This is a genomic window from Micromonospora sp. CPCC 206171, from assembly GCF_036906755.1.
GTDB classification, from domain to species: domain Bacteria; phylum Actinomycetota; class Actinomycetes; order Mycobacteriales; family Micromonosporaceae; genus Micromonospora; species Micromonospora purpureochromogenes.
This window is the reverse complement of record NZ_JBAKHT010000006.1, coordinates 111,378-167,484: the sequence shown is the minus strand read 5'-3', so window position 1 is coordinate 167,484 and position 56,107 is coordinate 111,378. Positions and strand designations below refer to the sequence as shown.

Here is a 56,107-nt window from a genome sequence, read left to right as displayed (position 1 = left end):
ACTCGGCGACCGGCCGGTCCGGCCGCAGCCCCGCCATGGCCTGCGCGGCGTACGCCAACTCCCAGCGCCGGGTGCCGGGGCCGGCGCCGTCCCAGTCGATCAGCACCCAGCCGCGGTCGGCGCGGACCAGGTTCCAGGGCGCGGCGTCGTGGTGGCAGACGAGGTCGACGCCGTCCGGGGCGATGGCCACCCGCCAGCCGGCCGACTCCGGGGGCACGAACCCCGCCACCGCGTCGTGCAGGTCGGCCAGCAGGCGGCCGATCGAGGCCAGCTCCGCCGGCGGGTACGTCCCGGCCTCCGGCCCGCACTCCCCCGGCACGTACTCCAGCACCTGGCGGCCCCGCGCGTCGCGGCCCAGCGGCCGGGGCGCGCCGGTGAAGCCCACCGCGTGCAGGTGCGCCAGCAGCGCGTCGACGCTGTCGGTCCACGGGCCGACCGGCCGGCGCACCGTGTCGCCGACCCGGACCACGCCGCTGGTGACGTTGCCGGGCAGGGGCTGTTCGGTCATCGGCATCCGGCCATCCTGCCCGGCGGGGACGCGTCCCCGCGCCCCGGTTTCCCGGAGCGCGGGGACCCCCCGTCCCCGGCTACTGCAGGAACGCCCCCAGCGGCGAGAGCAGCAGCCGGCCGAGCGCCGCGGCGTTGTCGTCCAGCCGCGTGCGCTCGCAGTCGCGGGCGTGCGGGTCGTGCCGGCACCGCCAGATCTTCTGGGCGTTGCGCCAGGCCACGTCCCGGGTGTATTCCACCAGTTCGCCCTGGTACCAGTCGTCGACGTCCCCGTTGAGCATGTCGATCAGCAGCTGCCACCGCTCCAGGTAGCCGCGCCGCAGCGAGGGGATCTTGTCGGCGAAGATGTCGTTGATCTTGAGATAGTCGCGGTGCTGCTCACTGCCGTCGACCGGCTCGGACTCCAGGTGGTCGAAGGTCGTCACCAGCGCGAACGGCAGGTCGAAGTTGATGTGCGCGTTCACCCCCGCCGCCGCCGACGGCAGCGGCCGGGCGTCCGGGCCGCGCATCCGCTTGAACAGGCACGACCAGGCCTTCGGGGTGGTCGGGCTGGACTCCGTCCACAGTCGCAGCGCGTCGAAGTAGCGGGTGGCGAACTCCACGTCGAGCCGGGACAGGAAGACCGGGTCGGCGAAAAAGTCGTCGTACAGCCCCTCCAGCACCCTGGTGGTGATGGTCAGGTACAGCTCGTTGAAGTCGGCCAGCGGGCAACTGCGCTCCAACGGCGGCAGCCGCACCAGCAGGTCCTGGAGCTTGGTGAGGTGGTCCACCACCGCCGGCACGTCGCCCGGGTGGTCCGCCAGCAGCCCGACGATGTCGGCGTGGACCGGGCCCCAGACCGGTTCCGTCATGTCTCCTCCACAGTGGTCGGGGCACCCCCGTGCCGTCGGCGTCGCTGGACAGCCTTCCAGCGACACCGACGTACGGGATCAGTAGAACGACGTATTCGTCGCGACCCGGTGTGTGCTCAGTCAGCGCCGTTGCGCAGGTGGATCGCGCTGGCCTGGACCCGGGTACGCACCTGGAGCTTGTCGAAGATGTGCGAGACGTGCACGCCGATGGTCCGCTCGCTGATGAACAACCGCTGGCCGATCTCCTTGTTGGTCAACCCCTCGGCCACCGCGGCCAGCACCTCACGCTCCCGGGCGGTCAGCACCGCCAGTTCGTCGCTGACCGGCTCACTGCGGGCCGCCCCCGGGCCGCCGGCCGGCTGGGCGCGCTCCTCCAGCTCCACCCGGGCCCGCCCGGCGAGGGTCTTGATCTCGCTGGTCAGCGGCACGGCGCCCAGCCCCTGCGCCATCTCGTACGCCCGGCGCAGCAGCTTGGCCGCGGTCGCGCTGCGGCTGCGTCGGGCGAGCAGCGCCTCGGCCTGCCGCAGCCGCGAGTACGCCGCCGGGTACGGGTGATTGCGCCGGTCCCACTCGGCGGCCGACCGGGCCCACAGGTCGGGGTCGCCCCGCCCGTCGAGCCGGCTCAGCTCGGCCGTGCACAGCACCAGGAAGCCCTCCGCGCCCAGGCGTACCGGCCGGGCGGCGTGGGCGCTCTTGCGGGCCACCCGGTCGACCACCTCGCGCAGCCGCCGGACCACGGTCTCGTCGACCGGCACCGTCCGGCTGGCGTGCGCCTCCGCCTCGGCGCGCAGGCCGTGCCAGGCCAGGGTGGCCAGCAGCACCACGTCGTCCGAGCGGCTCTCGGTGAGGCCGCGCTGCACGGCCTGCCGGGCCACGTCGTGCCGGCCCTGCCACATCGCCAGCCCGGCCCGCAGGATCAGCATCGGCAGCACGTGCCGCGCCCCGCCACCGGCCAGCACCGTGGCCACCGCCTCCAGGTCGCGGTCGGAGGCCGCCACGTCGCCGTAGCCGACGGAGAGGCGGCACCGGGCCAGCAGCAGCTCGACGGCGTCCGCGCCCGACGGGCGGTGCCGCAGCGCCGCCGCGACGACCTTCTCCGCCTCGGCCCACTGCCCCACCCGGAACAGCCCGTTGGTGGCGATGGCCAGCAGCCGGGTCTCGTAGGTGCGTCCCAGCCCCAGCTCGGCGACCCGCTCGGCGCCCCGGCGGGCCACCACCACCCCCTCCTCGAGGATGTTCAGCGGCCCGGTCAGCAGCTCCGCCAGGTGCAGGTACGCGCACGCCACGTCCTCGGGCCGGCCGGCCCGCTCGGCGATCTCCAGCGCCCGCCGCACCACGGCCAGGCCGGCGTCCGGGTCCTCCAGGAACGCCTCGCTGAAGCCGAGCGCCGAGCTGGCCAGCACCACCTCGGTGGTGCTTCCGTCGACCTCGGCCGCCAGCGCCAGCGCCTCCCGGGCCCGGGCGCCGGCGTCGGCGTACCGGCCCAGGTGCAGCAGCAGCTCGGCGAGGTGGGCGGCGGCGGTGGCCCGTTCCCGGGAGGTGCAGTCGGCGTCCTCCAGCACGCGCTGGTACTCGGCCTCGGCGGGGGCGGAGCGCCCGGCGGCGGCCAGGTAGCGGGCCCGCCGGATGCGCAGCGCGCAGGACGCCTCGGCGTCGTCGCCGCCGGCCAGCTCGGCCAGCAGGGAGAGCGCCCGGGCGTGCTCGCCGCACTGGTGGGCGGTCTCGGCCGCGTGCTCCAGCAGCGCCGCCCGGTCGACCTCCACCGGCGCCGCCTCCGTCGGCCCGGCGGGCGGGGTGTCGGCCAGCTGCAACGCCACCGACCAGTGCCGGTGCGCCTCGGCGAAACCGTGCAGCCGCTCGGCCTCGCGGGCCGCGGCCATCGCCGCCGGCAACGCCCGGCCGGGCTCGCCGGCCAACCGCCAGTGGTGCGCCAGCCGGGCCTGGTGCAGCTCCGCCGGCGCCCGGGTGAGCGCCTCGGCGTAGCGCCGGTGCAGGGCGGAGCGCTCGGCGGGCAGCAGCTCGTGGGCGAGCACCTCGGCGACCAGGCGGTGCCGGAGCCGGTAGCCGTCGTCCGCGCCGACCAGCAGCCGGTGCGCCACCGCGGCGCGGACCGCCTCGATCAGCTCCTGTTCGGGCAGGCCCAGCACCTCGGCCAGCAGCCAGTGCTCGACCGGCTCCACCCCGGCGGCCACGGCGTGCACCACCGCGTGCGCGTGCTGGGGCAGCGCGTCGACCCGGGACAGGAAGATCTCGCGCAGGGTGTCGGAGAGCCCGTCGCGGCCGTCGCGCAGGTCGCGCGCGAGTTCCTCGACGACGAAGGGGTTGCCGCCGCTGCGCTGCCAGACCTGCTCGGCGGCCTCCGGGGCCGGCGGTGTGCCGACGATCGCGGCGACCAGCCGGTCGGTGTCCGCCCGGTCCAGCGGGGCCAGGTCGACCACCCGGACCGAACGCAGCCGCCGCAGCTCGGTGAGCACCCGGCGCAGCGGGTGGGCACCCTGCAACGACTCGGCCCGCACCGCGGCGAGCACGGAGAGCTGGAGGTCGCCCAGGCCGGCGAGGAGGTAGAGCAGTAGCTGCCGGGTGCTCCGGTCGACCCACTGCAGGTCGTCGAGGACCAGCACCAGCGGACGGCCCTCGGCGATCAGGGCCAACCCGCGGGACACCCGCTCCAGCAGCGCGCCGCCGTCGGCCGTGGCCGTCTCCTCGGCGAACGCCCGCAGCAGGCCGCGTACGGCCGACGAGGTCCGCGCCTGGGTGGCGGTCAGCTCGGCGTCGAAGCGGCGCAGCGCCTGGATCACCGGGTGCAGCGGCGAGGCGTCGCCGATGTCCAGGCAGGTGCCGGTCAGTACGACGGCTCCCGCGTCACGCAGCCGTGCCCCGACCTCGTGCAGCAGCCGGGTCTTGCCCACCCCGCTCTCACCGCTGACGAAGACCGCCGCGGTCTGCCCGGGCCCGAGCTCGTCGAGCAGCGCGGAACGCAGCGCCGTCAGCTGATCGGCACGGCCGACGAGCGGCGCATTGTCCACATCGCTGGCCATGTCCGCAGCCTAGTCACAGGTCCCCGCACCGTTCTACGGGCTTGATCCCGCTGTGGTACTCCTCGCGTCGACATTGCGACTAAAGGTTGCGACCGGCCGACATACGTCGTTCTGCAGATCCCCCGACGGCCCGGTGGTGACAGTGTCCGGATGTCGTAAGGCACCGCTGCTGGGGGGAAAGGTGGGTGCGATGCCACTGTCCACGGTCGCCACCGGTCGGGAGGACGTCACGTCGCCCTGGCCGGTCCGGGAGGAACGGCGCGTGGTCAGCGTGCTGTTCGCCGACATCGTCGGTTCGACGGCGCTGACCGAACGGCTCGACCCGGAGGACGTCCGCGCGCTGCAACGCGCGTACTTCGACACCGTCGCCGGGGTGCTGCGGCACTGGGACGGCGTGGTCGAGAAGTACGTCGGTGACGCGGTGATGGCGCTGTTCGGCGCGCGCCGCTCCGACGGGCTCGACGCGTACCGGGCGGTCCGGGCCGCGCTGGAGATCCAGCGTGCCCTGGACCGGCGGCCCATGCCGGGGGGCGTGCGGCTGCGGGTCCGGGTCGGGGTGGCCACCGGCGAGGCGGTGGTCGACCTGGCCGCCGCCCACGACGGCGGGCACGGCGCGGCCAGCGGCGCGGTCACCACGACCGCGGCCCGGTTGCAGGAGTACGCCCCGGCCGGCGGAGTGGTGGTCTGCGCCGCCACCCACCGGGCCACCGCCGACCTGGTCGACCAGCGCGCCCTCGCCCCGGTGGCGCTGGCCGGCAAGGCGCTGCCGGTCGACGTCTGGCGGGTCACCGCGCCGGCCCGGCCGCGCCGGCCCCGGCACGAGGGTCCGCTGGTGGGCCGGCGCCGGGAGCTGGCCACCGCCCAGGACCAGCTCGTCCGCGCCGCCCGCGAGCACCGGCCACGATGGGTGTCGCTGGTCGGACCGGACGGCATCGGCCGCAGCCGGCTGCTGCACGAGCTGCGCCACGCGCTGCGGGAGGTCGACGGGGTGGCGGTCCGCTGGTGCGTGACGCGCTGCCCGCCGTACCCGCAGGGGTCGCTCGGGCCGGTCGCCGAGCTGGTGCGCGACCTGGCCGGGGTGCGCGACAGCGACCCGCCGGCGGTGGTCCACCGGCGGCTGGCCGCCCTGGTCGACGGGCTGGTCGCGCCGGCCCGGGCCACCGCGACGGTCACCGCGCTGGCGGCGCTGCTCGCCGCGCCGGAGGGAACGGCCCCGGCGACCGGCGCCCCGGCGGCCTGCCGCCAGGTGCTGCTGGCCCTCGCCGCCCGGCAGCCGGTGGTGGTCGCGGTCGACGACCTGGACCGGGCCGGGCCGGAGCTGGACCGCTTCCTGCGGGCCCTCTTCGCGGCGGCCACCCTGCGCGGGCTGCCGCTGGCCGTGGTCGCCACCCACCGACCGCAGCTGGCCGACCCACAGCCCGTGCCCGACGACCGCCTTTGCCGGGTGGCGCTGGCACCGCTGGGCGCGGTCGACACCGGGCGGCTGCTGCGCCGGCTGCTCGGCCGCGCCGGACGGCCGGCCGCGCTCGCCGGCCGCCTGCTGCCGCTGGTCGGCGGCATGCCCGGGTACGCCGGCGCGTACGTCGCAGCGAGCGGCGACGGGGAGCCCGGACTGCCGGAGGCGGTCCGCCGGATGGCCTCCGCCCGGCTGGACCTGCTCGACGACGCGCGGCGGGCGGTGCTGACGGCGGGCGCGGCGCTGGGCGTCGACTTCACCGCGCCGGCCGTCGACCGGCTGCTCGGCTGGGCGCCCGGGCGGGCGGCGGCGCTGCTGCGCCGGCTCGCCACCGCCGACACCCTGCTCCGGTGCGACCGGCACGGCCGGTACGAGATCGTGGACCCGGCCCTGCGCCGGACCGCGTACGACCGGCTGCCCCGGGCGGTCCGCGCCGAGTTCGGCCGGCGGGCCGAGCAGTGGCGCGCGACGGCATCCGGACGGGTGGCGCCCACCCGCTCGAGTACGGCCGCTCCCCGCCTCGCCACGCCCCGCCCGGCCCACGCCGAGCCGGCTCCCGCCCTCGCTGCCGAGCAGGTAGCCGTCCTCGCCCCGGCGGCAGCCCTCGACGGCGGGCAGGGCCACCACGCCGCCCGAACGCGCCCCGACGTGATCGCGTCCGGCCCTCGGTCCACCGTGGACGGCGCGGGGCGGTGGTCGATGCCACCGGCGCCGTCAACCCGAAACCGGATCCGGGACGAGGGCACCCGGATAGCCGACGGCCTCCGCCGTGACCTGGGGTGGGGTCCGCGCTCCGGCGGCGGCCACGAGGACCCTGTCGTGCCGATCCTCCCCCGGCTCGCCGCCGGGCCGCGCCGGCACGGGCGAGCCTCCGACACCGGCGCGGGCCACGACCGACCCCTGGCCAACGCGCCGGACGGGCGCGCGCACCGGCCGTCGTCGCCTCCCGCTCCCACCGGCCGGGGCAGTGCCGCCGTCGTGCTGGCACTGCGTCACGCGGCAGCGGAGCGCGCCGGCCAGACGCCGCCGCGGGGCGGCCCGCCGCTCAGACGAGTGGCCTGAACCGATCCCCGGCACGCGAGGCGGCCGGCGAAACGGCGGACCGCGCGGACTGGAGACCACGGCGGCCACGGTCACGGGCTTCGGGGCGACGGGCCCGCCGCTCAGGCCGGTGGCCTCAACCGCTCGCCGGCGCACCGGCGAACCGGCACGCGGAGGGCGTGGTGGGCAGCCCGGGTCAGCCGGCCGACGGGCCGGGCAGCCCGGCGAGGAAGGTCAGCGCCCGCTCCCAGGTCTGCTCGGCGGCCCGCGGATCGTGGTCCGGCACGTCCGGGTCGGTGAAGAGGTGCCCGGCCCCCGGGTAGCGGAACACCTCCAGCCGCGCCCCCGCCCCGGTCATCGCCCGCTGCCACTCGGCGACCTCCTCCGGCGTCTCGTACTCGTCGGGGTCGGCGAGGTGCAGCTGCACCGGCAGGCCCGGGCGGACCGCGGCCGGCTCGGCGCCGGTGCCGTGCAGGAGCAGCAGCGCGGCGGCGTCGGGCCGCTCGGCCAGCAGCGCCCCGGCCACCCCCGCGCCCATCGACCAGCCGGCCAGCACCGTCTCCGGCGGCAACGGGGCCAGCGCGGCCCGGCCCCGCCGCAGCACCTCGTCGCGGCCGATCTTGTCGAGCAGCGCGAAACCCGCCTCCACGGTGTCGGTGGGCGGCTCACCGTAGAGGTCGGGAGTGACGACCCGGTGCCCGGCCGCGCGCAACCGGTCGGCCTGGGCCAGCACGGCCGGCCGGAGCCCGTACACGGAATGGAAGGGCACGATGTGTGTCATCCGGTCATCGTGCCGGAAACCCCCGACAGCGGCGGTGCGCCGCGCGGTCAGCCCTCGGCGCCGCGGGCCAGCGTCCGGCTGCGGCCCCGGAACTCGGCGACCACCTCGGCGCCGCGGGAGACGGTGACGTCGTAGATGCCGCTGCGGCCGTAGCGGGTCCGTTCGGTGGCCCGGGCGGTCAGCAGGTCGCCCTCGCGGACCGGGCGCAGGAAGCTGATCTCGCCGCCGGCGGCGACCGTGGCCGGGCCGTGGCTGTTGCAGGCGAGCGCGAAGGCCGTGTCGGCGAGCAGGAAGACGAAGCCGCCGTGGCCGATGGCGTGCCCGTTGAGCATGGTCGCGGTCACCCGCATCCGGGCCACCGCGGCGCCGTCGCCGGCGGAGACCAGCTCGATGCCCAGGGCGCGGGAGGCCACGTCCGCGTCGAACATGTCGTGCGCGGCGGTACGCCCCGCCGCGGGCCGGCCGTTCTCCGCCATCTCAGCCCACCCGCCGCTGGTCGACGATCCGCCGCATCTTGCCCATCGAGCGCTCCACCCCGTCCGGCGCGATCACCTCCACCGCCACGCTGACCCCGATGGTGTTCTTCACCTGCTCGACCAGGGACCGGCCGGCGTGGGCGGCCTCCTCGACGCCGACTCCGGCGCGGCGCTCCACCTTGACCGTCAGGGTGTCGAGCCGCCCCTCCCGGGCCAGCACGCACTGGAAGTGCGGCGACAGCGCGGGGGTACGCAGGATCAGCTCCTCGATCTGGGTCGGGAAGACGTTCACCCCGCGCACGATCATCATGTCGTCGGTCCGACCGGTGATCTTCTCGATCCGGCGCATCGGCCGGGCGGTGCCGGGCAGCAGGCGGGTGAGGTCGCGGGTGCGGTAGCGGACCACCGGCATCGCCTCCCGGGTCAGCGAGGTGAGCACCAGCTCGCCCTGCTCGCCGTCGGGCAGCACCGCGCCGGTGACCGGATCGATGATCTCGGGGTAGAAGTGGTCCTCCCAGAGGTGCAGCCCGTCCTTGGTCTCCACGCACTCGGTGGCCACCCCCGGGCCCATCACCTCGGACAGGCCGTAGATGTCCACCGCGTGCATGTCGAGGCGCTGCTCCATCTCCCGGCGCATGTCCTCGGTCCACGGCTCGGCGCCGAAGATGCCGACCCGCAGCGAGGTGGCGCGCGGGTCGACGCCCTGGCGCTCCATCTCGTCCACGATGGCCAGCATGTAGCTGGGGGTGACCATGATGACCTCGGGCTGGAAGTCGCGGATCAGCAGCACCTGCCGTTCGGTCATCCCGCCGGAGACCGGGATGACCGTGCAGCCCAGCTCCTCGGCCCCGTAGTGCGCGCCCAGGCCGCCGGTGAACAGGCCGTAGCCGTACGCCACGTGCACCCGGTCGCCGGGCCGCCCGCCTGAGGCGCGGATCGAGCGGGCCATCAGCCGCGCCCAGGTCCGCAGGTCCTCGCGGGTGTAGCCGACCACGGTGGGCCGGCCGGTGGTGCCGGAGGACGCGTGCAGCCGCGCCACCCGCTCGCGGGGCACCGCGAACATGCCGAAGGGGTAGTTCTCCCGCAGCTCCGCCTTGCCGGTGAACGGGAACCGGGCGAGGTCGGCCAGCTCCCGGCAGTCGTCGGGGTGCACGCCGGCCGCCTCGAACGCCCGCCGGTAGTGCGGCACGTTGTCGTACGCGTGCCGCAGCGACCAGCGCAGCCGGTCGAGTTGCAACGCACGCAGCTCGTCGACCCCGACCCGTTCGACGGGTTCCAGTTCCTCCGGCGAGGGGGTGCGGTCCTGCACGGTGCCTCCTGGGCGCGCGGGTCCGGCGCGGGTCCGCGCCGAGGCGACGTTGCGTACCGTACGCCCCGCCCCGGACGGCCGACCACCGCGGCGACGGTCGATGCGCCTGCCGCCCGATCACGCAGCGAAGCGGCACAATGGCGCACGGTGGCACACGACGTGGGAGGGTGGCGACGATGACGCGTACCGACACGGCACCGGCGGGCATCGGCGGGCGGGCGGCCAGCCGGCCGGGGGTGGCCCCGGCGAGCCGGTGGGAGGATCTGGTCGCCGTCCTGCTCGGCGCGTGCCTGGTGGGCGGGGCGCTGGCCGACGGGTGGGCGCACACCAGCCTGCTCGACACCATCGAGGGCTTCTTCACGCCGTGGCACGGCCTGCTGTACGCCGGCTTCGCCGGCAGCGCGGGGTGGATCTGCTGGCTGGCGTACCGGCGTCGGGACCGCGCGCCGCGGTGGTGGCGCGACGGCTGGCCGCGGGGGTACCGGGTGGGCGCGATCGGCGTCGCGGTCTTCGCCGCCGGCGGATTGGCCGACCTGGTGTGGCACGAGACGCTCGGGGTGGAGGTCGGGCTGGACGCCGAGTTCAGCCCCAGTCACCTGCTCCTCGACGGCGGGGCGGTGCTGCTGCTGACCAGCCCGCTGCGCTCCTGGTGGGCCAGCCGGGAGGGCGGGGCGCGGGCGGCGACCGGGGTCGCCTCGTTGGCGCTCGGCACGATGGCCACCACCATCCTGCTCGGCCACTCCTCGGCGTTCCTCAGCGCCGCCGCCACCCGGGAGACGGGGGCCTCCGGTGCTCAGCAGGCGGCCGTCCTCGGCGTGGACGCGTACCTGGTCACCACGGTGGTCATCGGCGTGCCGGTCCTGCTGTCGCACCGCCGCCGGGCGACGCCCGGGGCGGCCAGCGCCGTGGTCGCCGGGGTGGCGCTGTTCGCCCTGGTGATGTTCGAGTTCCCGGTGCCGCAGGCCTCGGGCGCGGTCGGCGCGGTGGCCGGCGCCGCCCTCGCCGACCTGGTGCTGTGCCGGTCGGACGCGGTACGCGGCCCGGACGCGGCGCTGCGGCTGCCGGTCGCCGGCGCGGCGCTGGCCGCGCTGGTCTGGGGTGGACACCTGGCGGGGCTGGGGCTGGCGGACGGGATCGGCTGGACGCCGGAGGTGGCCAGCGGGATGGTGACGCTGACCGCGGTCGAGGGCGCACTGCTCGGCGGGCTGGCCGCCCGCCCGCTGCCCGACGCGAACTGATCCCCCGACGGGCCGGGCCCGGGCGGATGGTCCGGCCGGGCCCGCCGCGGCTCGTCCCCTGTCAGGGGTTCTGCGGGTCCAGGTTCCGGTCCCGGAGCAGGGCGTCGAGCTTGGCCTCGATGCGCTCGTCGGACTCGCGGGACTGCGACGACCCCCAGTGGTAGAAGAGCGCCAGCCCGGCGGCCTGCCAGATCAGCTGGAGGAACTCCGACTGCCAGTTCTCCAGCGTCGAGGCGAAGAACTGCGGCAGGAACTCGCTCCAGGCGAAGGACTGCCCGTGCTGGCTGGCCTCGTTGCTCTCCACGACCAGCTGGAAGATGAACTGACCGGCCCAGGAGAGGAGGAAGAACGCGCCGGTGACCAGGGCGAACGAGTACGCCTTCGGCCACCTGGGCTTGCGGAACGGCGGGCCGTCCGGCCGCCGCCGACCATCCCGGGACCCCTTCTTCTCCCCGCCCTCCTCCGCGCGGGTCCCGGCGGTTGTGCTGCTCCCGGCCATCACGAACCCCCTCTCGACGATCGTTGTCGCGGGGGTTGTGCCCCGACGCCGGCCAGCCGAAACCGACGCAGCGCGGCGCCGGCGTGCTCCAGGCCGAATCGACGCAACCACCGACGACCGTAAGGTGGACCCGACCGGGCAGGTACTGGTAGGAGGACAGGTGTCCGCATCCCGGCGCATCGACCCCGACGTCGACCTGCGCGTATCCGCCGACCGGCGCGAGCTGGGCGCACACCCGGCCGCCGTGCTCGGCGCCGTCGCCGCCGGCGGGGTGCTCGGCGCGCTGGCCCGGGCGGGCGTCCAGGCGGCGCTGCCGCACCCGCCCACCGGCTTTCCGTGGTCGACCTTCTGGGTCAACGTGACCGGGTGCCTGCTGATCGGGGCGCTGATGGCGGTGCTCGGCCGGCGCGACACCGCCCCGCTGGTCCGCCCGTTCCTCGGCGTCGGCGTGCTCGGCGGGTTCACCACCTTCTCCGCGTACGTGGTGGACGCCCAGCGGGCGGTCGTCGCCGGGGCCGTGCCGATCGCGCTGGCGTACCTGGCGGCGACGCTGGTCGCCGGCCTGCTGGCGGTCTGGGTGGGGGACGCGCTGGCCGGCCGGCTGCTGGATCGGGGCGCCGACCGGTGACCGTCCTGCTCATCGCCGTCGGCGCGGCGCTCGGCGCGCCACTGCGCTACCTGACCGACCGGGCCGTGCAGGCCCGGCTCGACTCGCTGCTGCCCTGGGGGACCCTCACCGTCAACGTGGCCGGTTCGCTGCTGCTCGGCGTGCTGCTGGCCGTCCCCGCCGGGCCGGCCGTCACCGCCCTGGTCGGCACCGGCTTCTGCGGCGCGCTGACCACCTGGTCCACCTTCGGCTACGAGACCCTGCGGCTGGCCCGCACCGGCGCCCGGCGGCACGCGCTGGCCAACGTGCTGCTCAGCGTGGCCGCCGGGCTGGCCGCCGCGACCCTCGGCTACGCGCTGGGCCGGGCACTGGCGGGCTGACGTCGACCGGGGCCCGGCCGGGTGGCGAGCGCCTCGCCGACCGGTCGGGCGCGGGTGCGCCCACCTCGACGTGGGCCCACGGCGACGCCGCCCACCCGTCCGCCGGCGGCCGGTCGCAGGTTACGGAACCGGGTCGGCCGGGCGGGCGGGCCCGGGCAGCCCGACCACCGGCCCCACCACGAAGACCGCCGGCGGCCGGACGTCCTCCCGGGCCGCCAGCTCGCCCACCTCGTCCAGCCGGGACGACAGCGACCGCTGACCCGGCTGGCCCGCGTCCTGCACCATCAGGACCGGGGTGTCGGCCGCCCGGCCGTGCTCGATGAGCACCGCCGCGATCTTCTGCACCGTGTCGACCGCCATCAGCAGCACCAGGGTGCCCCGGGCCCGGCCCAGCGCCGCCCAGTCCACCAGGGAGTCCGGGTGCCCGGGCGGCAGGTGGCCGGAGACGACGGTGAACTCGTGCGCGACGCCCCGGTGGGTGACCGGCACCCCGGCCAGTGCCGGCGCGGCGACCGCGCTGCTCACCCCAGGCACCAGCACCGTCTGCACCCCGGCCGCCGCGCAGGCCTGGACCTCCTCGTGACCCCGGCCGAAGACGTACGGGTCGCCGCCCTTGAGCCGGACCACCCGCTTGCCGGCGCGGGCGTGCGCGATCAGGGTGTCGTTGATGGTGTCCTGCCCCATCGACGGCCCGCGCGGCACCTTCGCCGCGTCGACCACCAGCACCCCGGGGCGCAGCCCGGCGAGCAGGCCCTGCGGGGCCAGCCGGTCGGCCACCACCACGTCCGCGGCGTCCAGCAGCGCCCGCCCCCGTACCGTGATCAGGTCGTCCGGGCCGGGGCCGCCGCCCACCACGGCGACCTGCCCCGGGCGCAGGCCGGGCTCCTGGCCGTGCTGGTGGTGCCCGTGGTGCCGGTGCCCGTCGTGGTGGTGGTGCTGATGGCCGCCCACCGGGTCGTCGGGGTGATCGTGCGGGGTCTGCGGCCGGCCGACCTTGTCGGCGAAGCCCGGCATCAGCACCCGGTACGCGCAGGTGTCGCAGTTCATCCGGATGTCCCCGCGCAGCGCCTCGGCGTGCCGTTCCAGCACCAGGTCGGCCAGCGCGTCGCAGTCGCCGATCAGGTCGGCCACCCGCACGTCCAGGTCGGGGTGGGCGGCGGCGAACTCGGTCGACCGGGCGACGATCCGGTCCGGCAGCACCCCGGCGAAGAGGAAGTACGGGGCGACCACGATCCGTCGGGCGCCGAGCCGGCGCAGCCGCTCCAGCACCGCCGGCACGGACGGCTCGGCCAGGGAGACGAAGCCCGGTTCGACCCCGGCGTAGCCGCGCCCCTCCCAGAGCAGCCGGGCCACCTTCGCCACCTCGGCGTTGGCGTCCGGGTCGGTGGAGCCGCGGCCGATCAGCGCCACCCAGGTGCCGGCCCGGTCGGCCCCGGCCAGGGCGGCGTCGATCCGCTCCGCCAGGGCGGTGAGCAGCAGCGGGTGCGGCCCGAGCGGCCGCCCGTAGCGGTAGGTCAGGCCGGGGTGGCGGTCCTGCTCGCGGGCCAGCGCGGCGGGGATGTCGCCCTTGCCGTGCCCGGCGGCGGTGAGCACCAGCGGCAGCGCCACCAGCGACCGGTGGCCCCGGCCGGCCAGCGCGCCGACCGCGTCGGTCAGCGGCGGGCGGGACAGCTCGATGAAGCCGCCCTCGACGTCGCCGACGCTGCCGGCGGCGCGCCGCCGGACCCGGTCGACGAGCGCGGTGAACTGGTCGACCCCGGCCGCGCTGCGCGTGCCGTGCCCGACGATGACCAGCGCGGTCATTGCGTCTCCTCCTGGTACAGCAGGGCGTTGAGGGCGGCGGCGGCGACCGCCGAGCCGCCCTTCTCACCGACGTTGGACACGGCGGGAAGGTCGCTGGCCCGCAGCGCCGCCTTGCTCTCGGCGGCGCCGACGAAGCCGACCGGCAGCCCGACCACCAGGGCGGGCGCCGCGTCAAGGGTGATCAGTTCGGCCAGCGCGGTCGGTGCGCAGCCGACCACCCAGACGGCGCCCGGGCCGACCCGGTCCAGGGCGATGCGCACCGCCGCCGCGGAGCGGGTCAGGCCGGTGTCGCGGGCCAGCGCGGCGGCGGCCGGCTCGGCCACCGGGCAGACGATGTCCCGACCGGCCCCGGTGATCCCGGCGGCGACCATCCAGACGTCGGCCACGATCGGCGCGCCGGCGCGCAGCGCGGCCAGCCCGCCCGCCAGCGCCGCCTCGTCGCAGACCAGCTCGGTGACGTAGTCGAGGTCGGCGCTGGCGTGCACCACCCGCTCGGTGACCGCCCGGCTCAGCGGGGGCAGGTGACTCAGGTCGACCCGGTCCCGCAGGATGCGGTACGACTCCTGCTCGATGGCGTGCACGACCCGGGTCACGGCCGCTCCTCGGCCGCGCCGCCGTAGCGCCGGTCGTGGCCGCGCAGCTTCCACAGCACCACCGCGCCGACCCAGGCCAGCACGAAGAGCAGCACCACCGCGTAGCCGAGCTGTTCGAAGTGGTCGCCCAGCGCGGCGTACCCGGACAGCGCGGTCAACCCGAGCTGGTCGACCAGCAGGCTGGCCCCGTAGACGCTGGCGACCAGCGCGCCGACCAGCACGGTCATCCCGGTGGTGGCCAGGTTGTACCAGAGCCGCCGGGCCGGGTGCCGGTACGCCCACGAGTAGGCGCGGGCCATCAGCAGGCTGTCGGCGGTGTCCATGGCCGACATCCCGGCGGCGAAGAGCAGCGGCAGGGTGAGCAGGGCCAGCACCGGCAGGCCGCCGCCGGCGGCGGTGCTCGCCGACAGCGACAGCAGGGTCACCTCGCTGGCGGTCTCCAGGCCCAGCCCGAAGAGGAAGCCGACCGGGGCCATGTGCCAGGAGGAGCGGACCAGCGACCGCGCCCGGGAGCCGAGGATCCGGTGCATCAGGCCGCGGTTGAGCAGCAGCAGGTCCAGTTCGGACTCGTCCAGCGCGCCGGCGCGCAGCCGCCGCCACAGCTTCGCCATCCCGGCCAGCACCGCCGCGTTGAGCCCGGCCACCAGCAGCAGGAACGCGGTGGCGGCGGCCGCCGCGACCACCGCGCCGACCTCGCGGATCCCGGCCAGGCCGCCGTCGGTCATGGTGGCCGAGGCCAGCCCGATCACCAGGGCGAGCAGGAGCACCACCGCGCTGTGTCCGAGGGCGAAGAAGAAGCCGACGCCGACCGCCCGGCGGCCACGCAGCAGCATCAGCCGGGTGGTGTCGTCGATCGCGGCGATGTGGTCGGCGTCGAAGGCGTGCCGCACCCCGAGCAGGTACGCCAGGGCGCCGGCCCCGGCCAGCCCGCCGGCCGCCGCCGGCTGGTCGTTCCAGTACAGGTAGAGGCTCCATCCGGCGACGTGCAGGGCGGCGACGGCGGCCACCACGCCGCCGAGGCGTACCCGCTCGGCGCGGCTCCACCGCCCGATGGGCGGGGCGGCGTCCGGGGTCGAAGTCATCGGTCTCCTCGTGGTTCGGCGGTGGCGCGGATGGCGTCCACCGGGCAGATCTCCAGGCACTCCAGGCAGCCGGTGCAGCGGTCCTCGCGGACGGTGAGGCCGCCGGGTACCGGCCGGATGGCGTGCGTCGGGCAGGTGAGCAGGCAGGCGCCGCAGCCCTGGCAGGCGCCGATGCTCACCGCCGCCACCGGTACCCCCGGGGCGTGACCATCCGGCCGGCGACCAGCCGGGTCTGGGTGCTGCCGACGACCACCACGCCGTACATGTCGACCAGGGCCGGGTCGAAGGTGGCCAGGGTCGCCAGGTGGACCCGTTCGCCGGCGCGGCTGGCGTTGCGCACCACGCCGACCGGGGTGTCCGGCGGGCGGTGCGCGGCGAACACCTCCAGCGCCGCGCCGAGCTGCCAGTCCCGGGCTCGGCTGCGCGGGTTGTAGAGCAGCGCCACCAGGTCGGCCTCGGCAGCGGCGGTGATCCGCCGGACGATGACCTCCCACGGGGTGTGCAGGTCGGACAGGCTCAGGTAGACGTGGTCGTGCCCGAGCGGCGCGCCGAGCAGCGCCGCGGCGGCCAGCCCGGCGGTCACCCCGGGCACGCCGACCACGTCGACGCGGGCGTCGGCGTACTCCAGGGCGGGGCTGGCCATCGCGTACACCCCGGCGTCGCCGGAGCCGATCAGCGCGACCGCGTGACCGGCGGTGGCCTCGGCGACGGCGGCGCGGGCCCGCTCCTCCTCCGCGCCGAGCCCGCTGGCGAGCACCCGGGTGCCCGGCCGCAGCAGGTCGCGGACCTGCGCGACGTACTGGTCGAGGCCGACGACCACGGCGGCCCGGCGCAGCTCGGCCACCGCGCGCGGGGTGCGCAGGTCGGGCGCGCCGGGGCCGAGTCCGACGATCGCCAGCCGCCCGCGCGGGGCGTGCCGGGCGACGGCGACCGTCGCCATCGCCGAGGCGGTCTTCGGCACCAGCAGGGTGGCGTCGCCGCCGCGCAGCGCCGCGGCCTCCGCGACGCTGGGGGTGCCGACGGCGGCGCGGACCACCTCGCTGGGGTGCGGCACGTCGACGGCGGCCAGCTCTGCCGCCGGCCAGGTCATCAGGGGTACGCCGAGCGCGCGGGCGGTGTCCACGATGCCCGCCTCGTCGGCCTTCAGGTCGACGCTGGCCAGGCAGCGCAGGCTGGCCTCGGCCAGCCCGGCTCCGGCGAGCGCCCGGCGCAGCAGCCCGGCCACCTCGGCGGCGGCCACGCCCCGGCTGGAGCCGGTCCCGGCGACCAGGGACGGCGGGCGCAGCACGGCGGTCCGCCCGTCCAGCGGCACGACCCGGTCGGTGACCAGCAGCCGGTACCCGCCGTCCGGCGCGTCGGCGCGCACGTTGTCGGGCAGTGGCGGCAGCGGCCAGGTGGCGTCGGCGTCGAGGCGGACCGGCTCGCCGTCCAGGATCGCCCGGGAGACGGCGGCCACCGCGCCCTCGACCGGCCAGCCGAGGGTGTCCAGGCCGGGCAGGCCGACCGCGTCGGTGGCGGTGGTGACCACCGGGCGGGCGTCGAGCAGCGCGGCCACCTCGGCGGCGAGGGCGTTGGCGCCGCCGGCGTGCCCGCCGAGCAGGGCGACGGCGTGCCGGGCGGCCTCGTCGACGACCACCACGGCCGGGTCGCTGCGCTTGTCGCCGAGCAGCGGCGCGAGGATCCGGACCACCGCCCCGGTGGCCAGGAACGCCACCACCGCGTCGCACCGCGCCCAGGCGCTCCGCAGCGCGTCGGCGACCGTCTCTCCCGGGATCAGGCGGGCGTGCGGCCAGGCGTCGGCGAGGGTCCGGGCGTGCCGCCGCCCGGCGGCGGTGGCGGCGACGAGCCCGACGGTGCCGGGGCCGGTCGTCGCACTCGTGTTGGCCGCAACGGTCGTGGCCCCGCCCCGGCCGGGCACGGTGGCAGCCGGGCCGGGCGCGGTGGCGGCTCCGGTCGGGGGGTCGGGTGGTGCGGTCTGGTGCACGTGTGCTCCCCGGGAGGGTCCGGTGTGGTGGGTGGATGGACTGGTCACCGGCGCTCCCCGGTCAGCACGACCACCGGGTTGGTGGCGGCCAGGCGCAGTGAGCCGCCGGGCAGGTCGGCGAGGCGGGCGGCGGCGAGCTGGCTGCCCTCGACCGCGTAGCCGGCGGCGCGCAGCAGGTGCACGGCGGGGGCGACCCGGTCCAGCGCGGCGAGGGTGACCACCATCCGGTCCGGCCGGCGCTCGGCCACCGCGGCGAGCACGTCGGTGCCGCCGCCGCCGACGAAGACGGCGTCCGGGTCGGGCAGCCCGCGCAGCGCCTCGGGGGCGTGACCGGTCACCAACCGGAGGTCGACGCCGTGCCGGGCGGCGTTGGCCCGCACCGGTGCTCGCGGGTCGCGTTCCACCGCGATCACGGCCGCGCCGAGCAGGGCGCACTCGATGCCCACCGAGCCGCTGCCGGCGCCGACGTCCCAGACCAGTCGGCCGAGGCGGGGGCGCAGCCGGGCCACCGCGAGGGCGCGTACCTCCGCCTTGGTGATCATCGAGTCCCGGTGGGCGTACGCGGTCTCCGGCAGCGCCCAGCCGCCGGCCGGCGCGGCGGCCGGCTGGTTGTCCACCCGCATCGGGCCCGTCCCGCCCCCGGCACCGGCGGCCGGGGCCAGGCTGAGCAGGACGTGGGGATCGGCCCAGGTGCGACCGGCCGCCTCCGCCGGGCTGGCCCAGGTCACCCGCTCGTCGGGGGTGCCCAGGCGCTCGGCCACCATGAGCCGGCGGGACCAGCCGACCAGGCCCGCCCCGAGTTCGGCCGCCCCGGCGCCGGGCGCGGTGAGCACCACGACGGCGGGCAGCGCGCGGCAGGCGTTGAGCGCCGGCCGGGGGTCGCGCCCGTGCGCGGTGACCACCGCCGCGCCGTCCCACGGCAGTCCGGCGCGGGCGAACGCGGCGGCCACGCTGGAGACCGCCGGCAGCACCCGGAGCGGCAGCCCGGCCGCCCGCAGCCGCCGGACGATGCCGAAGAAGCCGGGATCGCCACTGGCCAGCACGACGGCGTGGTCGCCAGCCGCGACGGCGGCGCCGAGCCGATCCAGGGCGGGGGTGAGCGGCCCGAGGGTCACGGTCGGGCAGCCGGGCGGCACCGGCACGGCGGCGAGGTGCCGGGCCGCCCCGACCACCAGCCCGGCGGTGGCGAGCGCCTCGGCCAGCCCGGGGTGCGCCGGCCGACCGGCGGCGTCGATCCCCACCACGATCACGGCCGCGCCGGCGGACAGGTCCTCGGTGAGCGGTATGCCGCTCAGGCATAGATATGACTGGGAGTCATATCGGACGCCGGTGGATTCCCGCCGTCCGTCACCACCCTGAGCGACCGGCTCACCGTTCCGCGACGGCGCGGCGCTCACGCCGCCCACCGGCCCGAGGAGGCGACGACCCGGGAGCCGGCGAAGTCGACCATGGCCACGTCGACGGTGACCGCTCGCTCGGCGAAGCGGAGCAGCACCTGGCGGACCCGGTGGCAGAGCAGGTCTCCGGCGGGGCCGAGCAGGCCCGCGGCCTCCCACAGCTCGTACGCGTGCCGCCCGGTGTTCGCCGCGGTGACCGCCGCGACCAGGTCGGCGTCGCCGCCGGCCTCGGCGGTGACCGCGCCGAGCAGCGAAAGGTCCACCTTGGACCGGGTGTAGTGGGTCATCAGGATGCCGGCGGCGAGCTTGGCCAGCTTGCCGGCCATCCCGACGAAGACCACCCCGGTCATCTGATCGCCGACGGCGGCGGTGACCGCGGCGCCGGTGAAGTCCCCGACCTCGACGAAACACACCTCGGGCAGCTCCGGCAGCAGCTCCCGCGCGGCCCGCTCGGTCCGCCCGCCGGTGCAGAGCACCACGGTGGACTCGCCCTGGGCGGCCATCACGTGCACCGCCTGCACCACGCTGGCCCGCCAGGAGGCGGTGGAGAAGGGCCGGACGATCCCGGTGGTGCCGAGGATCGAGATGCCGCCGAGGATGCCGAGCCGCCGGTTGGTGGTCTTGCGGGCCATCACCTCGCCGCCCGGCACGCTGATCACCACCCGGACGCCGACCTCGGTGAGGTCGACCACCTCGGCCACGGCCTGGCCGATCATCCGGCGCGGGGTCTCGTTGATCGCCGGGCCGCCGACGGCGAGGCCGAGCCCCGGCTTGGTGACGGTGCCGACGCCGGGGCCGCCGGCGAGGTCCAGGCCGGGCTCGGCGCGCCAGCCGACGGTGGCGGTGAGGTGCGCGCCGTGGGTCACGTCCGGGTCGTCGCCGGCGTCCTTGACCACCACCGCCTCGGCGCGCGCCTCCGACGCCGGGGTGAGGTCGCACCGGGCCACCGGGAAGCTCACCCGCCGGCCGTCCGGCAGCCCGATCTCCACCTCCGGCTGCGGCACGCCGGTGACCAGGGCGGTCACCGCGGCCTTGGCCGCCGCCGTCGCGCAGGCGCCGGTGGTCCAGCCGGTACGCAGCGCGGTGGGCCGGACCTTCGCGGTACGCGGCAGGTCCGGCTCGCGCAGCGGCGGCTCGGCGTACGTCACCGGGAGCCGTCCCCCGACCCGGCGGCGCGGGCGCGGCGCAGCTCGGCGCGGGCGGCCGGCTCGGCCCGGCGGAAGGTGTGGAAGTGCCCGGGGTGGTAGAGGTGCGAGCGGGTGCCGGTGGCGGCGAGGGCGGGGCCGACCAGGAAGAGGGTGTGCTTCCAGAGCCGGTGCTCCTTGACGGTGGCCTCCAGGTCGGCCAGCGCGCAGCGCACCACCAGTTCGTCCGGCCAGGTCGCCTGGTACGCGACCACGACCGGGGTGTCCGGCGGGTAGCCCCCGGCGAGCAGCTCGGCCTGCGCCTGCCCGGAGCGGGCGGCGGAGAGGAACAGCGCCATCGTGGTGCCGTGCCGGGCGAAGTCGCGGACCCGCTCCCCCGGCGGCATCGGCGTCTTGCCGCCTTCGAGGCGGGTGAGGATCACCGACTGGGCCACCTCGGGGATGGTCAGCTCCCGGCCGACGATCGCCGCCACGGCGGTGAACGACGACACCCCGGGCACGATCTCCACCGCCAGGTCGAGCGCCCGGCACAGGTCGAGCTGTTCCTGCACCGCGCCCCAGAGCGCCGGGTCGCCGGAGTGGATCCGGGCCACGGACAGCCCCTCGGCGGCGGCCCGCCGGTACAGCGGCAGCACCCCCTCGATCGGCAGCTGCGACGAGTCGACGATCTCGGCGTCGGCGCGGGCGTGGGCGAGGACGTCGGCGTGCACCAGGCTGGCCGCCCAGATCACCACGTCGGCGGCGCCGATCACCCGGGCGGCGCGCAGGGTGAGCAGGTCGGCCGCGCCGGGACCGGCCCCGACGAACCAGACCTTTCCAGTGGTCGTCACAGTTTTCCTCCCTGGCGGTCCCGGCGCGCCGGGACCAGCAGTGTCGACAGGTACGGCAGGTCGTCGGCGGCGGCGTCGACCGGCCCGATCCGCTCCCCGGTCAGGCCGACCGACCGGCCGAGCACGGCGTCCGGCAACCGGTCGTGGCGGCGCAGCTCGTCGACCAGCTCGGGGTGCCGCCGCCAGCCCTTGTAGACGACGACGGTGCCCGGCCCGGCCAGGGCGTCGGAGACGAGCGCCAGCCCGGCGGTGGCCGGCAGCAGGGTGAGCGGTTCGCGGCCCTCGCAGAGCGGCACCCCGCTGCGCGCGGCCAGCTCCTGCATGGCGGTGACCCCGGGCACGGTGCGCACCTCGACGGCCGGCCGCAACGCGCGGACGCTCTGCGCGAGGTAGCCGAAGGTGGAGTAGACGTTCGGGTCGCCGATGGTGGCGAAGGCGATCGAGGCGGCGCCGCCGTCGAGGGCGGCCACCACGGCCCGGGCGGCGGCGTCCCAGGCCCGCTCGCGGCGGGCGGTCACCCCGCCCCTGTCGTCCAGGGCGAACGGCAGCCGGCGCAGCCGGTCCGCGTCGACGTGCGCGCGCACGGTGGTCTCGGCCCGGCCTGAGGGCGCGTCGCCGTCCGCGGCCAGCCGGTCCATCACCGGTACGACCACCAGGTCGGCCTCGCGCAGCACCCGCACCGCCTTGAGGGTGAGCAGTTCCGGGTCGCCGGGGCCGACGCCCACCCCGGTCAGCGTCGGCGCGCTCACCGGGCGGCCGCCTCGACCAGGCGGCGGGCGGCCGACGGGTGCGCCGCCCAGTGGGTGTGCAGGTAGGAGGCGTGCACCCGGTCGTCAACGAAGCCGTGCCGGCCGCCGTCCCAGCGCCACGCCGCCCGGTCCCCGTGGCCGGGGTCGGTGGCGGTGCGGTGGAACTCGTGGCCGCGTACCGGCTCGCCGGCCCGGTGCGGTGGGGAGTCGGCGGCGGCGACGGCCTCCCGGTAGCCGAGGGTGAGCGTGCCGGTCATCCGGGCGGTGTGCGGCAGCCGCCCGCACATCGGCACCCCGTCGAGGGAGCGCCCGAGGTAGAGCAGGCCGGCGCACTCGGCGACGATCGGCCCGTCGAAGTCGGCCAGTTCGGCGCGGAGCGCGGAGTTGGCCGCGAGGGCCTCGACGTGCACCTCGGGGAAACCACCGCCGACGACGACGGCGCGGGTGCCGGCGGGCAGGGCGGGGTCGCGCAGCGGGTCGAAGCGGACCACGGTGGCGCCGGCCGCGGCGAGCAGTTCGGTGGTCTCGGCGTACGAGAAGGTGAAGGCCGGGCCGCCGGCCACCGCGACGACCGGACGGTCCCGGCCGGCGGGGCCGCCGACGGCGCCGGCCGGGTCCCAGGCGGGAACGGTCAGCGGCGGGGCGGTCCGGGCGAGGTCGAGCACCGCGTCCAGGTCCACGGTGGACTCCACCAGCTCGGCGAGGGCGGCGACGACGGCAACGGACTCGGGGGCCCGTTCGGCGACCGGCACCAGCCCGAGGTGCCGCGACGGGGCGGCCACCTCGGCGGCCCGGGTGACCGCCCCGAGCACCGGTACGCCCACCTCGGCGAGGGCGTCGCGCAGCAGGGTCTCGTGCCGGGGCGAGCCGACCCGGTTGAGCACCACTCCCCCGATGCGCACGCCGGGGTCGAAGGCGCGCATGCCGAGCACCAGCGCGGCGGCCGAGCGGCCCTGCGCGGTGGTGTCGAGGACCAGCAGCACGGGCGCGTCGATCAGCCGGGCGACGTGCGCGGTGGAGGCGTACGACCGGCGGCCGACCGCGCCGTCGTGCAGCCCCATCACGCCCTCGACGATCGCCACGTCGGCGGGGGTGGGCACGCTCGCGCCGTGCCGCAGCAGGGGCGCGATCCGCTCCTCGCCGACCAGCCAGGGGTCGAGGTTGCGGCCGGGCCGGCCGGCGGCCAGGGCGTGGTAGCCGGGGTCGATGTAGTCGGGGCCGACCTTGTGCGGGCTGACGGTCAGCCCGCGCCGGCGCAGCGCGGCGAGCAGGCCGGTGGCCACGGTGGTCTTGCCGTGCCCGCTGGCCGGGGCGGCCACCACCAGCCGGGGCAGCGGCGCGTCCGGGCTCACCATTCGATGCCCTTCTGACCCTTCTGGCCCGCGTCCATCGGGTGCTTGACCTTGGTCAGCTCGGCGACGAGGTCGGCGGCGGCGACCAGGCGCGGGTCGGCGTCCCGGCCGGTGATCACGACGTGCTGGAAGCCGGGGCGGTTGGCGAGGGTGTCGACGACCTCGTCGACGTCGACCCAGCCCCACTTCATCGGGTAGGTGAACTCGTCGAGCACGTACAGGCCGTAGCGTTCGGCGGCCAGGTCGCGCTGGATCTGCCGCCAGCCCTCCAGGGCGTCGGCGGCGTGGTCGGCCTCGCCGCCGCGCTGGATCCAGGACCAGCCCTCGCCCATCTTGTGCCAGGCGACCGCTGCGCCCTGGCCGGTGCGCTCGTGCACCTCGCCGAGGGCGCGGAAGGCATTCTCCTCGCCGACCCGCCACTTGGCGCTCTTGACGAACTGGAACACCCCGATCGGCAGTCCGGCGGTCCAGGCGCGCAGCGCCAGCCCGAACGCGGCGGTGGACTTGCCCTTCATCTGTCCGGTGTGCACGACCAGCAGCGGACGGCGGCGGCGCTGCCGGGTGGTCAGCCCGTCGGCGGGCACGGTGGACGGCTTGCCCTGCGGCATCAGGCGCTCCTTCTGGTCGGGGCGGCGGGTCCGGCCGCCGCGGTCGCGCAGTCGTGGTGGATGCCGCCACGGCAGCCGCAGGCCGGACCGGTGGCGAGCGTCAGGAGGGGGTCGGTGGCGACCGCGTCGAGGCGGTGGTGGTCCGCGCCGAGCTGGGCGGCGAGGCGGCGGCCGAGGCCGAGCCGGACCGGGCCGGACTCGCAGTCGACGACCACGCTGGGCGCGCCGGTGGCGGCGAGCACCGCCGCGGCACGGGCGGCCCGGTCCAGCGGGCGGTCGCCGGCGGTGGCCCGCCCGTCGGTGACGACCAGCACGAGCGGACGGCGCTTCGGGTCGCGCAGCCGCTCCACCCGCAGCAGCTCGGCCGCGGCGAGCAGCCCCTCCGCCAGCGGGGTGCGCCCGCCGGTGGGCAACTCGGCCAGCCGGGCCGAGGCGGCCAGCACCGAGGAGGTGGCCGGCAGCAGGGTACGCGCGCCGGCGCCCCGGAAGGCGATCACGGCGACCTTGTCCCGGCGCTGGTAGGCGTCGGTGAGCAGGGCGAGCACCGTGCCCTTGACGGCGGACATCCGCTGCCGGGCACCCATCGACCCACTGGCGTCGACCACGAACAGCACCAGGTTGCCCTCGCGTCCCTCGCGGACCGCCTCGCGCAGGTCGTCCGGGCGCAGCAGCAGCGGGCCGCCGCGCCGGCCCCGGCCCGGCTGGTGCGGGGCGGCGGCCCGCAGCGTCGCCGGCAGGTGCAGCGCGCCGGGCCGGCCGCCCGGCACCCGCGCGCCGGTGGTCCGGCCGCGCCCGGTCCGGGCCCGGGAGCGCCGCCCCGGCACGCCGTCGCCGACCCCGGGCGCGGTGAGCAGCCGGGCCCGCAACCCACTCCGGGGTACGGCCACCGGCTGCCCACCGCTCGCCGGCCGGAGCTCCGCCTCGCCGTCTCCCGCGTCGCCGCCGGGGCGGGAGCCGGGGCCGTCGTCCGGCCCGCCGCCGTCGTGGCCGTCGCCGTGGCCACCGGCGGCACGGTCCGGCCACCGGTCGTCGTCCGCCGGCCAGCCGCCGTCGGTACGGCCGGCCGGGTCGGCGGGGTCGCTCCGTTCGCCGGAGCGTCCGTCCTCGCCGGAGCGTCCGTCCTCGCGGGCCTCGGCCGACCCGGATCGACCCCGCTCCGCCGAGCCCGAACCGGCGGAACCGTGGTCGTCGGCGCGGCTGCCGGCCGAGTGGCCTCCCCCGCCCCCGTCGGAGCCATCCGAACCGTCGTCGGGACCGGGACCGCCACCCGGATCGCCGCCGGGCGGGTCGTCGTCGGGGTGCTCGTCCTGGGCCCGCCGCAACGCCTCGTCCAGGCGCTTCTCGTCCAGGTCGGGGCTGTCGAACGGGTCGCGGCGCCGCCGGTGCGGCAGCGCCAGCCGGGCGGCGACCCGGACGTCCTCGGCGCCCACCCGGTCCCGGCCCTGCCACGCGGCGTGCGCGAGCGCGGCGCGGGCGGTGACGATGTCGGCGCGCATCCCGTCCACGTCGAACGCGGCGCACACCTCGGCGATCTGGCGCAGCGCGGCGTCGGGCAGCCGTACCCGGTCCAGCCGCCGCCGGGCGGCGGCGACCCGGTGGGCGATCTCGGCGTCGGCGTCGGCCCACCGGGCGGCGAACCCGGCCGGGTCGGCGTCGGCGGCGAGCCGTCGGCGAACCACCTCGACGCGGACGGCCGGGTCGCGGCTGGCGCCCACGGCGACGGTGAGCCCGAACCGGTCGAGCAGCTGCGGGCGCAGCTCCCCCTCCTCCGGGTTCATGGTGCCGACCAGCAGGAACCGGGCGGCGTGGCTGACCGAGACGCCTTCCCGCTCGACGTGGCAGCGGCCCATCGCGGCGGCGTCGAGCAGCAGGTCGACCAGGTGGTCGTGGAGCAGGTTCACCTCGTCGACGTAGAGCACGCCACGGTGGGCGGCGGCGAGCAGGCCCGGCTCGAAGGCGCGTACCCCCTCGCCGAGGGCCTTCTCCAGGTCGAGCGAGCCGACCACCCGGTCCTCGGCGGCGCCGACGGGTAGTTCGACCAGGCGGGCCGGGCGGCGCTCGGCCACCGGCTCGGCCGGGTGCGGCCCGTCCGGGCAGGCGGGGTCGGCGGCGGCCGGGTCGCAGGCGAAGCGGCAGCCGGCGACCCGGTCGACCGGGGGCAGCAGCGCCGCGAGGGCCCGCACGGCGGTCGACTTGGCGGTGCCCTTCTCGCCCCGCACCAGCACCCCGCCGATGGCCGGGGAGACGGCGTTGAGCAGCAGGGCCAGGCGCATGTCGTCCATGCCGAGCACCGCGCTGAACGGGTACGAACTCACTGCGCCTCCTTCGATCGCGACTGCGGGGCTCGCAAAACCGGCTCACTCCTCGCGCTCACTGCCGGTCCTCCAGATCGCCCTCGCTGGCCAGGTACGTCTCGCGGAGCCGGTCGAGGGTGGCCGGTTCGGGCGCGGCCCACAGGCCCCGGTCGGCGGCTTCCAGCAGCCGCTCGGTGATGCCGCGCAGCGCCCACGGGTTGGACTGCTCCAGGAACTCCCGGGTGGTCTCCTCGAAGACGTACGCGGCGGCCAGGTGCTCGTACATCCAGTCGTCGACCACGCCGGCGGTGGCGTCGTAGCCGAACAGGTAGTCCACGGTGGCGGCCAGCTCGAACGCGCCCTTGTAGCCGTGCCGGCGCATCGCGGCGATCCACTTCGGGTTGACCACCCGGGCCCGGAACACCCGCCGGGTCTCCTCGCCGAGGGTGCGGGTGCGGACGTCGTGCGGCATCGCCGAGTCGCCCACGTACGCGGCCGGCGCGGCGCCGGTGAGGTGGCGGACCATCGCCACCATCCCGCCGTGGTACTGGAAGTAGTCGTCGGAGTCCACGATGTCGTGCTCGCGGGTGTCCTGGTTCTTCACGGCGACGGCGATGCGGGCGAAGGAGCGTTCCATGTCGGCGCGCGCCTCCCGTCCGTCCAGGTCCCGGCCGTAGGCGTAGCCGCCCCAGACGGCGTACACCTCGGCGAGGTCGGCGTCGGTACGCCAGTTCCGGGCGTCGATCAGCGGCAGCAGCCCCGCCCCGTACGCCCCGGGTTTGGAGCCGAAGATCCGGGCGGTGGCCCGCCGCTCGTCGCCGTGTTCGGCGAGGTCGGCGGCCACGTGGGCCCGGACGTAGTTCTCCCCGGCCGGCTCGTCGAGGGCGGCGACCCGGCGTACCGCGTCGTCGAGCAGCGCCACGACGTGCGGGAACGCGTCGCGGAAGAAGCCGGAGATGCGGACGGTGACGTCCACCCGGGGGCGGCCCAGCTCCGCCAGCGGCACCACCTCGACGCCGGTGACCCGCCGCGACCGGTCGTCCCAGGTCGGCCGGCAGCCGAGCAGGGCCAGCACCTCGGCGATGTCGTCGCCCTGGGTACGCATGGCGCTGGTGCCCCAGACGGTGAGCCCGACCGAGCGGGGGTACGCGCCGGTGTCGGCGACGTGCCGGGCGAGCAGCGAGTCGGCGAGGGCCACCCCGACGTCCCAGGCGTTGCGCGACGGGATGGCCTTGGGGTCGACGGAGTAGAAGTTGCGGCCGGTGGGCAACACGTTGACCAGGCCGCGGGTGGGTGACCCGGAGGGGCCGGGCGGCACGAACCGGCCGTCCAGCGCGCCGAGCACCCGGTCGATCTCGTCGGTGGTCCGGGCCAGCCGGGGCACCACCTCGCGGGCGGCGAACCGCAGCACGTCGGCGGCGTCGCCGATCGCCCGGCCGGTGACCTCCTCGACCACCGGGTCGACCTTGTCGGCGTCCCAGCCGAGGGTCTCCATGCCGACGACCAGCCGGCGGGCCAGGGCCTCGACCAGGTCGACGGCGTCGGCGGCGGTGGCGGCCGGCCCGTCCGCCGCCTCGGTCAGCGGCTCCGGCACGGCGATCCGCCGGCCCGGCTCGGCGAGCAACTCCTGCTCGTCCAGCCCGTACGCGGCGGCGAGCGCCTGGCGCAGGCCGGGCAGGGCGCGGGTGCCACCCCAGACCTGGGGGGCGCGCAGCACGGCGAGGACGAGGTTGACCCGGGCCTCGCCGGTGGGCGCCTCGGCGAGGATGTGCAGCCCGTCGCGGATCTGCACGTCCTTGACCTCGCAGAGGTACCCGTCGAGGTGCAGCACGAAGTCGTCGAAGTCGTCGGCGGCCGGCATGTCCGCGGTGTGCAGGTCGTGGTGCAGCTCGGCGGCCCGAACGAGGTCCCAGATCTGCGCCCGCACGGTCGGCACCTTGGCCGGGTCGAGCGCCTGGACGGTGGCGTACTCGTCGAGGAGCTGTTCGAGTTTGGCCAGGTCGCCGTATGTCTCGGCGCGGGCCATCGGCGGGACGAGGTGATCGACGACGACGGCGTGCGCGCGGCGCTTGGCCTGGGTGCCCTCGCCGGGGTCGTTGACGATGAACGGGTAGACCAGCGGCAGGTCGCCGAGGACGGCGTCGGGGGCGCAGTCGGCGGCGAGCCCGAGCCCCTTGCCGGGCAACCATTCCAGCGTGCCGTGCTTGCCGAGGTGCACCACCGCGTCGGCGCCGAAGCCGCCGTCGGCCACCGGCGCGGCCAGCCAGCGGTACGCGGCCAGGTAGTGGTGGCTGGGCGGCAGGTCGGGGTCGTGGTAGATGGCGATCGGGTTCTCGCCGAAGCCGCGCGGCGGCTGGATCATCAGCACCACGTTGCCGAAGCGCAGCCCGGCCAGGACCAGGTCGCCGCCGTCGGCGTACAGCTCGCCGGGCGGCTCGCCCCAGTGGGTGCGCATCCGGTCCCGCAGCGGCGCCGGCACCCGGGCGAACCAGCGCCGGTAGGTCGGCCCGGGTACCCGCGCCTCGGCGGCGGCGAGCTGCTCGGGGGTGAGCCACTCGACGTCGTGCCCGCCGGCGGCGATCAGCGCGTGGATCAGCGCGTCCCCGTCGGTGGGGACCGGCTGGTCGCCGAGGTGGTAGCCGGCGTCGGCGAGGGCGCCGAGCAGCCGTACCGCCGAGGCGGGGGTGTCCAGGCCGACCGCGTTGCCGACGCGGGAGTGCCTGGTGGGGTACGAGCTGAGCACGACCGCGAGGCGCTTGTCGGCGTGGGGCACGTGCCGCAGCCGGGCCTGGCGGACGGCGATGCCGGCCACCCGGGCGGCCCGCTCCGCGTCGGCGGCATAGACCGAGAGCCCGTCGGCGTCGATGCGCTTGAACGAGAACGGCACGGTGACGATCCGCCCGTCGAACTCGGGGATGGCCACCTGCATCGCGGCGTCCAACGGGGAGAGTCCGGCGTCGCTGCCGGCCCACTGCTCCCGGGTGCTGGTGAGGCAGAGCGCCTGCACGATCGGCACGTCGAGGGCGGCGAGCGCGCCGACGTCCCAGGCGTCCTCGTCGCCCCCGCCGGAGGCGTCCGCCGCGACGGCGCCGCCGGCGGCGAGGACGGTCACGACCAGGGCGTCGCAGCGGGCGAAGAGGGGCAGCGGCCCGTCGCCGGGGGTGAGCCCGCGCAGCGAGCCGCAGAAGATCGGCAGCGGGTCGCCGCCGGCCGCCTCGACCGCGTCGGCGAGCACGTCGACGAAGCCGGTGTTTCCGGCGAGGGCGTGCGCCCGGTAGAAGACGATCCCGACGGTGGGACGGCCCGCCGTCGGCGCGGCGGCGGGCCGGTCGGCGTGCACGCCGTACGCCGGGGTGGGCGCGGGCGGGTCGAAGCCCTCGCCGGTGAGCAGCACCGTGTCGGAGAGGAACCGGGCCAGCTCGGCCAGGTTCGCCGGACCCCCCTCGACCAGGTAGGACAGCGCCTGGGTGGCCACGCCGGAGGCCACCGTGGAGGCGGCCATCAGCTCCGCGTCGGGCACCGCCTCGCCGCCGAGCACCACCGTGGGCACACCCGAGGCGAGCACGGCGGCCAGCCCGTCCGGCCAGGCCTGCCGGCCGCCGAGCAGGCGTACCACGGCGAGGTCGACGCCGTCGAGCAGCGCCGGCACGGCGTCGGCGGCGACCCGGGCGGGGTTGGCCAGCCGGTAGTCGGCGCCGCTGGCGCGGGCGGCGAGCAGGTCGGTGTCGGCGGTGGAGAGCAGCAGGATGCGCACGGACGGCTCCGGAGAGTGACGCCCGGACCGGCGCGGGACCGGTCGGGCGAGGCGAGGGGACGGGCGCGGTTCAGCGGGTACGACGAGCCGCCGGGCGGATCACCGGCGGTCAGCCGGTGGGCGGCACGGTGCGGCGGTCAGCGGTGAACGGCGGAACGCGGGGCGCGGGCGCCGGACGGGGCGTCCGGACGGTCGGCCGGCGCGTCGGCGCGGCCGGGCAGGGGCGCGTCAGCGCGCCCGGAACGGGTACGACGGTGCTCGTCGGCGGTGGGGACGCTGCGCGTCATCGGGGTCCTCCTCGGGTGTCCACGCCCTGGGGTCGCTCCGACGGCCGAAGTATCCTGGCTTCCGGATCAACGCTCTCCCCCGGCCTTCCAACCGCAGGAACACGGCCGTGACTCGCAAGGGGGGATCGCTCCCCGGTGACAGTGGCGGGACCGCGCCGGAATCGCACCGACTTCCTTCACTGCCGTCAGGCCGCGAATGCTGCCACACCGCTGCGCGCCGGGTCAACGCCGGCCCGGGTCGCGCCGGGCTGGCCAGCCCATCGAATCCCGACGATCATCAGCGGCCGTCCCCGCACGTCGGAGATTGTCCGACCTCGATGCCGCGCCCCCTTTGCTCTGCTGCCCCGGAGGCAACACTGGGAGCGCTCCGCTGTTGCCGGGGCGGCAGCGGAGCAAAGGGGACGGTGCGGGCGGGTATCCGCCGATCAGCGGGCGCCACCCGGGCCGCCGGCCCCGGGCCGGTCGCCTACGATCGGTCCCGACGACCGAGCGTCGACGGTCGATCGAGAAAGGACCCCGCCATCGCCGAGCCCGCGTTCCACCACCTCGCCGGCCGGGTCTGGCGCTACCCGGGCGATCCCGACCCGGAGAACATCCGGCCGAGCGTGGCGTTGATCACCGACGAGCGCGGCAGCGTGCTGGTCGACGCCGGGCACAGCCCCGGCCACGCCCGGGAGATCCGGGCCGGCCTGGCCGCGGCGGGGCTGCCCGAGCCGCGCCGGCTGGTCTACACCCACCACCACTGGGACCACGTGTGGGGCGCCTGCGCCTGGCCCGGCGTGGAGATCGTCGGCCACGTCGCCGGGGAGGCGGCGCTGCGCGCCGAGGCCGCCCGCCCGTGGAGCCACCGCTACCTGCGCGAGCAGGTCCGCGCCGAGCCGCGACTCGGCCCCAGCTTCCGGGCCCGCGCCCTGGCCATGGACTCCTGGGACGACTTCGCGGTGCTGCCGCCCACCCGCACCTTCACCGACGAGCTGGAGCTGCCCACCGGCGTACGGCTGCGCCACGTCGGCGGCCGGCACGCTGCCGACTCGACCGTGGTGCTGGTGCCCGACTCGGCGGTGCTGCTGCTCGGCGACTGCTTCTACCCGCCGCCGGCGCACCTGCGCCAGGACGGGGACGGCCCCGACCTGGCGCAGGTCCGCCGGCTGCTCGACGACCGCTACCACTGGTACGTCTCCAGCCACGCCGAGCCGATGACCGTCGACGAGGCCCGCGCCGCCGTCGAGGGGTGAGCGGTCAGCGCATCCGGCGTTCCGGGTGGGCCCGGTTCCAGACCCGCATCCGCTCGGGGTAGCCGGTCTTCGCCGCCTCGTAGAGCGGCACGGCGTGCCGGCCGGCCAGCTTCGCCGCCACCTGCGGCGAGCCGGTCCGACGGCGGATCCACTCGCCGTCGTGGGCGATGGCCACCACCGTGGTGTCCGTGGCGGTGGTCTCCGGCTCCAGGTAGAACTCCACGCCCTGCCGGCTCGTCACGAACTCCGCCAGCGCGGCCAGGTCCTCGCGGGTGGCCTCCCGGTCGAGCTTGGTCGGGGTGGGGACGGCGGCCCGGGACCGCCGGTTGAACCAGCCCATCTGCCCGCTCCTCTCCTCGGCGTCCCTCCAGTGCAGCACCGTCACCTGACAGTCGGCTGCGAGGCCGGTGAGCGGGAGCTGACCGGGCGTGCTCAGTCGAGCGCGGCCAGTTCCTCGGCGGAGAGCCGCAGCGCGCCGGCCGCGACGTTCTGGATCAGGTGCGCCTCGTCGCCGGTGCCGGGGATGGCCAGCACGTGCGACCCCTGGTGCAGGGTCCAGGCGAGGCGTACCTGGTGCGGGGTGACGCCGTGGGCCCGCGCGATCTCGTGGACGGCGACGGTGTGCTCGGCCGCCGCGCCCGCCTCCCGCCGGACGCCGGCGAGGGCGAAGAACGGCACGTACGCCACCCCGCGCGCCCCGCACTCGCGCAGCAGCGCGTCCTGGTCGCCCCGGTTGTCGACGGCGTAGCTGTTCTGCACGCACACCACCGGGGCGATGGCCTGCGCCTCGTCGAGGTGGTCCAGCCGGACGTTGGAGAGGCCGAGGTGCCGGATCAGCCCGGCGTCGCGCAGCTCGGCCAGCGCACCGAAGGACTCCGCCACCGAGTCCCGCCCGGGCCGCTTCACGATCCGCAGGTTCACCACGTCGAGGTGGTCGCGGCCCAGCCGGCGCAGGTTCTCCTCGACCTGGGCGCGCAGCTGGGCCGGGGTGCCCGCCTCACGCAGGCCGGTCGCCGGGTCGTAGGAGAAGCCGACCTTGGTGGTGATCACCAGGTCCGCCGGGTACGGGGCGAGCGCGGCGCGGATCAGCTCGGTGGCGTACCGGGCGGGGCCGGTGCCGACGTTCAGGGTGCCGCCGGGCGAGACGTAGAAGGCGGCGGTGTCGAGGTGGTTCACGCCCAGCTCGACGGCGCGGCGCAGCACCCGGACCGCGCGGTCCGGCTCGGGGTCGACGGTGGTCCGCATCGAGCCGAACCCCATCCGGCGGACGACCCGGTCGCCCAGGGTCCAGCTGCCCGCGGCGGCGGCGGTGATCTCTTCGGTAGGCATCCGGCGACCCTAGCCAGCACGGCTCGGCTGCGCAGTCGGCCGCGCACCCGATACCGCCCGCGGCCGGCCGCTGTTAGGTTTTATCTGCTGGCGGGGTGCGCCGGCGGCCGGGTCACCGGCACCAGCGCCAGGGTGGGCAGCAGCAGCAGCGGCACCACCAGCAGCGCGTGCAGGATGCCGACCCGGTCGCCGAGCAGGCCGAGCACGGGCGGCCCGGCCAGGAACGACGTGTAGCCCAGCACCGCCACCACGCTGACCCGCGCCGGCGCCCGCTCCTCGTCGTCGGCGGCGGCGCTCATCCCCACCGGGAAGCCCAGCGAGGCGCCGAGCCCCCAGAGCGCCACCCCGGCGATCGCGACCGGCCCGGAGCCGGCCAGCACCGCCACCGCCGCGCCGAAGGCGGCGAGCAGGATGGTGGCGAAGAGGACGGGCACCCGCCCCCAGCGGTCGAGGGCGACGGTGCCGGCGGTCCGCCCGATCGTCATGCCGGTGACGAAGACCCCGAAGACGGCGGCGCCGACGGCCTCGCTCGTGCCGTACCCGTCGACGAAGGCGACCGCGAGCCAGTCGTTCGCGCTGCCCTCGGCGAACGCCATCACCAGCACCAGCAGGCCGAGCAGCAGGGTGCGCGGCTCCCGCCAGGCGGCGAGCAGGCCACCGCGCCGGGTGGCGGCGGTGTCCGGTGCCGGCTGGGCGGGCAGGAAGGCCCGGGCGCCGAGGATCGTGCCGCCGAGCACCACCGCCGCCAGGACCGCCAGGTGCACGCCGATCGGCACCCCGACCCGGGCGGCCCCCGCGCCGATGCCCGCGCCGGCCACCGAGCCGAGACTCCAGGCGGCGTGGAAGCGCGGCAGGATGGTGCGCCCCAGCCGCTTCTCGACGGCGGCGCCCTCGACGTTCATCGCCACGTCGCAGGTGCCGGAGCCGTAGCCGAGGGCGAACAGGGCCACCGCCACGCCGGGCAGCGAGCCGGCCACCCCCGCGGCCACCCCGACGCCGGCCATCCCGACCGCCACCAGCACGGTGGACGCCACCACCGTGCGGGCCGCGCCGAGGCGCTGGGTGACCAGCCCGGCGGTGGTCAGGGCGAGCACCGCGCCACCGGACATGGCCAGCAGCAGCAGGCCCAGCCGGCCGGCGCTGAGCCCGAGCGCCTCGCGGACCGCGGGGACCCGGGAGAACCAGGACGCCACGGCGAGGCCGTTGAGGGCGAAGACCACCGCGACGCCGGTGCGGGCGGCCAGCACCTGCCGGGGTACGGCGGGGCTCGGCGCGGTGACGAGTGGGCTCACGGCTGGCGGTCCTTCCGGTGGTACGGCGTCTCGCCGTCGATCACACACCGGTTTCGTCACGACCACAAGCCAGATGCGCTCCTTACCACATGGTGGTCAGAGCGCGGGCAGCCCGAGCGCCTCGTCGACCCGGGCCAGCACCGCCGCGTCGTCGTCGGCCCGTACGCCCCGCAGCAGGTCGATGGCGGTGGCCCGGACCTGCCCGACGATCATCGCCAGGGGCAGGGTCTGGCCGGGGGTGAAGAGCCGCCCGGCGACGCGTACCGCCGTCAGGGCGGCGGCCTCGGCGCGGGCCGCGTGCCGGTCGCCGGCCTCCTCCGCGCCGTCGAGGTCGGCGGCGAGCGCCTCGCCCGCCGCCCGGACCGCCTCGGCCAGGTCCCGCAGGGCCGCGCCCAGCTCGGGCGGCACCGGGGTGGGCAGCCGGTTGAACGTCACGCCGGCCCGGGCGAGGACCCGCACGTTGCGGACCGCGTAGTCGAGCTGGCCGACCGTGGCGTCGACGGTACGCAGCCGGCCGATGTGCCGCCGGCGCCGGACGTTGAGCCGGACCGCCTCGCCGGCGGCGAGCACCGCCGTGCGCAGCCGCTCCACCGCCGCGTCGAGATGGCGGGCCCGGTCCAGGGCGGCCAGCGCGGCGGGCTCGTCCCGGGCGTCGAGGGCCGCGGCGACCTCGTCCAGCACCTCGGCCATCCCCTGGTAGGTGCGGCGGAACTCGGCGACCAGCGGGGCGAGCGGCCGCCGGGCGTCGATCAGCTGGCTGGCCACCACCGCCACCCCGCCACCGATCAGCGCGTCGACGAACCGGAACGGCACCAGCGACTCGGTCGGTGGCGAGACCACCACCAGGTAGAGGGCGGAGACCGCGGCCTGCACCACGGCGACCGTGCTCGCCCCGACCGCCACCGCGAGCGCGATGGTGAGCAGGATGACCGTGAACACCGTCCAGCTGGTGCGCGGGCCGAGCGCCTGCACCACCAGGTCGGCGACGAGGACGCCGGCGGCGACCCCGAGCAGCACCTCGACCGCCCGGCGGACCCGCTGGCCCCGGGCCTGGCCGAGCACGATCAGCGCGGCGGCGGGGGCGAAGAACGGCTGCGGGTGGCCGACCAGCCGGGTGGCCAGGATCCACGCCACCGTCGCGGCCAGGGTCGTCTCGACCACCGGCAGCCAGCCCTGCCGCAGCCGCCCGGCGGCTTCCCGGAACCAGCCCCACCGGACCATCGCCGCCCCCTCGCCCCGTTCGGGCCCCACCGTAGCCCGGCCGGCGGGTCAGGGCCGCCAGGCCCCGGCCGCCTCCGCCGCGTACGCCCGAACGCCGCGCGCCGGTGAGACGCTCGATGATTCACCCTCGTGCGGGCATACGTGGGCGTCTACGCTCGCCACCGTGGATCTCCTGACCGGTCTGCTCGACGGCCCCCGCGCCCGGGGCGCGTTCCTGCTCCGCTCGCTGCTGGACCCGCCGTTCGCGCTGCGGATCTCCGACCGCGCGCCGCTGACCGTGGTGGCCGTGGTGCGCGGCACCGCCTGGGTGCTGCCCGACGACAGCTCCGCCGAGCTGCTGCACCCCGGGGACGTGGCGGTGCTGCGCGGCCCGGACGCGTACACCGTCGCCGACGACCCGACCACCGCGCCGCAGGTGGTGATCCACCCCGGCCAGCGGTGCACCACGCTGCGCGGCGAGCCGCTGACCACCACCCCGGCGGCCGGGGTGCGCACCTGGGGCACCGGCACGCCAGGCAAGACGGCGCTGCTGACCGGGACGTACCAGTTGCCGGGCGAGGTCGACCGGCGGCTGCTCGCCGCGCTGCCCGCGCTGCTGGTGGTCCGGGCCGACGAGTGGCACAGCCCGCTGGTCGGGCTGCTCGCCGACGAGGTGGTGCGGGACTCCCCCGGCCAGGAGGCCGTCCTCGACCGGCTGCTCGACCTGCTGCTGATCGCCGTGCTGCGGACCTGGTTCGACCGGCCCGGTGCCACCCCCTCCTGGTACGCGGCGGCGGCCGACCCGGTGGTCGGACCGGCCCTGCGCCTGCTGCGCGACGATCCGGCGCGCCCCTGGACGGTGGCGTCGCTGGCCGCCGAGGTCGGGGTGTCCCGGGCCGCGCTGGCCCGCCGCTTCACCGAGCTGGTCGGCGAGCCGCCGATGGCCTACCTGACCGGCTGGCGGCTGAGCCTCGCGGCGGACCTGCTGCGCGAACCCGACGCCACCCTCGGCGCCGTCGCCCGCCGGGTCGGCTACGGCAGCCCGTTCGCGCTGAGCACCGCCTTCCGCCGGGTACGCGGCATCAGCCCCCGCGACCACCGCACCCGCACCCCGGTCAGCTGACCGAACTCACCACCGGGCCGTCGCTCCCCGAGGATTGTCGAGGCGACCCGACCGTCATGGCCGTCCGAGGACGGGTCATCCGGCCGGGCGAACAGGTCAGGTGCCGGTGAAGGCGCGGAGCAGGGCGCGGATGGCGGAGCGCAGGTCCTCGCGGCTCTCCGGGCTGCCGGGCGGCGGCGCGCTGAGCGCGCCCGCGCCGACGAGGCGGTCGAAGAGCAACCCGTCGACGAAGGCGACGAACTGGTCGCCCTGCCGCCGTGGGTCCGCCGCGCCGGCGCCGGCCAGCAGCGCCCGGGCCTGCTCGCGCAGCACGGTGCCGTGCGCCAGGATCGGCCGCAGCTCGGGTCGGTGCACGGCCTCCAGCAGGCAGGCGTAGCGGGCGAGACTGCGGTCCCGCCCGTCGGTGAGCCAACGGTCCAGCACCTGCGCCGTGGCCACCGCGAGGTGGTCGAGGTCGGCCGGGGTGAGCCGCGGCGGCGGCCCGGGGGGCGGCGCGTCGGTGGGCAGCTCGCGGTCGGTCAGGTCGGCGCGGTCCAGGTCGACCAGGCGGCGTACCACCGCCTCGATCAGCGCCTGCCGGGTCCGCAGGTACGCCGACGTGGTGCCGACCGGCACCCCGGCCCGGGCGTCGACGGCCCGGTGGGTCAACGCCCGCATCCCGCCCTCGGCGAGCAGCGCGATGGCCGCGTCGGCCAACGCCGCCACCCGCGCGGACCGATCGTTCATCCGGCCTCCTCGTCGGTGTTCTACGGCTGTAGTATGAACTTCTACAGCTGTAGAAGGGGCGGTCGGGATGGACGGACACGCGGTGGTGGTCGGCGGCGGGATCGGCGGCCTGACCGCCGCCCTCGCCCTGCACCGGACGGGCTGGCGGGTCACCGTGCTCGAACGGGCGCCGGAACTCGGCGAGGTGGGCGCCGGGCTGACCCTGATGTCCAACGCGCTGCGTGGGCTGGACGCGCTCGGCGTCGGCGCGGCCGTCCGCGCGCACGGCCGGACCGAGGCCCCCGGCGGGCTGCGCACCCGGAGCGGACGCTGGCTGTCCCGGGTCGACGGCGCCGACCTGACCCGGCAGCTCGGCACCGCTGCCCTCGGCGTCCACCGGGGCAGGCTGCACGGCGTCCTGCGCGACGCCCTGCCGGCGGCCGCGCTGCGCACCGACGCCGAGGTGGTCGACGTGACAACCGGCCCGGACGGCGCCCGGGTGCACCACCGCTGGCGCGGGGAGCCCGCCGAACTCGCCGCCGACCTGGTGGTGGGCGCCGACGGGCTACGCTCGGCCGTGCGGTCCCGGCTCTGGCCGGAGCACCCGGGGCCGACGTACAGCGGGACGACGGCGTGGCGGGCGGCGATCCGCTGGGACGGCCCGCTGCCGACCGCGGTCAGCTGGGGCCCGGGTGCCGAGTTCGGCATGGTCCCGCTCGGCACCGACCAGGTCTACTGGTACGCCGCGGTGACCGCTCCACCCGGCGGGCGGGCCCCCGACGAGCTGGCCGCCGTGCGGGAGCGCTTCGGCGACTGGCACGAGCCGGTCCCGGCGCTGCTCGCCGCCACCCGGCCCGAGCAGGTGCTGCGGCACGACCTGCACCACCTGGGCACCCCACTGCCGTCCTACGTGCGCGGCCGGGTGGCGCTGCTGGGCGACGCGGCGCACGCGATGACCCCGTTCCTCGGTCAGGGCGCCTGCCAGGCGATCGAGGACGCGGTCACGCTCGGCGCGGCCTGCGCCGGCGGGCCGGCACACCTCGGCGCCGCGCTCGACCGGTACGACCGGGAGCGCCGCCCGCGCAGCCAGGCGGTGGCCCGGGCCTCGGCCCGCGCCGGCCGCTTCGGCCAGCAGCTGCGCCACCCGGTGGCGGTGGCGCTCCGCGACACCCTGATCCGGCTCACCCCGTCCCGCGTCGCGCTGCGCCAGGCGGCCCGGTACGCCGACTGGCACCCGCCCCGCGACTGAGCGGACCGCCCCCGACCTCGACCGATCCGGCGGCCTGAACCGGGCCCGGCGGTCAGTGACCGGCGGCGGCCAGGCCGGCGTGTTCGGGCGAGGCCGAAAAGCGGGTCAGCACCGCGACGATGCCGGGGGTGTCCGGGCGACCGTCGAACACCTCGCCGGGCGGGACGAAGAGGATCTCCGTCCACCCTGGCCTGATCCCGTCGCCCACCTGCCCTGCCACAGCAGCTGAAATTGGATCGGACCAACCCTTCAGAATATCGATCGCGCCCATTTACGGCGTCAGCCGAAAGGGAGAACCGGCCGGTAAGATCGGTGACACCGTTGTGACTGATCGCTGACTGCGGATAGTGAGGGCGATCACACACACTGCTGGCATGAATACGGGACTCGACCGCGACAGGGCATTCCGCCTCGCGGTGTGTCTCGCCCTGGTGGCGATGCTCACCGGGTGCATGCAGTTCAACATCGGCCTGACCGTCAACGCCGACGACACGATCGACGGGCAACTGCTGCTGACCGCCGAGAAACGGGTGTTGACCAGCAAGAACAGGACGGTCCAGGTCGGCTTCGCCGAGCTGCGGCAGAACATCCCGTCGTTGCCGGCCGGCGAGGAACGCGTCTATGAGGACGAGCGCTACTACGGTTCCCAGATCACCTACCACCGCACTCCGCTGAAGGAATTCACCAGCGACAGCGTGAAACTGGTCCGGGACGGGGACCTCTACCGGTTCAACCTCTCGCTCGACCCGAAGAAATACGGCGGAAAACTGGCCGAGCAGGACCCCCGGAACCAGGCCGCGTTCATGCAGTTGATGTCGTTCGAGATTTCCGTGACCTTTCCCGCTCGCGTGATCGACACCAACGGCACGGTCACCGGTCGCTCGGTCACCTGGAAGGTGGGCTCCAACCGCGACAAGCCGACCGAGCTGCGGGCGGTGGCCGAGGCGCCGGCGCAGCCCTCGCCGTCCGCCAGCGCCGCCGCCACGGGCGGGGACAGCGACGGCGGGTTCCCCTGGCTCCTGGTCGTCGGGGCCGCGGTCGTCCTGCTCCTGGTCGGCGGGGTCGTCGCCGTACTCCTGCTGCGCCGGCGCGGGCGTCCCGCGACCGCCGCGACGACGCCGACGGGTCCGGCCGGCACGCCGGCACCGCCGGCGGAGCATCCGGGGCCGGTCTGACCCGCCTCGGGTCGGACCGCGCCACCACCCCGGGCGGCCGGCCCGGGCCCGCCCGACCGGTCGCCGTACCTCACCACCACCACACCACCCTCCCGGCACCACCCGAAGGGAGATCGCCGTGAACGATCTCTTCACCTGGCCCGCCCTCGGCAGCCTCACCGGCGCGAGCGCGGCCACCCTGCTCACCGCCAACGTCGTCGGCGGCCTGCTCGGACCCGCGGGCGACAAGGCCCGCAAATGGATCGCGTTGGGCGTCGCCCTGGCGCTGTCCTACCTGACCGCGGCGTTCGCCACGGACGCCGGCGCCGAGAAGTGGATCATCGCCTTCTTCAACGGGCTGATCATCTTCTCCGCCGCCCTCGGCATCAACCAACTGCCGCCGGGCAACCGGCAGGCGACGCAGGCGTCGCCGAGCCGGATCGCCCAGGGCGGTGGCGAGCCCCGCTACATCCGATCCTGGGTCTGAGAGAGGTGAGCGTCATGGTCTTCGGAATCATCAGCGCCGCCGTCCACATCGTCCTCGGCGCCGCGCTCGGCGGCTGGGCCGGCGGCACCCTCGGCCTGCTGATCGGCGCGGTCGCGGGGCTGCTCGTCGGCGCCCCGTTCGGCTGGGCGGTCGCCTCCGCCCGGGTGTACGGCCCCGACGCCCGCGGCGTCTGGCTCTTCCTCGTGGACCACACCTGGAGCCTGCTGAACACCGCCGTCGGCGCGGTCTACCTCGCCGTACACCTGATCTTCGGCCACCAGCTGAACCGGACCACCTCGCAGCACAGCTGCCGGGTCGACGTCGTGGAGGGCGTCTCCCCGCGGTACGCCACCACCATCGGCACCGTCTGCGCCGGCTCCAGCCCCGGCATCCAGCGGCACGAGGACGTGCACATCTTCCAGGGCCGGCTGCTCGGCCCGCTCTACATCCCGCTGGTGCTGCTCAACTACGTGCTCTTCACCATCGCCCCGGTCTGGTTGCTCTGGCACGACCACACCAACGCGCCGATCAACGCCTTCACCCGGTACTTCGAGATCGGCGTCTACCCGCACGTCTGGAACGAGGCCATCGCGTACCGGATCCAGGGAAGCCCGCCGCGATGACCGACGACGGGCGTGGACCGGTCGAGGCGGCCACCGCCGACCTGGCGGCGTGGCTGGCCACCGCCGCGGGCGAGGTCGTCCCGGTCGGCCCGCCCGCCGACGGCGAACCCGCCGACGGGCTGACGGTCTGGCCGCTGGAGCTGCGGCCCGGCCGGCAGACCCGCGGCACCGGCAACCGGGAGCCGTACCGCTTCACGGTCCGCTACCTGCTCAGCGCCGCCGGCCCGGCGGCGCTGCCCCGGCTGGACCGGGTGCTCGCCGCCGCAGTCGTCGACGGGGAGCCGGAGGTGCTGCTGGAGGCCGGCGACCCGGAGCTGTGGCGGGCGTTCGGCGTGCCGCCCCGGCCGGCACTGCTGATCGACGTACCCGCGCAGGTGGCCCGGCCACTGCCGGCGGCACCGCCGGTGCTGCACCCGCTGCGGCTGCGGCAGCTGCCGATGCGCACCCTGGACGGCCGGGTGGTCGGCCCGCAGGAGCAGCCCCTCGCGGCGATGCGGGTCGAACTGGTCGGCACCGCGCAGGCCACCCAGACCGACCCGGCCGGCCGGTTCCGGCTCACCGGCGTGCCGGACGACCCCGAGCAGCCCGGCCCGGTCCGACTGCGCCTGGTCGGCCGCGGCCACACCCTCACCGCCGACGTCGATCCCGCCGACACCGACCTCGTCATCGTCTGCGAACCCCCGGCCCGCTGACCCGGACCGCCCCCGCACCAGGAGGACCGATGCCCAACTACTTCTCCCCCGGCATCTACGTCGAGGAGGTGCCGAGCGGGGCCCACCCGATCGGGCCGGTCGGCATGAGCACCGCCGCGTTCGTCGGCATCGCCCCGGACCGCGGCGCCCACGTGGACCGCGCGATGCCGGTCAACAGCTGGTCGGAGTTCCTGCGGCTCTACGCCGGCGGCGAACGCCCGGAGAGCACCCCGCTGGCCCGCGCCGTCTTCGGCTTCCTCGACAACGGCGGCACCCGGTGCTGGGTGGTCAACGTCGGCGAGGGCGGCCAGCTCACCGGCGGCGGCCAGCGCCGCGCCGGCCTGCAACTGCTGGAGGCCGTCGACGAGGTGTCCATCCTCGCCGCCCCCGGCTTCCACGACCCGGTCTCGCACGAGGCGCTGCTGAGCATGGCCGAGCGGCTGCGCACCATGGTGGCGATCTGCGACCCGCCCCCGGGCATCGACGACATCTCGGCGCTGACCCGGGTCGCCACCCCCAGCTCCGCCCGGGCCCCCCGCGCCGCCGACGGCAAACCCGCCGAGGGTACGGCGAAGCCGGCCGACGACGACGGCGGCACCACCGCGTACCGGCCCCGGCAGTCGGACTTCGGCACCTGCTACTTCCCCTGGCTGCGGGTGCGCGACCCGATCAGCGGCGAGCTGGTGCTCACCCCGCCGAGCGGGCACATGGCCGGCATCTGGGCCCGCACCGACGGGCTGCGCGGGGTGCACAAGGCCCCGGCCAACGAGCCGGTACGCGGCGCCGTCGACCTGGAGTACCTGGTCACCCGCCCGGAGCATGACGTGCTCAACCCCAAGGGCGTCAACGTGATCCGCTACTTCGCCGGCGAGGGCATCCGGGTGTGGGGCGCCCGTACGCTCGCCGCCGAGGCCAGCGAGTGGCGCTACCTCAACGTGCGGCGGCTCTCCATCTCCATCGAGCAGGCCATCGCCAACGGCACCCGGTGGATGGTCTTCGAGCCGAACGACTTCTCGCTGTGGCGCTCCATCCGGCGCGACATCGGCGCCTTCCTCACCCGGGTCTGGCGCGACGGCGCCCTGCTCGGGCGTACGCCGGAGGAGGCGTTCTTCGTCAAGTGCGACGAGGAGACCAACCCGGCGGACGTGCGCGACGCCGGCATGGTGGTCGCCCACATCGGCATCGCGGTGGTCAAGCCCGCGGAGTTCGTGGTGTTCAAGCTCAGCCAGTGGGCCGGTGGCACCGAGACCGAGACGATCGGAGGCTGACATGACGACCCCCGCCACGCCGCAACCGGGCGCGCCGGTCGACCCGTACCGGGCCTACAACTTCAAGCTGCTCATCAACGGCATCACCAACGGGCACTTCACCGAGGTCAGCGGCCTGGAGGTGACGATCGCCCGGCGGGCGTACCGGGAGGCCGGCAACGACCGGATCCGGGCCGTACCCGGCCAGGTCGACTACGCCCCGGTGACCCTGCACTTCGGGCTCACCTCCTCCCGCGAGCTGTGGGACTGGGTGCAGGCCGCGGCCCGGGGAACGGTGAACCGCCGCAACGTCTCGGTGGTGCTGCTCGACGCCGCCGGCACCAGCGAGGCGCTGCGCTGGAACATGATCAACGCGTGGCCGATGCGGTGGCGGGGCGCGCACCTGCACACCCTCTCCCAGGAGATCGCCATCGAGGCGCTCACCCTGGCGTACGAGGGCCTGGAGCTGGAGTCGGGCAGTGCCGCCGCCGCGCCCAGGACCGCGTAACTGGCTGGCCCGGCGGCTCCGGGACGCCGCCGACGCGGTCGAGCGGTGGGAGCCCGCCCCGACCGCCGGTGGCTCGCCGGCCGGGACGACACCGGACCGGTCGCCGGCCGAGGCCGGGCCACCGGCGCAGGCGACGCCGGGCCTGCCCGGGGCAGGGCCGGAGGTGCCGCCGGTCGAGGCGACGCGGGACGTGCCGCGCCGGCCGGGCCAGCCGCCGCAGCACTGGCTGCGCCTGGTCGCCGCGCACGCCCCCGGCCTGCTGCGCGGCCTGGACGTCGACCCGGACGCCTTTCCGGACGCCGGACCGTCGACGGCTGCGCGCGGCCGGCCGGGCGGGCCCGCCGACGGGGTAGCTGGCAACCGGCCGCCCGCCCGCTCCGGTACGCCGGCGCTGCCCCCGGCCGGTCCGCTCCGGCCGTCGTCGGGCGCGGCCGCGGGCTCCTGGCCCGGCAACCCGGACGGCTCGTCGCCCCGCGCCGACACCACCGTGGACCCGTGGCCCAGTGACCCCAGCACAGGCGTGGGCTCCTGGCCCGGCGATCCCGGCACGGGCGTGGGCGGCAGCCGCGCAGCCGGACCGAGTTCTGCGGCCGCCGGCAGGTTGCCCGGGGTTCCCGATCCGAGCGGCCGGCCGGGCGCTGCCGGGCCGGACTCCCGGCCGGGACCGCCGCACGCGCATTCCTGGCCCGGTCGGCCGGAACACCACCGGTCCCGACAATCTGAGCGACGGGTCGGGCAGCCGGCCGACGTCGACCGGTCGCCGGGGCATGGCGCCGGCGCTCACCCGGGGCCGGCAGCCTGGCGGATCCGTCCGGCGGTACCCGGCCCCGCCGCCGGATTCAGCGACCTGTCGCACACCGGGCCGGGCGACGGCGGCGTCCATCGGCACCGGGACGCACTGCCGCCGGCCGGTCCCGGTGAGCCCCGCGTCGACCGGGTCGACCAGTCCGGGCCGCCGGCCGGCCAGATCCCGGCGACCGCATCCGCCGAGAGCACGACAGCCGATGGGCGGGCGAGCACCACCACCGGCCCGGCGCACCGACGAGGCACGACCGGCGGAGACGGCTTCGGTGCCCTCCGCTTCCCCGCCTCCTGGTCCCTGCCGACGGGAGCGCGGGCAGCCACCGGCCACCCCGGACCGCCGGTCGGCCCCGGGGCGGGTCGGGCGCCCGAGGCGTACCCCGGTGACCCCGCCCGGACGGCCGAGCACCCCGGCATCGCCGCACCGGCGCGCACCGGCCTCGACAACGGATCGTGGTCCGCCGACCGGTGGCCGGCGGCACAGCCCGGCAGCGGGTGGCCCGGCACCGTCACGCCCACCCCGGCACCCGACCCGTGGCCCGTCCTGCCGGACGGGCCGGCGCGGGACGACGCCGGGGGCGTACCCCCGACGGGAGCGACCACGACGGGGCCGGCGGGGCGGTGGGCCGGGGATCCGTGGCCGGCACTGCCCGACGACCCGGCATGGCGGCCGGCCACCGGCGACGCCGACGGTGAGCGGCTGCGCCGCCTCGACCACGAGCAGCGGGGGGCCTGATGGAACGGGTGGCCTTCCTGGTGGACTCCTCCGGCGTCCGGGTGGACTGCCTGCTCAACCCGGAGACCGTGCAGGTGACCCGGCTGGCCGGGGTACGCCCGCGCGGCGTCGGCGACGGGCAGCTCACCGGCGCCGGCCTCGCCGACGACCCGCTGGTCTTCACCGGCGGCGGCCGCACCGAACTGGTGCTCGACCTGCTCTTCGACACGGACCTGGTGGACGCGCCGACCCGCCCGGAGGACGTGCGCGCCCTCACCCGTCCACTGTGGATGCTGGCGGAGAACTCGGCCACCGCGCACGGCTGGCTGCGGCCGCCGCTGGTCCGGCTGGTCTGGGGCAAGACCTGGAACGTCCCCGGCGTGATCGTCGCGATCGCCGAACGGTTCGACGCGTTCACCCTGACCGGCTCGCCCCGGCGGTCCTGGCTGCGGCTGAAGCTGGTGCGGGTGGCGGAGTCCGCCGACGAGGCCCAGGAGGGCTTCGACGAGGAGCTGGCCGCCGCCACCACCCCGGTGGCCGCGCCCGGTTCGGCGGTGGTGGCCGCCGGGGACGGTTCCGCCGTGCCGGGGTACTCCGGGGTCCGCTTCGACCTGCTCGCCCACGACGCGCTCGGCTCGCCGCTGCGGTGGCGGCTGCTGGCCGAGCACAACCGGATCACCGATCCGCTGACCGTGCCGGCCGGCACCGCCCTCGCGGTGCCCCCGCTGACCGCCGCCACCACCACCCCGACCCCGCCGGGGGGTACGCCGTGACCGCCTGGCCGACCGTGCTGCTCGAAGGGGTACCGCTGGACGGGCGCCGGCTCCGGTCGGTGCGGATCGCCGGGCGCCTGGACCAGCCGACCCAGTGCGAGATCGGCTACGCCGCCGGCCCCGGCCCCGCCGCGCTGGACCTCGGCCCGGGCCCGACGGTGCCGACCGGCGCGAGGCTCGACGTCCGGCTGGCCGACGCCGGCCTGTTCACCGGGGAGGTGACCTGCGTCGAGGTGGAGTACGCCGCCGACGGCGCCGCGCTGGTCCGGCTGCGTGGCTACCAGTCGCTGCACCGGCTGCGCAAGCGGCAGCAGTTGCGGGTGTTCGAGTCGGTGACCGCCGCCGACCTGGCCCGGGACCTCTGCGCCGGGGTGGGCCTGGACGTCGACGCCGAGCAGGACGGTCCGCGCCTGGAGCGCGTGCTCCAGCACCGGCACAGCGACCTCGACCTGCTGCTGGAGGTGGCCGGCCGGGCCGGGCTGCACCTCGCCGACGACGAGGACCGGCTGCGGTTGGTCACCCTGGACGGGCACGGCGAACCCGTCACCCTGACCCTCGGCCGCACCCTGCACTCGCTGCGGATCGCGGCCAACCTGGACCGGGCCGCCGGGCAGAGCGCGGCCCTGGGCTGGCATCCGCAGCGCGCCGAGCCGATCAGCCAGCGGGCCGACGCGGCGCGCACCGGCCGGCGCATCCCGCTCGACCCGGACCCGGCCGCCGTCGGCGCGGACGGGGTGCGCACCGCGGTGGACCAGCCCGGCCGCAGCGACGACGAGCTGGCCGCGATCGCCCAGGCCGGCCTGGACGCCCGGGTGGCCGCGCTGGTCACCGCCGAGGGGGTCGCCGAGGGTGACCCGGCGCTGCGGCCCGGCCGCCGCGTCGAGCTGGCCGGGATCGCCGACCCGGTCGCCGGGGTGTACGTACTGACCGAGGTGGTGCACACCATCGACGCCAACGGCCACCTGACCCGGTTCAGCACCGTCCCGCCGCCCGCCCCGGCACCCGCCCCGGTCGCCGGTGCGGTGGTCACCCTCGGCACGGTCACCGACGTCGACGACCCGGACCGGCTCGGCCGGGTCCGGCTCACCCTCCCCGCCTACGGGGACCTGGACGCCGGCTGGCTGGCCGTGCTCTGCCCCGGCGCCGGGGCCGGCAAGGGGATCGTGGCGCTGCCCGACCCGGAGGACACCGTGCTGGTGGCGCTGCCCGGGGGCGAACCGGCCGCCGGGATCGTCCTCGGCTCGCTCTTCGGCGCGGTCGAGCCGTACGACGCGGGCATCGCCGACGGGCGGTCCGGCCGGTGGTCGGTGCGGACCGGCAGCGGCCAGACGATCGTGGTGGACGACGCGGCGCGCAGCCTGAAGCTCGCCACCGACACCGGCAGCTTCCTGGAGCTGACACCGGAGCTGACCACCCTGCACGCCGCCACCGACCTGGTGCTCTCCGCGCCGGGCCGGGCGATGGTGGTACGCGCCCGCAGCGTCGACTTCCTGCACGCCGACACGACCGAGGACGCGCCGACCGCGCGGGAGCGGGCCGCCGCGCTCGCCCGGCAGAGCTCAGGAGGCCGCTGATGCGCTGGATCCACCTGCAATCCGTGATCACCTGCGACCACGACGGGCGGGTGACCAACCGGGCGTCGCAGCGCTGGGTGACCGTCACCGGCGTACCGGTGCTGGTCGACGACGACCCGCAGGGGCGGGACATCGTGGCCTGCCCGAACTACGGGCCGACGGTGAAGCCCTGCACGAAGACGCTGCCGGTGCGGGTCGGCTACAGCGACTGGCTGCGCGTCGACGGGCACCGGATCGTCCTGTCGCACCTGGACGGGCTCACCGACGGCACCCCGCCGGGCCTGGTCCACCACACCGTCCGCGACCCGCGCCAGAGCCTGGTGGAGGCGGACCGATGAGGGCCTTCCGCTTCGTCGGCGCCGGCTTCGACGCCGGCCGCTCCGGGGGTCTGGCGTTGACCGCGGCCGGCGGGCTCGCGATGACCGAGGGCGACGAGACGGTACGCCAGGCGCTGTACCTGCTGCTCTCCACCACCCCGGGCGAGCGGCTGATGCGCCCCGGGTACGGCTCCCGGCTGCACCGGCTGGTCTTCGCGCCCAACGACGACACCACCGCCGGCCTGGCCATCCACTATGTCCGGCAGGCGATCCGGCGCTGGGAGCCACGCGTCGAGGTGATCGACGTCGACGCCGGACCGGACCGGGACGAGGAGTGGCGGCTGGTGATCCGGCTCGACTACCGGGTCCGGGCCAGCCTCTCCCCCGGCCAGCTGGTCTTCTCCGTCGACCTGCTCCCCGACGACGAGGAGACCGACGGGCCGGTCCGCGACCACGCCGAGGGGGATCTGTCATGACACTGCCCGTGCCGCACCTCGACGACCGTGCCTTCCTCGACCTCGTCGCCGAGGCCCGGGAGCGGATCCGGCAGTCCTGTCCGGCCTGGACGGACCTGTCCGCGCACGACCCGGGTATCGCCCTGGTGGAGGCGTTCGCGCACCTCACCGAGGTGATGATCTACCGGCTGAACCAGCTGCCGGAGAAGGCGTACGTGCAGTTCCTCAACCTGCTCGGGGTGGCCCGGCACGCCCCGTCGGCGGCCTGGGCGGACGTGCGGTTCACCCGTACCGGCGGCGAGCACGGCGCGGTGCGCATCCCCGCCGGCACCCGGGTCGCCGCGGCGCGTGGCGCCGACCCGAGACCGGTCGTCTTCGTCACCACCGAGCCGGCGACGCTGGCCGCCGGGCAGTCCGAGGCGACCGTGCGGATGCACCACTGCGAGCCGGTCGAGGCGGAGCTGCTCGGCACCGGCACCGGGCAGCCGGGGCAGGCGCTGCGGGCCGCCCGGGCGCCGCTGGCCCGGACGGCGGAGCCGCTGGACCTGCTGCTCGGGGTGGAGGTGCCGCCGGGCTCGGTGGAGCTGGGCGCGGCCGCCCGGGAGCACGAGGGACGGACGTACGAGATCTGGCGGCCGGTGGACAGCTTCGCCGGGGTCGGCCCGCAGGCCAAGGTGTATCTGGTGGACCGCTGCTCGGGGGTGGTCACCTTCGCCCCCGCCCTGGACCTGCGCCCGTCCGGCGACGGGCCGGCCGGGGTGGCGGCGGCCGGGGCGGCCGGTTCCGGACTGGTGACGGTGGCCGCGGTGCCGCCGGCCGGGGCGGGGATCCGACTCTGGTACCGGGCCGGCGGCGGGCGCACCGGCAACGTCGCCGCCGGCACGCTGACCAGCCTGCGCGACCCGCTGCCCGGGGTACGCGCGGACAACCCGGAGCCGGCCAGCGGCGGGCGGGACATGGAGACGCTGGACTCGGCGCTGGTCCGCGGGCCGTACGAGTTCTTCGCCCAGCAGCGGGCGGTGACCGCCCGGGACTTCGAGATCCTCGCCGCCGGCTCCGGGGCGGTGGCCCGGGCGCGCGCCTTCACCCGGGCCGCGGTCTACAGCTTCGCCCGGCCGGGCGAGGTCGAGGTGGTGCTGGTGCCGTACGTGCCGGACGAGGCGCGCCCCGGCGGCCGGCTGCCGGTGTCGGTGCTGCGCGAGCACGAGGTGGAGGAGGCGCGCCGCCGGGTCGAGGCGGACCTGGACCGCCGCCGCGCCCTCGGCACGAGCTGCCGGGCCGGTTGGGCCCGCTACAAGGCGGTCTCCATCCGGGCCCGGGTGGTGGTGCGCCGGGAGGAGGACGCCGAGGCGGTACGGCGGCGCATCCACGACCGGCTGCACCAGACGCTGAGCCCGCTGCCCACCACGCTGAACCCGGCCGGCTGGGCGTTCGGCGAGCCGCTGCGGGCCTCCAACGTCTACCGAATGCTGGAGCACGCCGAGCCGGGTGTGCGCTACGTGGAATCGGTGCGGTTCGTGGTCGACGAGGCCCCCGACGCCGAGGTCCGCACCCTCGCCGTGGACCAGTACCAGGCCCGCACCTGGTACGCGGGCCGTGGCGAGGTGCTGTTCCGCTCCACCAACGCCGGTGCGGGCTGGGAGCCGGCCGGCCGGTTCGAGGGCGAGACGGTGGTGCGGGTGTCCCCCGCCCCCGCCCCGGTACGCCCCGGCGTGACCGCCCGCCCCGGCTCGGTGGCCGCGGTGACCGTCCGGGCCGCCGGTGGCTCCCGGGTGCACCTGAGCACCGACCTCGGCGAGAACTGGTCGCTCCTGACCGACCTGGATTCCCGCATCTCCGACGTGGCGTGGATCGACCGGGACGGCGCGGGCGCGCTGCTGCTGGCCACCGACACCGGCCTGTACGAGGTCTCCCTGCTGCCCGGCTCGGTGCCGTTGCAGATCCTGGTCGACCCGGCCGACGCCGACCGCGGCTTCTACGCCGTGCGCGCCTTCGTCTCGGAGCGGGGCGCGCCCGGGGTGGCGGTCGCCGCGCAGGCCGGGTTCGGGGTCTACCTCTCCACCGCCGCCGGCCGCCCGGGCAGCTTCACCCACGTGGGCCTGGCCAACGTGGACAACCGGGTCCTCGCCGTGCAGTACGACGGCCCGGCCACCCTGCTCTGGTCGGGCGCCGGCGAGCCGGACCCGAAGAAGCCCGGGCAGGGCTGCCACCGCACCCGGCTGTTCGAGTCGGACGTGAAGTGGCAGTCGGTGCAGGCCGGCTGGATCGGCGGCACCTGCCGCGACCTGGCCTTCGCCGGCACCCTCGCGCTGGCCGCCACCCAGAGCGGCGGGGTGGTGCGACTGGACACCCTCGCCGCGCAGCCGCAGTGGCAGCCGGTGATGGTCAACTGCGGGCTGCCGCTGCGGGACCGGTCCCGGTTCGTACCGGTCGACGCGATCGCCGCCACCGGCGGCACCGACCGGCTGGTCCTGGCCGGCGGCGAGCGCGGGGTGTACCGCAGCGGCAACGCCGTGGACTGGACGCCCAGCGCCAACCAGGCCACCGCCGACGTGGTGACCGTCCCCGACACCTGGCTGCTCTGCTCCGGCGAGCACGACATCGAGGTGGTGCGGCAGGATGCGCCGAGCGGCGATTGAGCGGCTGCTGCCCGCCGCGTACCAGCGGGCCAGCGTCCCCGGCAGCGTGCTGTTCGCGCTGCTGGAAACGATGGAGGCGCTGCACGCCCCGGACGAGGCGGTGCTCGCCGACGTCGACGCGCTGTTCGCCCCGTACCGGGCGCCGGACGGGTTCGTCGGGTACCTGACCCGGTGGGTGGCGATGGACCACGTGCTCGCCTCGCCCCGCCCGGACGCGCCGCTGGCGCTGCCGGTGGGGCGGCTGCGGGACCTGGTGGCGCACGGCGCGCACCTGGCCCGCTGGCGGGGCACCCCGTACGGGATGCGGAGCGCCCTGGAACTGGCCACCGGGGTGACCGGCTTCGTGCTGGACGAACCGGTCGACCGCCCCTTCCACCTGGTGGTCCGGGTGCCGCCGGCCGCCGCCGGCTCGCTCGACCTGATCAGCCGGATCGTGGCCGCGGAGAAGCCGGCCGCGGTCACCGCCGAGGTCGTCCTGCTCGGCGACGCCGCACCCGCCGAGCCGCCGGCCGCCCCCGAACCGCCCGTCGACCCGCCGCCGCTGCCCACCGGGCCGGCCGTCGGCCGGGCCGCCGTCCCACCCCCACGCACCCTTCCACCTCCGGGACCGTCCGCAGAGGAGCCGTCATGACCACCGAATGGGCCGTCGTCGCCGCCGCCGAGCAGTTCACCCTCGACACCGGCAACCACGGCGAACTCACCTTCACCGTCTCGAACCCCGGCGCCGCCCCGGACACCGTGGTCTTCGACGTCGCCCCCGGGGAGGGCAGCCAGCGGTCCTGGTTCACCGTCGCCGAACCGCAGCGGGTGGTACCCGGCCAGGGGTCGGTCTCCTTCCTGGTCCGCCTCGCCGTGCCGCCCGGCACCGCGCCCCGCCGCTACGACATGACCGGCTTCGCCTACTCGGCGAACACCGCGCCCGAGGAGAGTTCCCGCTCCAGCGGCCGGGTGACGTACGAGGTCCGCGCCGTCGCCCCGCCCCGCCGCGCCCCCTGGCCGTGGATCGCCGCGGCCGTGGCGCTGGTGCTGCTGGTCGGGGCGGTGGTGGGCTGGCTGGTGACCCGGCCGGAGGACGCCCCCGCCCCGGGCGAGCCGCAGGTGGTCACGCTGGAGGCGGAGAGTCTGGTGGCGCAGGCAAAGGTGGAGTCGCCGACCGGCGCCGCGGCGAAGGTGGTGGTCCAGCCGAACTGCTGCGGGGTCACCTGGTCGCAGGACCGGCAGCTGTTCTTCCAGGGCCTGGCGGTCGGCGACCAGGTCACGATGACCGTCGACCTGCCGAAGGACGCCGTCTGGCGGTTCTCCGCCGCCCGCACCACCTCGTTCGACTACGCCAACACCATCTTCCAGATCGACGGCATCCAGGTCGGCGGGACCTTCCTCGGCTTCACCCCGAAGGTGGTCCGCACCGACTTCGAGGACGTCGGCACGCTGCGGCTCGGCAAGGGGCCGCACCAGGTGACCCTGGTGGCGGTGAGCAAGACGCAGGCCTTCGACCGGTACTTCGCCGGGATCGACCAGATCCGGTTCACCGAGGTCGGCGGGGCGGCGGCGGCCCGGCGATGAGCGGGCGACGCAAGCTGCTGCTGGTGGGGCTGGCCGTCCTGCTGGTGGTGCTCTTCGTGGTGGCCGTCGGCGCGGGTCGGGGCGACCGGGGCGGCCCGGACGACGACGGCGCCGTCCGCTGGCTGGGCCGGCTGGTCGGCGACAGCGCCACGGTCGACCCGGCGACGGTGCGGGCCGGCTGCGACCGTACCGGGGACACCCTCGCCGTGGTCGGCGCCTGCGTGCTGCGCGTCGCCGACCCGGACGGGCTGCGCACCCTGGTGCTGCGTAGCCCGGGCCGGTTCCGGGTCACCGCGCCGGCGCCCCGGGACGCCGGCTTCACCGTGGACGACGAGGTGGAGCCGGGCGAGGACGGCACGGCGGTGGCGAAGGTCGCCGTCGACCGGGCCAGCGAGATCACCGTCGGCTGTGCGGGAGGTGTGGCGTGCGCGGTCACGATCGGATCCTGAGCCGCCGGGCGGCCGGCCGTCACCGGCCCCCGCGGTCGCCCCGCCGGGCCCGCCCGGTCCCGGCGGCCCGGCGGGAGCGGATGGTCGCCGTCCGGGTCAGGTACGTCCGCGAGGAGGCCCGTCGTGGGTGAGCTGCGCAAGCCGTTCCTGCTGCTGGCGCTGCTGGCCGTGGCCCTGGTGGTCGGGGTGGAGCTGGGCTCGTCGCTGCTCACCGGCGGCGGGGACGCGGGCGGCTCGCTGCGGGCCAGCGCGCAGGACCTGGGGGTGGACGTCGGCGAGGTGGGCCGGGTCGACGAGCCCTCCGGTCGGGGCACCGGCTACCTGGCGCTGATCGACGTGGTGGCGCTCTGGACGACGGGGCTGTTCTGCCTGAGCCTGGTGGTGCCGGATCGGGTCCAGGGGCGGGTGCAGGGCGTGGCGACGCTGGTCTTCTCGATCGTGCTGATCCTGGTGTCGCTGCTGATGCTGGTGCTCGCCTTCGTGGAGCTGTCCATCATGGTCTCGCTCTTCCTGGCCGCGCCCTTCGGCACGCTGGCGTACCTGGCGCTGTGGGGTTTCTTCCCGGTCGGCGAGGCGAGCCTGCTGCTCGGCCTGGTGCTGCTGCTCAAGCTGGTCTGGGTGGTGCTGCTGCTGCTCGCCCAGCCCCGCTTCCTGCAGAACAAGGGGCTGGTGCTGCTGGCGCTGACCACGCTGCTCTGCACGGTGCTGCTGGAGTTCCTGCACAACCTGGTGCCGGTCGTCGTGGTGAGCATCCTCGACGACGTGGGCGCGCTGGTCTTCGCGGTGGTCGCGATCGTCTGGGGCCTGGTCCTCCTGATCGGCTCGATCCCCGCCATCGTCAAGGCCGTCCGGGTAACCGCCGCCCTCCCCACCCGCTGACCCCCACCTCCACCCCACCCCCTCGCCCGCTCTTTCCGAGAAAGAGTGGCCATTCCCCGCGGAATAGCCACTCTTTCCGTGAAAGCGCCCGGCAGAGGACGGGGGGTGAGGGGGTTTTAGAGGAGGTGGGTGCGGGGGGCGGTGATGGCGGCGGCGAGGATCTCGGGGCCGGGGCGGGACCAGAGGTCGGCCTGGAAGACCTCCACCTCGACCGGGCCGGTGTAGCCGGCCGCGTCGACCGCCTGCCACAGCCGGCGCAGCTCGACGCAGCCCTCCCCGGGCAGGGCCCGGCCGAGCAGCACCCCCTCGGGCAGCGGGGTCAACCGGTCCGCCACCTGGAACGCGGCGATCCGCGCGCCGGCGCGGGCGATCTGCTCGTGCACGGCTCAGGCAGGCGCTTTCTAGCAGTCGTAGGCGGCGGCCCGCAGCACAGGCAAGGGCTTTCCTGGCACCCGTACGGTAGCCTGTGCCCGACCGCGGGGCGCGGGACCGAGGCGGGCAGGGGGTGGCCATTGGCGACGCTGGCCGACGTCGCCCGCCGGGCGGGCGTCTCCCCCGCCACCGCCTCCCGGGTCATCAACGGCAGCAGCAAGCCGGTCGCCGACGAGCTGCGCGAGCGCGTGCTGCGGGCCGTCGCCGACCTGCGGTACGTCCCGAACGCGCACGCCCAGCTGCTGGCCCGGCCGCAGCGCAGCGTGGTCGGCGTGGTGGTGCACGACGTCTCCGACCCGTACTTCGCCGAGGTGACCCGGGGCCTGCAACGGGTGGCCACCGACCAGGGCCGGCTGGTCATCATCTGCAACAGCTACCGCGACCCGGAGCGCGAGCTGGAGTACGTCGAGATGCTGCGGGGCCAGCAGGTCGCCGCCATCGTGCTGGCCGGCTCGGGCTACCACGACGCCGACTTCACCGCCCGGCTCACCGAGAAGCTGGCCGCGTACGAGGCGACCGGCGGCCGGGTGGCGGTGATCGGCCGGCACGAGCACCCCGGCGACGCGGTGCTGCCGGCCAACGCCGACGGCGCGCGCCGGCTCGGCGCGGAGCTGCGCCGGCTGGGGCACCACCGGGTCGGCGTGATCGCCGGTCCCCGGCAGCTCACCACCACCAGCGACCGCCTCGCCGGGGTGGCCGAGGGGCTGGCAACCGCACTGCCGCCGGAGCGGGTCCGATACGCCGACTTCACCCGCGACGGCGGCGCCCGCGCGGCGGACGAGCTGCTGGCCGCGGCGCCGGGGCTGACCGCGCTGGCCGCGCTCAACGACTCGATGGCGGTGGGCGCGCTGACCCTGCTGCGCGCCCGGGGCATCCGGGTCCCCGATGAGGTCTCCGTCGTCGGCTTCGACGACATGCCGGTGGCCGCCGACGTCACGCCCGCGCTGACCACCGTCCGGCTGCCTCTGGTGGAACTGGGCGCCCGCGCGATGACCCTGGCCCTGGAACCGGCCGTCGGCCGTCCCCGGGTCGAGGTGCTCCCCGCCGAACTCGTCCGTCGCGACAGTCTCGGCCCGGCCCCCGACTGACCACCGAATCGCCGAGCGGTCGCGTACCCGACCGCCCGGTCGGGCCGGTAGTGAAGATCGGCTATAAGTGGTGCATGGAGTTCCCGCCGTACCTCGCCACCATGCCGATGCACGCGATCACCGAGATCCATGGCGAACCCGGCCTGCTGGAACGGTTCCGGCTGGAGATCCGGGCGTTCGACCCGGCCGCGCGGGAGCGGCTCGCCGCCGCCCTCGACCTCGCCGCCGAGCTGCACCGCGACGACCGGCGGGTGCGCGAGCCGTACCTCAACCACCTGCTGCGGGTGGCGATCCGGATGATGCACCACTACCAGGTGCGCGACGTGGACGTGATCGTCGCCGGCCTGCTGCACGACGCGGTGGAGGACCATCCGGGCGAACTGGCCGGCACCGACGTCGCCGACCCGACGGCCGCGGCGCTGGCCACGCTGGCCGCGCGCTTCGGCCCGCGGGTCGCCCGGCTGGTCGCCGCGGTCACCAACCCGGAGTACGACCCCGACCGCGACCGCAACGCCCAGTACCGGGAGCACGTGGCGGCCAGCCTGGACCGGGAGCCGTGGGCGCGGGTGATCAAGATGTCCGACTTCACCGACAACGGGGTGGGCGTGGTCTACACGATCGGACCGAAGGTGGCCCGGTCGGCGGCGAAGTACCGGCCGCTGGTGCCCGTCTTCCGCGACCTGATCAGCCGCCCGGACACCCCGCTGTCGGCGCCGGTGAAGCGACACATCTTCGCCCAGCTGGACCTGGCCGAGGAGCGGTTCAGCGCGATCCTCGACCGGCCCAACTAGGAGCGGCGCAGGACCCGGGTGGTGCCGGCGGCGATGGTGGTGACCAGGATCAGCCCGGCGGCGATCAACCCGTACGCCACCCACACCGTCTCGCCCGTCGGCACGAAGGCCGACTCCTGGCGCAGGTCCACCAGCGGCAGCAGCAGGTCGATCGCGTACACGGGCGCCCGGAACCGCACCGGGCTCGTCGGGTCCAGCGGCGTCGGCGGTACGGCCTCGAAGACCGCGGTGCCGACGACGACCAGCGCCACCAGCCACATCGCGGCCAGGCCGGGCCGGTACCCGTACCCGACGGTGACGTCCTGGAGCAGGCCCCAGAACCGGTTGACCGGGGACTGTCCCGATCGTCGGTGCCGCTGCCCCCGCAACAGCACCGTACGGGCGGCGTCCTCCTCGCCGCGCCGCCGGTACATCCCCGCCAACTGCTCGTACGCCTGGGGTGAGTAGCCGTCCTCGTCGCGGCCGAGCCAGGCGAGGCGCTGCCGGACGTCGGCCCGGGAGTGGATGCTCTCGTAGACCAGGCCGTCGAGCCGCAGCGCCGCCGGCCAGCTCTCGGGGTCGTCGCGCAGCACCCCCAGCCGGGCGTGCCGGAGGTCCACCCGCCCCTCGACCGGCCCGTCGGTGGCGAGGACCAGCTCGGTCGTCTGGAGCTGCCGGCAGTTCAGCACCGGCGTGCGCAGCCGGGCGTGCTCGAAGCAGACCTGACTGCCGACCCGGGCGAAGGAG

The 56,107-nt window shown here is 76.3% G+C and carries 54 protein-coding genes and 1 riboswitch (2 of these 55 only partly in view); of the genes, 25 read left to right on the top strand and 29 right to left on the bottom strand.

Features of this window, described 5'->3' with window-relative positions:
* From V6U89_RS10475 to V6U89_RS10465, 3 genes are all read right to left on the bottom strand, one after another.
* A protein-coding gene (locus tag V6U89_RS10475; protein WP_334570633.1) for a phosphotransferase crosses the window boundary here: on the bottom strand, window positions 1-514 show its 5' portion. It extends 236 nt beyond the left edge of the window; 514 of the gene's 750 nt are visible here — the first part of the coding sequence; the start codon lies at window positions 512-514; the stop codon falls past the left edge of the window.
* 73 nt (window positions 515-587) lie between these two features.
* The gene (locus V6U89_RS10470) at window positions 588-1,358 is read right to left on the bottom strand and encodes a DUF5995 family protein (RefSeq protein ID WP_334570631.1); all 771 of its coding nucleotides are present in this window, start codon (window positions 1,356-1,358) and stop codon (window positions 588-590) included.
* A gap of 116 nt (window positions 1,359-1,474) precedes the next feature.
* Window positions 1,475-4,396 carry a helix-turn-helix transcriptional regulator gene (locus V6U89_RS10465; RefSeq protein ID WP_334570630.1) on the bottom strand — a complete coding sequence of 974 codons (2,922 nt, stop codon included), beginning with the start codon at window positions 4,394-4,396 and terminating at the stop codon, window positions 1,475-1,477.
* A 190-nt stretch (window positions 4,397-4,586) separates the two neighbouring features.
* Here V6U89_RS10465 and V6U89_RS10460 point away from each other — a divergent pair, with 190 nt between their 5' ends.
* Window positions 4,587-6,914 (top strand): AAA family ATPase, encoded by a 2,328-nt coding sequence (locus V6U89_RS10460; RefSeq protein WP_334570629.1) that lies wholly within the window; start codon window positions 4,587-4,589, stop codon window positions 6,912-6,914.
* Between the two features lie 175 nt (window positions 6,915-7,089).
* Here the strand turns inward: V6U89_RS10460 and V6U89_RS10455 are convergent, their stop codons facing one another.
* From V6U89_RS10455 to paaK, 3 genes are read right to left on the bottom strand one after another with little or no spacing between them, the layout of a single operon-like run.
* Entirely contained in the window at window positions 7,090-7,674 is a 585-nt protein-coding gene (locus tag V6U89_RS10455) for a dienelactone hydrolase family protein (RefSeq protein ID WP_334570628.1), read from the bottom strand.
* Between the two features lie 47 nt (window positions 7,675-7,721).
* The gene (gene paaI, locus V6U89_RS10450; RefSeq protein WP_334570627.1) at window positions 7,722-8,150 is read right to left on the bottom strand and encodes a hydroxyphenylacetyl-CoA thioesterase PaaI; all 429 of its coding nucleotides are present in this window, start codon (window positions 8,148-8,150) and stop codon (window positions 7,722-7,724) included.
* Between the two features lies 1 nt (window position 8,151).
* Entirely contained in the window at window positions 8,152-9,459 is a 1,308-nt protein-coding gene (paaK, locus tag V6U89_RS10445; protein ID WP_334570626.1) for a phenylacetate--CoA ligase PaaK, read from the bottom strand.
* A 176-nt stretch (window positions 9,460-9,635) separates the two neighbouring features.
* Here paaK and V6U89_RS10440 point away from each other — a divergent pair, with 176 nt between their 5' ends.
* Window positions 9,636-10,697: a hypothetical protein gene (locus V6U89_RS10440; RefSeq protein ID WP_334570624.1), complete on the top strand. Its 1,062-nt coding sequence runs from the start codon at window positions 9,636-9,638 to the stop codon at window positions 10,695-10,697.
* Between the two features lie 61 nt (window positions 10,698-10,758).
* On the opposite strand, the gene V6U89_RS10435 is transcribed toward V6U89_RS10440, so the two are convergent.
* Window positions 10,759-11,196, bottom strand: coding sequence for a DUF6766 family protein (locus tag V6U89_RS10435; RefSeq protein WP_334570623.1), 438 nt, complete (start codon window positions 11,194-11,196; stop codon window positions 10,759-10,761).
* Window positions 11,197-11,356: 160 nt separating this feature from the next.
* Between V6U89_RS10435 and V6U89_RS10430 the strand changes: the two genes are divergently transcribed.
* A complete protein-coding gene (locus tag V6U89_RS10430) occupies window positions 11,357-11,824 on the top strand; it encodes a FluC/FEX family fluoride channel (RefSeq protein WP_334570622.1) in 468 nt (155 codons plus the stop codon).
* Window positions 11,821-12,183: a fluoride efflux transporter CrcB gene (crcB, locus tag V6U89_RS10425; protein WP_334570621.1), complete on the top strand. Its 363-nt coding sequence runs from the start codon at window positions 11,821-11,823 to the stop codon at window positions 12,181-12,183. Before V6U89_RS10430 ends, crcB begins: the two co-directional genes overlap by 4 nt.
* 120 nt (window positions 12,184-12,303) lie before the next feature.
* Here the strand turns inward: crcB and cobA are convergent, their stop codons facing one another.
* From cobA to V6U89_RS10355, 14 genes are all read right to left on the bottom strand, one after another.
* A complete protein-coding gene (cobA, locus tag V6U89_RS10420) occupies window positions 12,304-13,986 on the bottom strand; it encodes a uroporphyrinogen-III C-methyltransferase (RefSeq protein WP_334570620.1) in 1,683 nt (560 codons plus the stop codon).
* Window positions 13,983-14,579, bottom strand: coding sequence for a precorrin-8X methylmutase (locus tag V6U89_RS10415; RefSeq protein WP_334570619.1), 597 nt, complete (start codon window positions 14,577-14,579; stop codon window positions 13,983-13,985). Before V6U89_RS10415 ends, cobA begins: the two co-directional genes overlap by 4 nt.
* Complete coding sequence (locus V6U89_RS10410; RefSeq protein WP_334570618.1) at window positions 14,576-15,661, bottom strand: HoxN/HupN/NixA family nickel/cobalt transporter; 1,086 nt, start codon at window positions 15,659-15,661, stop codon at window positions 14,576-14,578. The genes V6U89_RS10415 and V6U89_RS10410 overlap by 4 nt, the downstream gene beginning before the upstream one ends.
* On the bottom strand, window positions 15,658-15,849 hold the full coding sequence (locus V6U89_RS10405) for a 4Fe-4S binding protein (RefSeq protein ID WP_334570617.1): 192 nt from the start codon (window positions 15,847-15,849) through the stop codon (window positions 15,658-15,660). The genes V6U89_RS10410 and V6U89_RS10405 overlap by 4 nt, the downstream gene beginning before the upstream one ends.
* The gene (gene cobJ, locus V6U89_RS10400; protein ID WP_334570719.1) at window positions 15,837-17,579 is read right to left on the bottom strand and encodes a precorrin-3B C(17)-methyltransferase; all 1,743 of its coding nucleotides are present in this window, start codon (window positions 17,577-17,579) and stop codon (window positions 15,837-15,839) included. Before cobJ ends, V6U89_RS10405 begins: the two co-directional genes overlap by 13 nt.
* A gap of 110 nt (window positions 17,580-17,689) precedes the next feature.
* A complete protein-coding gene (gene cbiE / locus V6U89_RS10395; protein ID WP_334570718.1) occupies window positions 17,690-18,940 on the bottom strand; it encodes a precorrin-6y C5,15-methyltransferase (decarboxylating) subunit CbiE in 1,251 nt (416 codons plus the stop codon).
* Between the two features lie 98 nt (window positions 18,941-19,038).
* The gene (locus V6U89_RS10390) at window positions 19,039-20,190 is read right to left on the bottom strand and encodes a cobalt-precorrin-5B (C(1))-methyltransferase (RefSeq protein WP_334570615.1); all 1,152 of its coding nucleotides are present in this window, start codon (window positions 20,188-20,190) and stop codon (window positions 19,039-19,041) included.
* A complete protein-coding gene (gene cobM, locus V6U89_RS10385; protein ID WP_334570614.1) occupies window positions 20,187-21,017 on the bottom strand; it encodes a precorrin-4 C(11)-methyltransferase in 831 nt (276 codons plus the stop codon). The genes V6U89_RS10390 and cobM overlap by 4 nt, the downstream gene beginning before the upstream one ends.
* Complete coding sequence (cobI, locus tag V6U89_RS10380; protein ID WP_334570613.1) at window positions 21,014-21,766, bottom strand: precorrin-2 C(20)-methyltransferase; 753 nt, start codon at window positions 21,764-21,766, stop codon at window positions 21,014-21,016. Before cobI ends, cobM begins: the two co-directional genes overlap by 4 nt.
* Window positions 21,763-23,121 (bottom strand): cobyrinate a,c-diamide synthase, encoded by a 1,359-nt coding sequence (locus tag V6U89_RS10375; protein WP_334570612.1) that lies wholly within the window; start codon window positions 23,119-23,121, stop codon window positions 21,763-21,765. Before V6U89_RS10375 ends, cobI begins: the two co-directional genes overlap by 4 nt.
* Window positions 23,115-23,726: a cob(I)yrinic acid a,c-diamide adenosyltransferase gene (cobO, locus tag V6U89_RS10370; RefSeq protein ID WP_334570611.1), complete on the bottom strand. Its 612-nt coding sequence runs from the start codon at window positions 23,724-23,726 to the stop codon at window positions 23,115-23,117. Before cobO ends, V6U89_RS10375 begins: the two co-directional genes overlap by 7 nt.
* Window positions 23,726-26,008 (bottom strand): VWA domain-containing protein, encoded by a 2,283-nt coding sequence (locus V6U89_RS10365; protein ID WP_442933904.1) that lies wholly within the window; start codon window positions 26,006-26,008, stop codon window positions 23,726-23,728. The genes cobO and V6U89_RS10365 overlap by 1 nt, the downstream gene beginning before the upstream one ends.
* Window positions 26,009-26,096: 88 nt before the next feature.
* Window positions 26,097-29,774, bottom strand: coding sequence for a cobaltochelatase subunit CobN (gene cobN, locus V6U89_RS10360; protein ID WP_334570609.1), 3,678 nt, complete (start codon window positions 29,772-29,774; stop codon window positions 26,097-26,099).
* A 137-nt stretch (window positions 29,775-29,911) separates the two neighbouring features.
* Window positions 29,912-30,061: a hypothetical protein gene (locus V6U89_RS10355; RefSeq protein ID WP_334570608.1), complete on the bottom strand. Its 150-nt coding sequence runs from the start codon at window positions 30,059-30,061 to the stop codon at window positions 29,912-29,914.
* A gap of 25 nt (window positions 30,062-30,086) precedes the next feature.
* Window positions 30,087-30,263, bottom strand: a riboswitch (cobalamin riboswitch).
* 202 nt (window positions 30,264-30,465) lie between these two features.
* Between V6U89_RS10355 and V6U89_RS10350 the strand changes: the two genes are divergently transcribed.
* Entirely contained in the window at window positions 30,466-31,296 is an 831-nt protein-coding gene (locus V6U89_RS10350) for an MBL fold metallo-hydrolase (RefSeq protein WP_334570607.1), read from the top strand.
* Window positions 31,297-31,300: 4 nt separating this feature from the next.
* Here V6U89_RS10350 and V6U89_RS10345 read toward each other — a convergent pair whose 3' ends face one another.
* The 4 genes from V6U89_RS10345 to V6U89_RS10330 all read right to left on the bottom strand — a co-directional run bounded on the left by V6U89_RS10345 (window position 31,301) and on the right by V6U89_RS10330 (window position 35,138).
* Window positions 31,301-31,636 carry a hypothetical protein gene (locus V6U89_RS10345; RefSeq protein WP_334570606.1) on the bottom strand — a complete coding sequence of 112 codons (336 nt, stop codon included), beginning with the start codon at window positions 31,634-31,636 and terminating at the stop codon, window positions 31,301-31,303.
* A gap of 92 nt (window positions 31,637-31,728) precedes the next feature.
* A complete protein-coding gene (locus tag V6U89_RS10340; protein WP_334570605.1) occupies window positions 31,729-32,625 on the bottom strand; it encodes an aldo/keto reductase in 897 nt (298 codons plus the stop codon).
* Between the two features lie 80 nt (window positions 32,626-32,705).
* Entirely contained in the window at window positions 32,706-33,917 is a 1,212-nt protein-coding gene (locus V6U89_RS10335) for an MFS transporter (RefSeq protein ID WP_334570604.1), read from the bottom strand.
* A 96-nt stretch (window positions 33,918-34,013) separates the two neighbouring features.
* The gene (locus V6U89_RS10330) at window positions 34,014-35,138 is read right to left on the bottom strand and encodes an FUSC family protein (RefSeq protein ID WP_334570602.1); all 1,125 of its coding nucleotides are present in this window, start codon (window positions 35,136-35,138) and stop codon (window positions 34,014-34,016) included.
* A gap of 163 nt (window positions 35,139-35,301) precedes the next feature.
* On the opposite strand from V6U89_RS10330, the gene V6U89_RS10325 reads away from it, so the two are divergent.
* Window positions 35,302-36,240: an AraC family transcriptional regulator gene (locus tag V6U89_RS10325; RefSeq protein ID WP_334570601.1), complete on the top strand. Its 939-nt coding sequence runs from the start codon at window positions 35,302-35,304 to the stop codon at window positions 36,238-36,240.
* 96 nt (window positions 36,241-36,336) lie between these two features.
* On the opposite strand, the gene V6U89_RS10320 is transcribed toward V6U89_RS10325, so the two are convergent.
* Window positions 36,337-36,966 carry a TetR/AcrR family transcriptional regulator gene (locus V6U89_RS10320; protein ID WP_334570599.1) on the bottom strand — a complete coding sequence of 210 codons (630 nt, stop codon included), beginning with the start codon at window positions 36,964-36,966 and terminating at the stop codon, window positions 36,337-36,339.
* Window positions 36,967-37,033: 67 nt separating this feature from the next.
* Between V6U89_RS10320 and V6U89_RS10315 the strand changes: the two genes are divergently transcribed.
* Window positions 37,034-38,194 (top strand): FAD-dependent oxidoreductase, encoded by a 1,161-nt coding sequence (locus V6U89_RS10315; protein WP_334570597.1) that lies wholly within the window; start codon window positions 37,034-37,036, stop codon window positions 38,192-38,194.
* A gap of 52 nt (window positions 38,195-38,246) precedes the next feature.
* Here V6U89_RS10315 and V6U89_RS10310 read toward each other — a convergent pair whose 3' ends face one another.
* Window positions 38,247-38,465: a hypothetical protein gene (locus tag V6U89_RS10310; RefSeq protein ID WP_334570596.1), complete on the bottom strand. Its 219-nt coding sequence runs from the start codon at window positions 38,463-38,465 to the stop codon at window positions 38,247-38,249.
* A gap of 103 nt (window positions 38,466-38,568) precedes the next feature.
* Here V6U89_RS10310 and V6U89_RS10305 point away from each other — a divergent pair, with 103 nt between their 5' ends.
* The 16 genes from V6U89_RS10305 (at window position 38,569) to V6U89_RS10230 (ending at window position 53,070) form a co-directional block, all read left to right on the top strand.
* Complete coding sequence (locus V6U89_RS10305; protein WP_334570595.1) at window positions 38,569-39,369, top strand: LppM family (lipo)protein; 801 nt, start codon at window positions 38,569-38,571, stop codon at window positions 39,367-39,369.
* A gap of 118 nt (window positions 39,370-39,487) precedes the next feature.
* On the top strand, window positions 39,488-39,835 hold the full coding sequence (locus V6U89_RS10300) for a hypothetical protein (RefSeq protein WP_334570594.1): 348 nt from the start codon (window positions 39,488-39,490) through the stop codon (window positions 39,833-39,835).
* Between the two features lie 14 nt (window positions 39,836-39,849).
* The gene (locus V6U89_RS10295; RefSeq protein WP_334570593.1) at window positions 39,850-40,458 is read left to right on the top strand and encodes a glycine zipper family protein; all 609 of its coding nucleotides are present in this window, start codon (window positions 39,850-39,852) and stop codon (window positions 40,456-40,458) included.
* Window positions 40,455-41,150, top strand: coding sequence for a carboxypeptidase-like regulatory domain-containing protein (locus tag V6U89_RS10290; protein ID WP_334570591.1), 696 nt, complete (start codon window positions 40,455-40,457; stop codon window positions 41,148-41,150). Before V6U89_RS10295 ends, V6U89_RS10290 begins: the two co-directional genes overlap by 4 nt.
* 29 nt (window positions 41,151-41,179) lie before the next feature.
* Window positions 41,180-42,418 carry a phage tail sheath family protein gene (locus tag V6U89_RS10285; RefSeq protein ID WP_334570590.1) on the top strand — a complete coding sequence of 413 codons (1,239 nt, stop codon included), beginning with the start codon at window positions 41,180-41,182 and terminating at the stop codon, window positions 42,416-42,418.
* Window position 42,419: 1 nt separating this feature from the next.
* Window positions 42,420-42,905: a phage tail protein gene (locus V6U89_RS10280; protein WP_088961616.1), complete on the top strand. Its 486-nt coding sequence runs from the start codon at window positions 42,420-42,422 to the stop codon at window positions 42,903-42,905.
* Window positions 42,877-44,442: a hypothetical protein gene (locus V6U89_RS10275; protein WP_334570589.1), complete on the top strand. Its 1,566-nt coding sequence runs from the start codon at window positions 42,877-42,879 to the stop codon at window positions 44,440-44,442. The genes V6U89_RS10280 and V6U89_RS10275 overlap by 29 nt, the downstream gene beginning before the upstream one ends.
* Window positions 44,442-45,194: a CIS tube protein gene (locus V6U89_RS10270; RefSeq protein ID WP_334570588.1), complete on the top strand. Its 753-nt coding sequence runs from the start codon at window positions 44,442-44,444 to the stop codon at window positions 45,192-45,194. The genes V6U89_RS10275 and V6U89_RS10270 overlap by 1 nt, the downstream gene beginning before the upstream one ends.
* Window positions 45,191-46,768 (top strand): phage baseplate assembly protein V, encoded by a 1,578-nt coding sequence (locus tag V6U89_RS10265; RefSeq protein ID WP_334570587.1) that lies wholly within the window; start codon window positions 45,191-45,193, stop codon window positions 46,766-46,768. Before V6U89_RS10270 ends, V6U89_RS10265 begins: the two co-directional genes overlap by 4 nt.
* Entirely contained in the window at window positions 46,768-47,106 is a 339-nt protein-coding gene (locus V6U89_RS10260; protein WP_179805387.1) for a hypothetical protein, read from the top strand. The genes V6U89_RS10265 and V6U89_RS10260 overlap by 1 nt, the downstream gene beginning before the upstream one ends.
* On the top strand, window positions 47,103-47,561 hold the full coding sequence (locus V6U89_RS10255; RefSeq protein ID WP_334570585.1) for a GPW/gp25 family protein: 459 nt from the start codon (window positions 47,103-47,105) through the stop codon (window positions 47,559-47,561). The genes V6U89_RS10260 and V6U89_RS10255 overlap by 4 nt, the downstream gene beginning before the upstream one ends.
* Window positions 47,558-50,179, top strand: a complete 2,622-nt coding sequence (locus tag V6U89_RS10250) for a putative baseplate assembly protein (protein ID WP_334570582.1) — start codon at window positions 47,558-47,560, stop codon at window positions 50,177-50,179. The genes V6U89_RS10255 and V6U89_RS10250 overlap by 4 nt, the downstream gene beginning before the upstream one ends.
* Window positions 50,160-50,810 (top strand): phage tail protein, encoded by a 651-nt coding sequence (locus tag V6U89_RS10245; protein WP_334570581.1) that lies wholly within the window; start codon window positions 50,160-50,162, stop codon window positions 50,808-50,810. Before V6U89_RS10250 ends, V6U89_RS10245 begins: the two co-directional genes overlap by 20 nt.
* Entirely contained in the window at window positions 50,807-51,742 is a 936-nt protein-coding gene (locus tag V6U89_RS10240) for a hypothetical protein (RefSeq protein ID WP_334570580.1), read from the top strand. Before V6U89_RS10245 ends, V6U89_RS10240 begins: the two co-directional genes overlap by 4 nt.
* Entirely contained in the window at window positions 51,739-52,191 is a 453-nt protein-coding gene (locus V6U89_RS10235; protein WP_334570579.1) for a hypothetical protein, read from the top strand. The genes V6U89_RS10240 and V6U89_RS10235 overlap by 4 nt, the downstream gene beginning before the upstream one ends.
* Window positions 52,192-52,314: 123 nt before the next feature.
* On the top strand, window positions 52,315-53,070 hold the full coding sequence (locus V6U89_RS10230; protein WP_334570575.1) for a hypothetical protein: 756 nt from the start codon (window positions 52,315-52,317) through the stop codon (window positions 53,068-53,070).
* 116 nt (window positions 53,071-53,186) lie between these two features.
* Here V6U89_RS10230 and V6U89_RS10225 read toward each other — a convergent pair whose 3' ends face one another.
* Window positions 53,187-53,453 (bottom strand): TIM barrel protein, encoded by a 267-nt coding sequence (locus tag V6U89_RS10225; RefSeq protein ID WP_334570573.1) that lies wholly within the window; start codon window positions 53,451-53,453, stop codon window positions 53,187-53,189.
* 129 nt (window positions 53,454-53,582) lie between these two features.
* Between V6U89_RS10225 and V6U89_RS10220 the strand changes: the two genes are divergently transcribed.
* On the top strand, window positions 53,583-54,590 hold the full coding sequence (locus V6U89_RS10220) for a LacI family DNA-binding transcriptional regulator (protein WP_334570571.1): 1,008 nt from the start codon (window positions 53,583-53,585) through the stop codon (window positions 54,588-54,590).
* A 74-nt stretch (window positions 54,591-54,664) separates the two neighbouring features.
* Window positions 54,665-55,381 carry an HD domain-containing protein gene (locus tag V6U89_RS10215; protein ID WP_334570570.1) on the top strand — a complete coding sequence of 239 codons (717 nt, stop codon included), beginning with the start codon at window positions 54,665-54,667 and terminating at the stop codon, window positions 55,379-55,381.
* On the opposite strand, the gene V6U89_RS10210 is transcribed toward V6U89_RS10215, so the two are convergent.
* On the bottom strand, window positions 55,378-56,107 hold the 3' portion of the coding sequence (locus V6U89_RS10210; RefSeq protein WP_334570568.1) for a hypothetical protein. 680 nt of this gene lie beyond the right edge of the window; only the last 730 of its 1,410 coding nucleotides appear in the window; its start codon lies off the right edge, out of view; the stop codon is at window positions 55,378-55,380. The two genes, V6U89_RS10215 and V6U89_RS10210, sit on opposite strands and share 4 nt — an antisense overlap.

Bases quoted from the DNA above. Each gene is read 5' to 3' on its own strand.
- paaI (WP_334570627.1), bottom strand. From the start codon at position 8,150: ATGGCGGAGAACGGCCGGCCCGCGGCGGGGCGTACCGCCGCGCACGAC.
- V6U89_RS10310 (WP_334570596.1), bottom strand. From the start codon at position 38,465: ATGGGCGCGATCGATATTCTGAAGGGTTGGTCCGATCCAATTTCAGCT.
- V6U89_RS10250 (WP_334570582.1), top strand. From the start codon at position 47,558: ATGACACTGCCCGTGCCGCACCTCGACGACCGTGCCTTCCTCGACCTC.
- V6U89_RS10355 (WP_334570608.1), bottom strand. From the start codon at position 30,061: ATGACGCGCAGCGTCCCCACCGCCGACGAGCACCGTCGTACCCGTTCC.
- V6U89_RS10260 (WP_179805387.1), top strand. From the start codon at position 46,768: ATGCGCTGGATCCACCTGCAATCCGTGATCACCTGCGACCACGACGGG.
- V6U89_RS10215 (WP_334570570.1), top strand. From the start codon at position 54,665: ATGGAGTTCCCGCCGTACCTCGCCACCATGCCGATGCACGCGATCACC.
- V6U89_RS10435 (WP_334570623.1), bottom strand. From the start codon at position 11,196: ATGGCCGGGAGCAGCACAACCGCCGGGACCCGCGCGGAGGAGGGCGGG.
- V6U89_RS10465 (WP_334570630.1), bottom strand. From the start codon at position 4,396: ATGGCCAGCGATGTGGACAATGCGCCGCTCGTCGGCCGTGCCGATCAG.
- V6U89_RS10295 (WP_334570593.1), top strand. From the start codon at position 39,850: ATGGTCTTCGGAATCATCAGCGCCGCCGTCCACATCGTCCTCGGCGCC.
- V6U89_RS10410 (WP_334570618.1), bottom strand. From the start codon at position 15,661: ATGACTTCGACCCCGGACGCCGCCCCGCCCATCGGGCGGTGGAGCCGC.
- V6U89_RS10280 (WP_088961616.1), top strand. From the start codon at position 42,420: ATGACGACCCCCGCCACGCCGCAACCGGGCGCGCCGGTCGACCCGTAC.
- V6U89_RS10315 (WP_334570597.1), top strand. From the start codon at position 37,034: ATGGACGGACACGCGGTGGTGGTCGGCGGCGGGATCGGCGGCCTGACC.
- V6U89_RS10440 (WP_334570624.1), top strand. From the start codon at position 9,636: ATGACGCGTACCGACACGGCACCGGCGGGCATCGGCGGGCGGGCGGCC.
- V6U89_RS10340 (WP_334570605.1), bottom strand. From the start codon at position 32,625: ATGCCTACCGAAGAGATCACCGCCGCCGCCGCGGGCAGCTGGACCCTG.
- V6U89_RS10460 (WP_334570629.1), top strand. From the start codon at position 4,587: ATGCCACTGTCCACGGTCGCCACCGGTCGGGAGGACGTCACGTCGCCC.
- V6U89_RS10240 (WP_334570580.1), top strand. From the start codon at position 50,807: ATGACCACCGAATGGGCCGTCGTCGCCGCCGCCGAGCAGTTCACCCTC.
- V6U89_RS10375 (WP_334570612.1), bottom strand. From the start codon at position 23,121: ATGGTGAGCCCGGACGCGCCGCTGCCCCGGCTGGTGGTGGCCGCCCCG.
- V6U89_RS10365 (WP_442933904.1), bottom strand. From the start codon at position 26,008: ATGGACGACATGCGCCTGGCCCTGCTGCTCAACGCCGTCTCCCCGGCC.
- V6U89_RS10235 (WP_334570579.1), top strand. From the start codon at position 51,739: ATGAGCGGGCGACGCAAGCTGCTGCTGGTGGGGCTGGCCGTCCTGCTG.
- V6U89_RS10285 (WP_334570590.1), top strand. From the start codon at position 41,180: ATGCCCAACTACTTCTCCCCCGGCATCTACGTCGAGGAGGTGCCGAGC.
- V6U89_RS10455 (WP_334570628.1), bottom strand. From the start codon at position 7,674: ATGACACACATCGTGCCCTTCCATTCCGTGTACGGGCTCCGGCCGGCC.
- V6U89_RS10270 (WP_334570588.1), top strand. From the start codon at position 44,442: ATGGAACGGGTGGCCTTCCTGGTGGACTCCTCCGGCGTCCGGGTGGAC.
- V6U89_RS10320 (WP_334570599.1), bottom strand. From the start codon at position 36,966: ATGAACGATCGGTCCGCGCGGGTGGCGGCGTTGGCCGACGCGGCCATC.
- V6U89_RS10470 (WP_334570631.1), bottom strand. From the start codon at position 1,358: ATGACGGAACCGGTCTGGGGCCCGGTCCACGCCGACATCGTCGGGCTG.
- cobO (WP_334570611.1), bottom strand. From the start codon at position 23,726: ATGCCGCAGGGCAAGCCGTCCACCGTGCCCGCCGACGGGCTGACCACC.
- V6U89_RS10245 (WP_334570581.1), top strand. From the start codon at position 50,160: ATGCGCCGAGCGGCGATTGAGCGGCTGCTGCCCGCCGCGTACCAGCGG.
- V6U89_RS10345 (WP_334570606.1), bottom strand. From the start codon at position 31,636: ATGGGCTGGTTCAACCGGCGGTCCCGGGCCGCCGTCCCCACCCCGACC.
- V6U89_RS10290 (WP_334570591.1), top strand. From the start codon at position 40,455: ATGACCGACGACGGGCGTGGACCGGTCGAGGCGGCCACCGCCGACCTG.
- V6U89_RS10330 (WP_334570602.1), bottom strand. From the start codon at position 35,138: ATGGTCCGGTGGGGCTGGTTCCGGGAAGCCGCCGGGCGGCTGCGGCAG.
- V6U89_RS10305 (WP_334570595.1), top strand. From the start codon at position 38,569: ATGAATACGGGACTCGACCGCGACAGGGCATTCCGCCTCGCGGTGTGT.
- cobA (WP_334570620.1), bottom strand. From the start codon at position 13,986: ATGACCGCGCTGGTCATCGTCGGGCACGGCACGCGCAGCGCGGCCGGG.
- V6U89_RS10255 (WP_334570585.1), top strand. From the start codon at position 47,103: ATGAGGGCCTTCCGCTTCGTCGGCGCCGGCTTCGACGCCGGCCGCTCC.